Source organism: Colwellia sp. F1, from assembly GCF_056238625.1.
Genome location: NZ_JBWDLI010000007.1, coordinates 1 through 57,671, shown reverse-complemented (window position 1 = coordinate 57,671; position 57,671 = coordinate 1). Strand labels below are relative to the sequence as shown.

The following is a 57,671-nucleotide window of genomic DNA, read 5'->3' as shown; positions in this document are numbered from 1 at the left end:
TTTTACTTTTCCTTTAAGCGCCTCTTTAATACGAACAACAACCGTATCGTATTCTTTTTCAAGCTTCTCTTGCGCTTCTTTGGTTTCTGCATCGTCCATGTCGCCTAAATCTAAGCCACCGCGGGTAACAGATTGTAGTTGCTTACCGTCAAACTCCGTTAAGTGACTTACTAGCCATTCATCAATTCTGTCTGACATTAATAATACTTCAATGCCTTTTTTACGGAAGACTTCTAAATGAGGACTATTTTTAGCGGCTTCAAAGCTGTCAGCAACCACGTAGTAAATTTTGTCTTGCCCTTCTTTCATACGCTCAACATAAGACGCTAAAGACACATTTTGAATAGCACTGTCTTCCTGGGTTGAAGCAAAGCGTAATAAACCAGCAATTTGTTCTTTATTGGCAATATCTTCAGCAGGACCTTCTTTTAATACTTGACCAAATTCATTCCAAAAACCTTGATATTTTTCAGCGTCTTTTTTGCCTAATTTCTCAAGCATTTTTAATACACGTTTAGTGCAACCTTTACGGATGGCTTGAGTAATTCTATTGTCTTGCAGTATTTCACGAGACACGTTTAATGGTAAATCATTAGAATCCAATAAACCTTTCACAAAACGTAAATAGGTTGGCATAAATTGTTCAGCGTCATCCATAATAAATACACGCTGTACATATAATTTTAAACCGTGTTGCTTTTCACGGTTGTACATATCAAAAGGGGCTTTAGTTGGTACGTATAACAACGAGGTATATTCTGTTTTACCTTCTACTCGGTTGTGCTCCCATAAGAGTGGATCGCCAAAGTCGTGTGAGACATGTTTATAAAACTCTTTATACTCGTCATCAGAAATATCTGATTTTTCTCGCGTCCACAACGCCGTTGCTTTGTTAACCGCTTCCCATTTAGCAGGTTCGGCATCACGCGCTTCAACACCATGCGTTGTTATATTCCCTTCATCATCTTTTACTTCTTCTACTGCTTCAACTGCAGGCACTTCTGGTGTAAGCATTTCAACTGACACAGAAATATGATCAGAGTACTTAGTTACGATAGATTTTAAGCGCCAATCATCAGCAAACTCTTTCTCTTCTTCTTTTAAGTGCAGAATAATATCGGTACCGCGATTGGCTTTATTGATAGTTGCGGTAGTGAAGTCTCCCTCGCCTGTACTTACCCATTCAACACCTTCAGAAGCATCATCACCGGCACGACGTGTACGAACTGTTACTTTATCAGCAACAATAAAAGCAGAATAAAAACCAACACCAAATTGACCAATTAATTGTGAATCAGCTGCTTGGTCACCTGAAAGTTGCGAAAAGAACTCAGCCGTACCTGATTTAGCAATAGTACCTAAATGCTCTATCACTTCGTCAAGGTTCATACCAATACCGTTATCTGAAATTGTGACTGTGTTGTTTTCTTTATCACAGCTTACGCGTACTCTTAGCTCGCCATCACCTTCAAATAATGCCGCATTTGATAACGCTTTAAAGCGTAACTTATCTGAAGCATCTGCCGCATTCGAGACTAATTCACGCAAAAATATTTCTTTATTTGAATAAAGGCTGTGAATCATTAGCTGAAGTATTTTTGCATTGTCTGAGGCAAATTCATGTTTTTGTGTTGTGCTTTCTGTTGTCATTATCTTTTATCCTGCTCGGTTTTCAATTTGATAAATTATTTATTAAGTAACTTATTACCCATAGGGTAAAATACACAATTGACTTAACTAAAGCCGCAATCAATTATACAGCTTACGGTCTGCTACTAGATTTGAGGCTTATTTATTTTTTTTCAAGGGATGGAGAGATTTATTCATGCATAAAATAGATTGTTATCGGCCCAGATCACAAACCCCTTAGTTAGAGGCACTTATTACTCTTTTGACATCATTGGCTTAAAAGACTTTTACTTGAGTACAGAGTTATTACTTCTAATAAATAGTGAATACCCACTTACATACAAACACTTTACTTCCTAACATGCAGTAAGGACGGGCGTTAAAAATATATTGAAAAGTCGCGTACGCATTAAACAGTTAAAAGTAACTTTTTCTTCCTGAAAATGCATGAGACAAGGTATTTCCGTCAACATATTCAAGTTCGCCGCCTACGGGGACTCCATGGGCTATGCGGGAGATATTCACCTGATGTTTTTGTGCTAGCTCGGCAATAAAGTGTGCAGTGGCCTCTCCTTCAACCGTTGGGTTAGTGGCTAGGATAACTTCCTCAAACTGTCCTGTGGCAAATTGTTTTTCTAAAATATCTAAACCTAAATCATCAGGCCCAATACCGTCAATGGGAGATAAGTGTCCCATTAAAACAAAATACTTGCCTGAGTATTCTCCTGTTTGTTCGATAGCGATCACATCGCCAGGGCTTTCAACAACACATAAGCTGGTCGCTATTTTCCTTTTTGGACTTTGACAGATTTCACATAAGTTTTGCTCGGTAAAATTGCGACATGCTTGGCAATGGCCAATGTTTGTCATTGCTTGCGCTAATACCGTTGCCAGCTTAGTACCACCACGGCGATTACGCTCTAACAACTGAAACGCCATACGCTGGGCTGATTTTGCGCCAACGCCAGGCAAACATTTTAATGCATCAATAAGTTCTTGTACTAATGGGCTAAATTTCATAAATCCTGCCTTTTAAAAGTATGTAATCGTTGTAATGACAATAGTGTACTGGTTTGGAACTACCGCTTAGCAATAGAGTGAAAATACTATAAAGGGCTTGATACAGGGTAAAGTACTTGGTCTTTATAACCGGTGGTTATTGGCATAAAGCCCGACAATAACTGATCTAACGCGTGATCGCCAGTGTCACAAATTAACGGTTTATTATGTAATGCTGTTAGCTTTGCCTTAGTAGCAATAATGATAATGTTTTCTTTTTTACCGCTTTGTTCAATAATAAAGCGAATAATCCTGGGGCTTAACTGCTGATTACCTCGGCCAAAAATATGCCCTTGCCCGCCAATGAGCGTAATAACTAAGCTCACCCTTTGGTTGTTTTTTTTAGCTTCTACAAGATACTGCCACAGTTGGCTTTCAGTCACATCATTGGCAACTAAAGCTTGGTTTTGAACTAGGTCAACCCCCAGTAAAGTACTATTAATATTCAATTCATGCATTAAAAAATCTGTGGTTGAACCCGAGCCAATAATAAATAAACGTTCATCGTCGTCAGCCATTTGCTCGATAACATCTTCACTAATGTCATGTAGGACAAGTTCGTCTGACTCTACCCCACCAGATTTTACCGCTTGCACATACCTAAGCTCACTGGGTATTTGCATTTCGCCAAAACGTTTAGCTTTCACTACACCTTGGCGAAATAACAACTCATCTATATCCATGACGTCGCCGTCTGTTAAGGTAACGAGTTGCTTGGTAACCATCAGCTCAACTATGCGCCCTGCGGCTATAGGGGTTATAGCATACACCCCAGAGTGTATTTTACACCCAGCAGGGATACCAAGTACTGGCACTTGCGAGCCTGACTTTCGCGCTGAATTTACGCTGATAACTTTGGCAATATTACGTGCTGTACCATCCCCTCCAGCAAATAAAATAATATCGACCTGCTCAGCAATTAATGCAGCAACAGTTTGTTCGGTATCACCGGCTTGTGTACTAATATTATTACTTTGATAAACAACTTTAACGTTAAACCCTAAGGCGTTAGCGGCAAGCTCACCCATTTGGTTGTTGGCTGTATAGATGGTTATATCATCTTTATAAGGTAATAAAACCTTTAGCGCAGTTTGTGTGCGCTCATTCGCTTTCAGCTCTGCCCCTAATGCTAGCGCCTGATTTAGCATATTATCGCTGCCCTTTAAGGCAACACTACCACCTACGCCCGCAATGGGGTTGATTACTAAGCCTAGTTTAAACATATTTTATTTTCTTCAATTAGTTGCTTGTCAATAAAGTGTTCAAGGGTAAGCGGGAGTCTTGTCTGATAAAATTGTGCTAGCGCCTCAATAAACTGATTGGCTCTTTTAGGGAACCCCTGCGTTAGAAACACCAAGACCTGCTGAAACACTTTCTCCTTAAAGGCGCTATTATCCGCTTGAAAGCCGTTTAAATTGTCTGACGATACGTGAAATGTTCTTTGCGCTGCTGCATTAAAAGCCCACTCGATTGCTTGAGGGATAACTTCAACCTGCTCAAAGCTAGCTTGCTGCTGCTCATTCCGTCCGTCTGGCACATACCAGTAACCATAATCTTCTAATAAGCGTCTTTTAGCTCCCGCATGGCACCAATGAGCAATCTCATGGAAAGCGCTGGCATAGTAACCCCTGGCAAAAACTATTTGGTTATAACGACAGTTACTATTTTTGGGGATATAAATGGGCTCGTCTCCACCCTTAATTAATTTTGTATTGTATTCTTGGCTGAAGGTTTGATCAAAAAGCGCTATTAAATCTTGGTAATGGTATGACATAGTGTTAGTAAAAATTCAGTAAGTAAACTTTTATTAGATGGTATTCAATGAGTAATGTTTTATTAAATAAAGATTTAGTATTAAGCAAAAACGCAAGTATGGTAACGAAAAATGACGCCTGAAACAGCGCCATTTTCCCAGTTTACCTTAAGCTTCGGTTATAACAATTAACATCATAATATTGTTTATATATCTTCGCCAATATTCTCTTTGCCTTTAGTACGCTCTATACTGTTAAGCTTATGGTGTATAGCTGATTTGATCATCATATAAGCACTGATTGGTGCGGTAAGCAAAAGAAAAATAGAAATCAGTATTTCTTTTACACTTAACCCTGCTTGTGAAGTACTAAAGAAAACCATTGACGCGGTTAACAGTGCTGCCATACCTAATGTTGTTGCTTTGGTTGGCCCATGAAGGCGCATAAAAAAGTCAGGCATTTTCACTAAGCCAATAGAGCCTATTAGCACAAATGAGCCACCAATTAATAATAATATTGAAATAATCCATTCAACCATATTCTACTCTCCGTTACTCTATAATGTCGCCACGTAATAAGTATTTACATACTGCAACAGTGCTAACAAAACCAAGCATTGCAATTAATAAGGCAGCTTCATAATACAGCTCTGTCCCCATGCCCATGCCATATAAAATAATCAGTGCGATGCTGTTAACATACATGGTATCAAGGGCAAGTATTCTGTCAGAAACCGAAGGACCTCTTAACAGGCGCCATACATTTAATAACAGTGATACGCCTATCATAGCAAGCACAATTAAGATTACCATTTCTAGCATTGAAATATCTCCTTCAGGGGTGCCTCATAACGTTGTTTAATTGTCTCTATTAATGCCTGCTCATCGGTAAGGTTTAAAACATGTATTAATAAATAACGCTGTTTAGGAGCCTGCCCAGCCACAATACTTTCTCTCCAAGGATAAACTTCCGCACTGACAGTTCCAGGTGTTAAGGACACCGTACTGGCTAAAATAGTAATCGGCATACTTTGTGTTAAATCGATTGGTACCTTAACAAAACCGGGCGTTAATTTTTTATTTGGCCCTAGAATTAAGAGTGCTACCTGAAGGTTGGCCACTATAATGTCATATAAAACAAGTAATAAATGGCGCAATGCTAAAACAGGTTTTACCACCACAGGCTGCTTGGTTCTAAATGGGCTAGTAACCAAAGGAATAATGATAGCGAGCATGGTAGCCAAAACAATATGCCCCGCTGACACACTGTTATTTAATAGTAACCATACCAAAAATAATAAAAGACTAAGTATTGGGGTCGGTAACCATGTAAATCGATTGGTGCAGCGCATTACTGGCCTCCTGAAAGAATAACGTGAATATTGCTATTAAAGTCATGCAGTTGAGTAGCAGCATTAATAGCATACTCAGTGAGTGGCCCAGCGAAGATGCTCATTAAAGGCGCACCAGCAAGCAGAATAAGTAGTGCGGTTAGCTCTGCCGGATGAACACGTTCTTGGGCTGTTTTATCCGTGGCTTTGTGGTCAGTAGTTTTAGTTTTAGCGCTTTTGTTATTTGTCTGGTGTTGCCAAAACATTGTACTCCCTGCTTTAGAAACGGCAAACAATATCGCTAAACTTGCCAGTAAATAAAGCGGCCAAAATATAAAACTATATTCTGTATTTAAGGTCGCTTTTAGCAGCCATATTTTGCCAATAAACCCCGATAAAGGCGGCATGCCTATCACTGCTACCGCAGCAACGACAAAAGCAGCCCCTAATAACATAGGCTGAGCCACAGGTGAGCCCGGTGTTATTCGGTCACCAACTTTACCTCGTTGGCGGCCAATAAGGTCAGCTAAAATAAAAAGTGCTGCCGTGACTAAGGTTGAATGTACCAAGTAATAAATAGCGGCTGAGCTCGCTTCAACGGTTTGTACCGTAACTAAGGCCACTAAAGTCCCCACTGAAACAATCACCAAATTCGCAACTAACCTTCTTAAATCTTGGCTCGCTAAAACGCCCACTGCTCCCATTAAAATGGTAGCTAAGGCTAACCACCACAACCAATTGTGCGCCATGTGGGTTAATTCACCGGCATTTTCCCCAAAGATTAGTGTATAAACACGCATCATTGAATACACACCGACCTTGGTCATGATAGCAAACAGGGCAGCAACAATCGGCATTGCTGTCGCATAGGTATTAGGTAGCCATAAATGTAACGGCAATAAAGCACCTTTTAAGGCGAACACCACTAATAACAACAAGCCACCTATTTTAGCAAGGTAAACATCATCCCCTTGTAATAGCGATACTTTTTGCGCCATGTCAGCCATATTCAGTGTGCCTAAAACACCATATAGAACCCCCAAACCAATTAAAAAAACGGCTGAGCCTACAAGATTCATAATTACATACTGCAAGGCGGCACGGGTATTTTTTTTATCGCCACCATGCATTAATAAGGCATACGATGCAATAAGCAACACTTCAAAAAATACAAATAGATTAAACGCATCGCCTGTTAAAAATGCCCCATTAACGCCAAAAACTAAAAACAGCACCAGAGGATGAAAAAAACTACCTTTTTCATCATCGCCTGCACAAGCATATACAACGCATACCAACCCCAGTAATGCACTTAAACAAACCAGTAACGCTGACAGCGAATCTGCAACAAGTACAATACCAAAAGGCGCGCTCCAATTACCCACAGCGTATACTAGAACGCCATCGGCTTGTACCTTAAATAACAACGCCAATGAAGCTAACAAGGTAATAACACTTAAGGCAACAGAAGCAAACCGCCGAATGCTTTTCTTTTTACCACAGGGTGGCAATAATAAAAGAATACCTGCCAACATTGGCAATAAAACAGGCAGGGAGGTTAAATGCTCAGTCATACTTTTCTCTTTTTTATTTTATCTGGAACTTGCCCATTGACATGGTCATTACCTAAATCAGCACGCCCTCTTATTGATAAGATAACCACAAACGCTGTCATGGCAAAACCTATTACAATTGCCGTTAGCACAAACGCTTGTGGTAGCGGGTCGGCATATTCACTGCTTTGCCCAAGCACTACAGCGCTGTTAAGGCTAAGGCGTCCTGAGGCAAAAAGAAATAAGTTAACAGCATAGGAAAGCATGGTTAACCCTAAAACAACGGGAAACGTTCTAGAGCGTAAAATTAAAAACACACCACAAGAAACTAAAAGCCCAACACTGGCTGCGTAAAGTAATTCCATTAAAGATTAACCTCTGCTTTGGGGGCGTTAGCTGTCACTTTACCCAGATGCGCTAAAATCATTAACGTTGCCCCGACTACGGTAATATAAACGCCTAAATCAAAAACTAATGCACTGGCAAGTTCTATTTCACCAATAAGCGGGATAGAGAAATAATCAAACCAGGTTGTCATGAAAGGTTTATCAAAAAACCAACTGCCAATCCCAGTAAATAGTGCAATAGCCAGCCCTGTTGCAATGATTTTGCGATAATTAATGGTTAAACGTTCTGCAATCCAATTTGAACCATGCGCTATATATTGTAAAATAAAAGCAATAGCCGTAACTAATCCGGCAATAAAACCACCACCTGGAAGGTTATGACCGCGCAAAAAGATATAAAACGACACCAAGAGCGCTAGTGGTAATAACGACTGAGAAATACTGGCTAGTAATATAGGGTAACGCTCTTTCGCCCAGGGGCGCCCATCACTGTCACTGCCTGGCATAAACAGCGGTAGTTTAACGAGTAATTTAGAAATTCCTAGCGCAGCAATGCCTAACACGGCTATTTCTCCTAGCGTATCAAAACCACGAAAGTCAACCAGAATAACATTGACAACATTGGTTCCCCCGCCACCTGTCTTGGCATTGGCAATAAAGAAATCAGAGATAGATTCAAACGGGCGGGTTATTAGTGCGTAACAAATACTTCCAACTACAACACCTAAAGCAGATGATATGCCTAAGTCTCGTAACACACGCATCGAGCTTGATTCTTTTGGTGAGTGTTGTGGTAAGAAAAATAAAGCCAACATTAGTAGCACAATAGTGACTACTTCTACGGTTAATTGTGTTAATGCTAAGTCTGGCGCTGAAAAGCGCGTAAATATAACCGCAACCATTAACCCAACCACTGACAGCATCAATAGCGACGCCATCCGTGTGCGATACCAAATAACAGTACTTAACGCTCCTATCATTAATAACGCAGCGCCTAATGCATTATGCATACTAATGGGCGTTAAGTTTTTTGCACCCACTAGCGTAGTCATTTCAAACAACGGCCATCCAGCGGCCAGTAATACCACCACAAACATTAACATTAAATAGCGCTGCAACGAGCCATTCTCGATGGAAACTATTTTATTTTGGCTCCACTTAATCATCAAATAAACGAGGTTATCGAAACCTTTCTTCGCATTCATTGGCGGCAGTGAGCGTTGAAATTTAAACAAATGGTGACGCTGTGTGTAAATCAGTATTCCCCCTGTTACTGCAATAGCGCTCATTAATAGTGGCAGATTTAAGCCGTGCCATATTGCTACCTTAAATTCTGGCACATAACCACCAAGCACAGATAAAGAAGCGGAAGTTAGGATATCGTTTACAATAAAGTTAGGGAATATACCCACAAGTAAGCATAAGGCAACAAGTACCTCAATTGGCACTCGCATATAACGCGGCGGTTCATTGGGTTGTTTAGGTAAATTAATGGGTTCACCATTAAAGAAAACATCATGGATAAAGCGCGCTGAGTAAGCAACAGAAAAGGCCCCTGCCACAGTCGCCAGTACCGGTATTATCCACGACATAGAGCCCAATAACTGTTGCTGCAGTGTTTCAGTAAAAAACATTTCTTTAGATAAAAAACCGTTTAACAAGGGGACGCCTGCCATTGCCGCCGCTGCAACCATTGCTAGAGTCGCGGTATACGGCATGTACCGCCACATACCATTAATTTTCCTCATATCACGGGTACCGGTTTCATGGTCAATAATTCCCGTAGCCATAAATAAAGAGGCTTTAAACGTTGCATGATTAATAATATGAAAAATTGCCGCGACGGCGGCAAGCTCGGTATTCAAGCCGAATAATAATGTGATCAAGCCTAAGTGACTAATCGTTGAATAGGCTAATAGCCCTTTTAGATCGTGTTTAAACAAAGCAACATAAGCGCCGAATAACAAGGTAGTAAGCCCTGTGATACTCACAATAACAAACCAAATATCCGTCCCTGCTAGTGCAGGGTAAAAACGTGCCAATAAAAATATCCCTGCTTTTACCATAGTGGCTGAGTGCAGGTAGGCACTTACGGGGGTTGGCGCTGCCATGGCATGCGGTAACCAAAAATGAAAAGGAAATTGGGCTGATTTAGTAAAAGCGCCTAACAGTACTAATACCAAAGCGACTTCATACCAGTCATGTGACTGAATCAGGTCTTTACTCGCTAAAATAACATCTAAATTATAACTACCAGCAATGTTGCTTAATAATAGTAAACCTGCAAGCAATGCTAAACCACCACCACCAGTGATCGTTAAGGCCATTATCGCCCCTTTACGCGCTTCAGATTTCTGCCACCAATAACTAATTAATAAAAAGGAGCTAATACTGGTAAGTTCCCAAAAGAACCACAGTTGAATAACGTTGTTTGACATAACAATGCCCAGCATTGCCGTCATAAACAACATCAAATACGAATAGAGTTTAGGCATTGAATCTTCACTGCTGAGGTAATAACGCGCATAGAATATAACTAAAATTCCAATTGCCAATATCATAAAAACAAACAGAAGTGATAAGCCATCTAGGCGCAAAGCGATATCAATACCTAACAGCGGGATCCATGAGATTGTTTGTCGAATTTCTTCACCAGAAAAAACAGCGGGGGCCAAGTTAACCGTCATTGCTAATGCAATGATGGGCATTAACAGCGACAAAGTTGTCGATTGATTACGTGTTAGTTTCCCCGTCATTGAAGAAATTATACTGCCAAGTAAGGATAGCAAGGGTATCCAAAGCAAAGTCATAAAGTAAGCCTTTTTTATTAGTGTCGTTAGTACGACCGTAAACTATATTCGTGTGATGATTCATGTATTTAATAGCGTATTACAGTATACAACACTAAAACGATTTTACTGTATTACACTTTGAGTTGTCTATAGTCTGTTATGATAGTTTATCCGGCTCTTTGATGCTTTTCGCTGTCTTTTAGCGTAAAAAAGTTAATTTACTGCAGATAAAATGCTAAAAAGACATGATAATGATATGTTTTATATTAAAATTATCATAACGCAGTACGAACACTAGTAGTCGCGCTTATATTAGGTGTACTCTTTATCAGAATCACATAGCAGTTAAAGCCTTACTTAAAAGAAGTCATTTACAGGTGAACAATGAAAAAACTAGATAACATCGATTTACAAATATTAACAATTTTATACCAAGATGCTGATATAACTAATAAGGAATTAGCTGAAAAAACAAGCATTGCGCCGTCAACTTGCCTAGAGCGAGTAAAGCGTTTGAAGCTAAATGGCGTAATAAAAGGCGCTTTTATTGATGTTAACCCTAATACTATTGGCGGTAATATTGAAGCTATTGCAGCGATTCGTTTACAGCCTTATTCAGAAGATATTGTTAACAAATTTCGTGATGACTTGTTAAAGTATCCAGAAATACTAAACCTTTACCATATGGGGGGAAGTTTTGATTACTATATTCACATGTCGGTCAAAGATAGTGAGCATTTACGTCAATTTGTTTTTAAAAATATAACCTCTCGCGATGAAGTAACTACCGTAGAAACATCCCTTGTTTTTGAACATAGTCGTAGTGGTGTACTACCAAATTTTCAAAGCGATTAAGCTGCTAGCTTACAGGCGCTAACCCTATATTTTGCTATCTTGTTTATTGTATTTATTTGCTCTGTACTAGCGCTGCTTTACTGCAGGATGGTTTTTCTTTACTGTTGCTTGCGCCTTTCGCACCTGTGTACGTATACTTTTCTGACCTTTAGTCTCGACGCTGCTTTGCTGCAACTTACTCGGCTTCACTCTTTTGTGTTGCTTTACTTTGTCGTATTGTACTTTATTACTTCGCTGTTCAATTTTACCTTGTTTAACACGCGTGTTTCTCTTAGCGTGGGTAGATTGCAATGGCGAGGAGTGATCTAGGTTTTGTTTATTTCTAACATGCCTTGTCTCCCTTGCGCTACGTTTATTTACATGGCTTCCCCGCAACGAGTCTTGCTGCAACTTACCCCGAATAGTTTTTGAAGATTTTACCCAGTGATACTTATTTACCTTGTTGCCATAATATTTCTGACGCGTGTTTTTACTGCGGTACGCAACACCTTTTCTATGGATAGGTTGGTGCACCCAGCGCTTAGCGTAGCCGCCGTGAGAAATAGCACGACCTGGGCGATACTGATGTGACTTAGACGGATTAATAACAACAACGTGGCGCTTATGCCAATGAAATGAACTAAAAAAGTAATTAAATGATATATGAACACCCGAATGCCAATAAAAAGGGTTACGGTGATTAACATAAACACGGTGCGCAGGTCGCCAATATACTGGCGGATATGACGCCCAATGCCACGTTCCATAAACCATTCGAGTGTCGTAATACGGCACATAAACTATTGACTTTTTGGCTGGCTCAATAATAATATCATGCTCTTCATAGCTTACAGCTACATTGTCCATTTTGCTCAGGTTGCCCGCTACTCTGGCTTGTTGTCTCAGTGTTTGTATACTGGCAAGCACACGAGATTCCTCTTCAAGAAAAGCATTGCCTAATTGTTGCATCCAACTTAAATCATCACTTAAGCGGTTGAGTATTTGTTCAAACGGCACTAGCGCTTTAACGCTGGCATCCCAATCAAACTTTTCAATAGCTTGGGCTATTTGTGCTTCATTAAGTTGATTATTTTTAACTAACCACCGTTGCGCCTCTATCACTTCTATCGGGTAGGTTGAAGAGATCAATATATGCGTTAGCAAACTGTCAGGATATAACGCTATTGGCGCCAGCATCTGCGCTAACTCTGCCTCACTCAGTTGCAGTGGCTCTTGTTGCTTATAGTCATGCGCTACTTGGCTCTCTAACTGATAACTTTGTTGGGAAGTTGCAGAACAACTCGCCAAGCTGCCAATAAGTAAACTCAATAATAAAGTAGAGTATTTCATCTTAATAATCCTTATAACTGATCGTAAGTAACAAGCATAACTGCTCTAAACTGAACACAAGCTGAATAAGGTTGGTGTTTAATCGCCAAGCAAGTTTATTATCGACAGAGCCGCCGATATAGGGCAACAATTACAGCTCAAACACGAGGGTGAATGCGGCTCCACCGAGTTTTTTTGATTGACTAATTAATAACTGGCCTTGGTAGCTGTTCACTAAATCATTAACAACTGCCAAACCAATACCATGCCCCGCTTGGTAGGTGTCTGCTCTACCACCCCTTGATAAAATATAGGCTTGCTCAGATTGCTTTACCCCGTCGCCATCATCAGCAATTTTAATCGTTAGCTTTTTGTTTTTGCTGGTAGCGTCAATGGCTATACTTCCTTTGGCCGCTTTACAGGCGTTATCGAGTATATTACCTAAAATTTCCATTAAATCTGCTTCATCACCTTTGAACAGTACTGATTTTTCAATATTGACTGCAAAAGAGAGTTCATTATCTTGGTAAATTTTAGCTAATGTTTTCACTAATTTATCAACCACAGTTTTTACCTGAACACCTAAATACCAAGACGACTGTCCCGCACTTTGCGCACTTTTTAGCTGATGTTCAATAATTTGATTAATACGCTGTAGTTGTTCACTCCCACTTGCTGAAATTTCTTTTTGACTTTGTATAACAGCCAGTGGGTTTTTAAGGCTATGCGCTAAGTCTGCTAAAGCGTTACGGTAACGCTTACGTTGGTTTTCTTCTGTTACTAATAGGGTATTTAATTGTTGTGTTACCTGCTGCAGTTCAAGCGGATAAGTTGCCGTTAATGACTTTTTTTCGCCCTTTTCTATTTGTTCAAGCTCACTGGTTAATAAAGTTAATGGCTTCAGTGTCCATAATAACCAAAAAACTTGCACACTAACAAAGACAAACATAAGTGCCAGCAACCATCCCCAAAGTTTGTGTTTAAAAGCATTAAGCGCGCTTAATAATTGCTGCTGGTCTTTAATAATATGCAAAGTAACGGGAAAGTTATCTCCGTTGTCAGAAAAACTAACGCTAAAGCTAAAAAGTAAATGGCGACTATTCGCTACTGTTATGGTTGAAAACTTTGTCTCTCCGACCGCAGGCGAAGCTAACAACGGGGGTAAAGATACTGTTAATAAGGATTGTGACTGCCATAGTGGTGTACTTTTATCATTAACTAACGGCGTTATTAATGCGTATAAGCCCGACTGGTTTACATTAAATTGACTTTCTAATAAGTGCTCTGGCATAAGCAATTGCTGACTATCAACTTCTGCTACAGTAAAAATAGAGTAACTATAAGCTTTGAGCTCATTTTGACTTGCTAAGGTGAGTTGGCGTTCAAAAGCATTACTTAAAGTAAAACCAATAATAGGCAGCATGATCACTGTCATAATGAGCGTGCTAACCAGTAACCGCGCTTTTAAAGAGTTCATTCGTTACTCAATCGCTTTAATTTATAACCTTGTCCGCGCCTAGTTTCGATGAAACCATATTCACCGCTAGGATCAAGTTTTTTCCTTAAACGTCTAATAAAAACTTCGATAACATTAGAATCAAGGTCAAAGTCTTGGTCATATATATGTTCAGTTAATATGCTCTTAGAGCTCACTTCACCAAGGTGTAGCATCATATACTCAAGCAATTTGTACTCAGAGCTACTTAGCTTTATTACTTGATTATTAACGGCGACTTCTTGGCTTTTAGTGTTAAGTGTTAATGGCCCATTTATAATTAGTGGGCTTGCCTGCCCAACTGAGCGCCTAATTAGCGCATTTAAGCGGGCAAGTAACTCTTCTGCTTGAAATGGTTTTGTTAAGTAATCATCAGCGCCTGCATCTAAACCAGCAACCTTGTCTTGCCATCGATCTCTTGCAGTTAACACTAAAATGGGAAAGCCAATATTGTTTTCACGTAATGCTTTTATTACGCTAATGCCATCAATAATAGGCAAGCCTATATCGATTATTGCGGCATCGTAAGGGTATTCTTGTCCTTGAAATAAACCTGTCTCGCCATCATTGGCAACATCAACGACATAGTTAGCTTCAACGAGATGTTGATATAGGTTTTCTTGTAAGGCTAAGTCATCTTCTATCAATAATAAGCGCATACTATTTGCCACTCACTCGGCCAGTTTTCGCATCAACTACCACTGAAATGATATGACCATTGGCTTTTATTAATTTCACGCGATAATTCGCCTGTTGTTTTTGTACTTTAAGCACCTTCCCCCCCAAACGATTCTGGGCTATTTGAGCCGCTTGCTTGCTATTACTTACCCTTAACTGCTGTTTAGTTTTTTGGTGCGTGCTCAGGGTGGGGAACGCAGCATTAACACTGATCGGAGTGTAAACTATAGAAAAAAGGAAAAAGAGGATTAGAAAAAATTTCATTAGGGTTCCAAATGCGCCATGTTATAGCGTTATAAACTTATTACTGTCTTGTAAGCTTATTTAAAATAATACCGCTTGGCAACTGAATGTAAGCTGAACGAACATTCCTTAACTATAGCGCTTTTTATCTTAACTCCCTTACGCTTTCACAGGTTAAAGTCAATTTGAAAAACCATTCAGCTTACATTCATCTTGAGTACGTTTTAATAGCAGCATATTCACAGCTCGAAAGGATAGCTCATGCTTAACACAAATAACCTCACCAAAGCGCTTAAATTTACCTTCTTATCAACAAGCCTACTCTTGGCCATAACTCAACTAGTCGTTGCTAAACAGATTAGTGTTGATGAAGCAGCGAATGAGCCTGTGTTATATAAGACCATCTCGCAAGGCCTACCTAAGCGTGAGCTTAATGATGAACAAAGACAACGGATTATCCAAAAAAATAAATTTGAGATAAATAAAGCGCAGATAGACAACACTCTCCAAGTTCCTCCAAGACATAAGCGCGAAACGATATTAAAAACGCGAGAATCATTGCGCAATAGTGCGATAAAAGCAGATGATGCGCGAAAAAGCCGGCCTAATTATTATGCTGATTATGGTATTTATAGCGCTTCAAGTTTTTTACTTGATGATGTTGACGGTGATGGTTTTTACCAAACCTTTAGCGTGGTTTTTGATGCTGACTTGTATAGCTATACACAACATCGCCAAGCAGAAGTATATGCGTTACTGTACATTAGCAAAGGCGGTGGGCCTTGGCTGCACTATTTCACGACTGATAACTTCGTAATTGACGCTGAATCAAGCGATGACGAGTATGAAGTTATTACCACCTTTATCTCTGACTATAGCACTGACTATTACGATGTTTTAATTGATTTATATCAGGTAGGCTATACCGATATTGTTGCAACTTATAGCGCTGATAACAGTAACGCCTTGTATGCTTTACCTCTAGAAAGTGCTGACTATGACCAGCCTTACATTGAAGTGATTGAAGTTTACGGCGCTGGTAGCTTTTCTTTACTGGTTTTATTGTTGACTATAGTGCTCAGTATTTTTCGCTTAAACGTTCAAGGTAAAAAAGAGTAATCTCTGTAAGTTTTACCAAGTTGATTAAGAGAGCAACAAGAAAATAACTAATGAGGCTAATAATAAAAAACCACAAAAATAATTTTTGTGGTTTTTATCGTTAATAACTGCAGTTTATTGCGCTTAAACTCTCTTCGGTTAGCTTTTTAAATCATCAAAGAATTTTTTCACACCATCGAAGAAGCCTGTTTCTTTTGGGCTATGTTTTTTACTGCTTTTACCCATTTTTTCTTCTAATTGGCGAAGTAAGTCTGCCTGGTCACCTGATAAATTAATAGGTGTTTCAAGTACCACTTTACACATTAAATCACCCGTAATAGCACTACGCACTGATTTAACACCTTTGCCCCGCAAGCGGAACATTTTCCCTGTTTGTGTTTCTTTTGGCACTTTTAATTTAACTTTGCCGCCTAGGGTTGGCACTTCAATTTCACCACCTAATGCTGCAGTAACAAAACTAATAGGCACTTCACAATATAAGTGATTTTCGTCACGAACAAAGATGTCATGCTCACGCACATTTACTTGTACGTATAAATCACCTGCTGGTGCACCATGTTCGCCTGCTTCACCTTCACCAGACAAGCGAATTCTATCACCTGTATCAACACCTGCGGGTATTTTAACAGATAAAGTTTTAGTTTTTTCAACGCGTCCTTGTCCACGACATGAAGTACAGGGATCTGAGATTACTTTACCTTTACCACTACACGTAGGACAGGTTTGTTGAACAGCAAAAAGCCCTTGGCGCATTTGCACTTGCCCATGACCATGACAGGTTGTACAGGTTTTAGCAGAAGTACCTTTTTTAGCGCCTGAACCATCACAAGGCTCACAACTAACAAAGGTAGGTACTTTTATCTCTAAGCTTTTGCCCTTAACCGCATCTTCAAGGGTTAACTCAACGTTATAGCGTAAATCTGAGCCACGCTGTGCACGAGACTGACGACCACCTCGACCTCTACCACCACCAAATATATCACCAAATATATCACCAAAGGCATCACCGAAGTCACCGTGACCACCGCCGCCGTGACCGCCGTATCCACCTTGTTCAAAAGCAGCATGGCCGTATTGATCGTAAGCGGCACGCTTTTGATCATCTTTTAATACTTCATATGCTTGTTGAATTTCTTTAAAGGTTTCTTCTTTTACTTTATCACCCTTAGTTCTGTCAGGATGAAACTTCATCGCTAACTTCTTATAGGCTTTTTTAATATCGCGCTCACTCGCATCTTTCGACACTCCAAGCACTGCATAATAATCACGTTTAGACATAAATAACTTCTTTTATTTTGCACTTTAATTGACATACGCTTTAACGTAAGAAGCGCTGGGGGTAAGGCCAGCGCTTTAATTTTTGTAAGCGGGAAACCACTTACCTGAAACTAGGTAGTGAGATTTTCTCTAAAGAAAAAATCGGTGTTCGTGCAAAACAGTATAATCAAAGCTTTACACGATTCTAGCCTACAATGCGCAGTTAAAAACCCCGACTACTTGTCGTCTTTAACTTCTTCAAACTCTGCATCAACAACATCGTCACCACCAGCGTCTGAGCTATCAGCTTCAGCACTTGCACCTTCAGGTGCGCCTTCAGTTTGCTGTTTTGCTTGAGCGATTTCCATTAACTTAGCTGAAGCTTCCATTAGCGCTTGAGATTTAGCATCAATCGCTTCTTTATCTTCACCTTTAAGGCTTTCTTCAAGTTCAGTTATCGCCGTTTCAATTTTTTCTTTGTCTTCACTTGGTAAATCATCACCAGCTTCTTCTACTTGCTTACGAGTAGCGTGAACCATGCCGTCAGCTTGGTTACGCGTTTGTACTAATTCTTCAAACTTAGCATCAGTGTCAGCATTTGCTTCCGCATCACGTACCATTTGTTCTACTTCTTCATCAGACAAACCTGAAGAGGCTTTGATTGTAATTTTTTGTTCTTTACCTGTGTTCTTGTCTTTAGCGGTTACGTGTAAAATACCATCAGCATCGATATCGAACGTTACTTCAATTTGTGGTGTGCCACGTGGTGCTGGGTCAATACCTTCAAGGTTAAATTGGCCAAGTGATTTGTTCGCAGATGCTTGCTTACGCTCACCTTGACAAACATGAACCGTTACCGCTGCTTGGTTATCTTCAGCCGTTGAGAAGGTTTGTGATTGTTTCGTTGGGATAGTGGTGTTTTTATCGATAACTTTTGTCATCACACCGCCCATCGTTTCAATACCTAATGATAACGGTGTAACGTCTAATAATAGTACGTCTGTTACATCACCCGAAAGAACACCCGCTTGAATCGCTGCACCAGAAGCTACTGCTTCATCTGGGTTAACGTCTTTACGTGGTTCTCTATCAAAGAAGTCACTTACCGCTTTTTGTACCAGTGGCATACGCGATTGACCGCCCACTAGTATTACATCATTCACGTCACTTACCGAAAGGTCTGCATCTTTAAGTGCTTGTTTAAGCGGCTCTAAGGTTGCTTTTACCATATCTTCAACTAATGACTCTAACTTAGCACGTGTTACTTTGATGTTCATGTGCTTAGGACCTGAGCTATCCGCTGTGATGTAAGGTAAGTTAACATCAGTTTGTTGTGCAGAAGAAAGTTCACATTTAGCTTTTTCAGCCGCTTCTTTCAAACGTTGCATGGCTAATGGATCACTTGTTAAATCCATACCTTGGTCTTTTTTGAATTCAGCTACTAGGTAGTTAATCAAACGGTTATCAAAATCTTCACCACCTAAGTGAGTATCACCATTAGTTGCTAATACTTCAAAGGTATGTTCGCCGTCAACTTCGTCAATTTCAATGATTGAAATATCAAATGTACCACCACCTAAGTCATAAACAGCAACAACTTTGTCACCTTCTTTTTTGTCCATGCCGTAAGCAAGCGCAGCAGCCGTTGGTTCGTTGATAATACGCTTAACATCAAGGCCAGCAATACGTCCAGCATCTTTAGTGGCTTGACGTTGTGAATCATTAAAGTATGCAGGCACGGTAATTACCGCTTCTGTAACAGATTCACCTAAGTAGTCTTCTGCTGTTTTTTTCATTTTTTCTAACACTTCAGCAGATACTTGTGGTGGTGCAACGTTTTTATCACGGGTTGTTACCCAAGCATCACCGTTGTCTGCTTTAACAATACCAAATGGCATTATTTTAATGTCACGTTGTACTTCTTCATCATCAAAGCGACGACCAATTAGACGCTTGATAGCAAATAATGTATTTTTTGGATTGGTCACTGATTGACGTTTAGCAGGTTGGCCCACTAAGGTTTCGCCATCTTCAGTGTAAGCAATAATTGAAGGAGTAGTACGGTCACCTTCTGCATTTTCAATAACACGAACTTTGTCGCCGTCTAATACAGCAACACAAGAGTTAGTTGTACCTAAGTCAATACCAATGATTTTACCCATGAGGGGAAGCTCCTATCTAATTACCTTTACTCTCTTAAAGAGTAAAATATTAATTTATCTGTTGTTGAAATAGTAAATGGGGGTAGTAAAATGCTTTTCAATAGAAAAATTGTAAAAAATTGCATTTTATTGCAATTATGCCCAGCCCCTTAAGTTATTTGCCTCTCTGCTCTGCTTTCGTAGGCTAGTACCACTTGGTACAAGAACAAGAAAAGCAAGCGTTTAGTTGCTATCATCTAATAACCTAAAATATCGCTAGGCATTAAACACCGACTAAAATAAAAAAGACGCTAAAAAGCGTCTTTAATAAGTTGTTTGCAACACAAGTATTAATTACTGCGTTGTGGACGTTCAGCACGACGACGTGGTGCTTGTTGTCTTTCAACTTGCTCTTCTGACGCGGTAATAGACAAAGGTTGACGACGTACACGCACACCTTTTAGTTGTTTGAATAAATCAGCTGGGATACCTTTAGGCAATTGTACAAAGCTATGTTTATCATGCAGATTTATTGCGCCAATGTAGCTACTGTCTAATGATATTTCATTAGCAATCGCGCCAACAATATCACCAGGGCGAGCGCCGTGCTCTTTACCTACTTCTAAACGGTATGTTTGCCAATCAACATCATTGCGGTTTACTTTCGCTTTACGCGGTTTATCATCACGGTTACCACGCTGACCATTACGCTCCCCTCGGCTAGTTGCACGAGAGTCACGGCGAGCATCTCGACCACGACCATTACGGTCACGGCTGTCGTTTTCACGTGCGTCACGGCGTGGCTTAGGGTCTTCTTTAGGTTGTAATGGTTGTTTTAATTGTTTTTGAAATAATAAAGCTGCCGCTAAATCAACCATCGACATGTCTGAATCGTTTGCCATCGTTTCAACTATTTCACGCATGTTGGCTAAATCTTTCGATTCAACAATGTTTGCTATTTCATCACGGGCACGTTCAATACGTTTTTTACCTAATTCTTTTATATTAGGTAATTCGTATGAATTGACAGTACCTGAGGTTAGACGTTCATAGTGACGAAGTGAGTACATTTCACGTGGACGGACAAAAGCTATTGACATGCCTTCACGTCCTGCACGGCCGGTACGGCCAATACGATGAACATAGGCCTCATGGTCACCTGGTAAATCGTAGTTGATAACTAAAGAAATACGTGGAATATCTAAGCCACGAGCAACAACGTCGGTTGCAACTAAAATTGACGATTTGCCAGATTTCATTTGCTCAATACAACGCTCACGTTGCGCTTGGTTAAGGTCGCCATTGAGTGCTAATGCTGGGTAACCAGCACGTTCTAGTTTTTCAGAGATATCAACCGTGTCATTACGAGTTCGCACAAAAATAATCATCGCGTCGTAATCAACAATTTCAGCGATACGCTCTAATGCGGTCATTTTTGTAATGCCACTGACTTTCCACGCGTATTGTGTAATGTTAGCTTTGGCTTTTTTAACTGCTGCAATTTTAATATGCTCAGGATCTTTTAAGAAGCGATTCGCAATTTTTCGAATGGCTGGTGGCATAGTTGCTGAAAACAAACACATTTGTGTTGCTTCAGGTAGGTGATCTAAGATCCATTGAATATCTTCTAAAAAGCCCATGTTTAACATTTCATCGGCTTCGTCAAGTACACACACTTTTAAATCACCTAACTTAAGGCTTTTACGACGTAAATGGTCCATTAAACGTCCTGGTGTACCAACAACAACTTGCGCACCGCGCTCTAATTGTTGAAACTGAGGGCCATAAGATTGACCACCGTATAAAGTAGCTACACGTAACCCCGGCATGTTTTTACCAAACGACTCTAGCGCTGCTGCTACTTGCATTGCTAATTCACGGGTAGGGGCTAACACCATCAGTTGTGGCTTTCTAATACTCGTGTCTATTTTAGCTAAAGCAGGTAGACCAAAAGCTGCGGTTTTACCCGTACCGGTTTGAGCTTCACCTAAAACATCTTTACCCGCTAATAAAGGCGGGATCGTTTGTGCTTGAATGCCAGTTGCAGAAGTAAAGCCAATTGAAGTCAATGCACTGACTAAGTTTGCTGGTAAACCTAAAGAGTCAAAGCTCACTGTGGCTTTTTCAACGAGACTATTGTTGGCTGTGTTTTGTTCGGTATTATTTGTTGCTGTATTTTTTTGATCTGTCATTTTTTAATATCATCGTTTAAGGCAGGCATTGAAAAGTCTTGGGAAAAAAACAGTTATTAATCGCTTTAACCAAGAGAAGTAGCAAAAATAAAGAGCAAAATATAGCGAACCTTCAGACATAAAAATTTTATGGAAAGTGTACTGAATAAAATAAATTTTAAATTGCTAAGTCTTAACCTACGTACATCATACGAGGAAACCACCAGGAAGACTTAAAGCGCATAGCGTATTGTCACGCTATATTTCTGCTGAAAACGAAATGTTCAGCTGGGCAAGTCTATTGGGCGGAGAACCCCACTCATATCGATGAGCTTATTGTTATTTAGTAAGGTGTTACTTGACAAAAAATTGGCAAAGTAAGTTATAAAAAACAATGTTCAATAAGCTGAGCACTCTTACTTATTGGTAAGTGCTATCTATCATTTTGTTAACTTCACCAACCATATACGTTTTATTAAACGTAATAAGTAGAAGTAAACTTAACATCCCTTCATCGAGGCGCGCATTATACATTAACCATAACAGTTTACAAGTTTTTTCTAGTTTAATGCCTAATAAAAGCACAGACGCCTATAAGCTTATATGCTGAGTAAAAATAGGTAAGTGTTCGTCTTTACGGTGGCTAACTAAAATAAGCGTACTGTGTTTTTGTTGTGCTAGTACTGCTAAAAAGCTAAGTACCCTATGGCGATTTAGTTCATCTAACCCTTGTGTTGGCTCATCTAAAATTAATAAATAAGGTGACTTAACTAACGCTCGTGCTATTAGCGCTAACCGTTGTTCACCATAGCTTAAATCTTGAAACATACTGTGTTGTTCGTTTAATAAACCAACCATTTTTAGCCATTGACGGGCAAGTTCAATTTGATGATTTTCAGGTTTTTTATACAAGCCAACAGAGTCAAAAAAACCTGATAACACCACTGTTAGTAGTTCACCCTTAACCCGATATTGGCGGTGAAATTCTGAACTTACAATACCCATATGTGCCTTAAGCTGCCAAATACTTTCACCTGAGCCACGCTTAAAGCCTAACACCTCAATATCATTACTATAACACTGTGTACAGTCCCCAGTTATCAATTGCATTAAGGTTGATTTGCCGCTGCCGTTTTTCCCTGTAATTAATGTGTGCTGCAACGGTTTAATGGTTACGTTTAAGTTTTCAAATACATTAACACCACCATAATGCACTGTGCCATTAATTAATTTAACAAGATAAGTAGGTTTATAGTCAGCCAGTGAATGGGGTGTTTTTGGCCACTCAAGGTTGTTTGGCAAGGGTGCAAGTAAAGCATCGAGTTGGCGCTTTGTCTCTTTACTGGTTAAGTCACCAATAATGTCAAGCTGACCTCGTTCAATAAAGGCAATCTTTTCACACCACTGGGGAATATCTTGCCGGTTACTTAATATTAATAAAATATTGATCCCCTGCCCAGGTAATGAGGCCAGCGCCCTAGAAAGCGCTACACAAGAGCCTTCATCCAAACTGTCAAAGGGGTTATCACAAACCAACAATTCAATACCGGAAAATAATGCCTGTAAGATTAGCAATTTACGACCTTCTCCTGTACTAAGCTGGCGATACCCCGTGTTTAACCTGTGCGCTAAACCAAACGCTGTAATTAATGAATGGTTAAGTTTGTTTGCTGGTAAAAATGTTCTTGCTAATGTACCTACATCTTGGCTGTCATTGTAGTCAGTCGCATCTATTTTTAATTCATGTTCATAAATAGCTTGCTGCGCTTCAAAAGAGACTATGGCAACTTTATTAGGCTTGGGTAAGGTTACATTGTCAGCGCTATAAGAGGTTAATTCACCAGTTAATAATTGGTCTAGGTATTGCTTTCCTGAGCCATTTTTCCCGAGCACACACCAGGTATCGCCCTGAGCAACCTGCCATTGTTTAATCTGCAGTTTTTCATGGATAAGATTTTTTATGGTTATCATTGTGTGTTAATACCTATCGTAATTAATAATAATTAAGCGTGATTAGACTCGCTATAATGCAAGCAGTGATCAAAAATAATGATGTAAATTCTCATAACCTTGTTTAATGTGTTCGATCAGTAACTTAATTTTATGTGGTAAATGCTTGGTAAATGGGTAGACCGCATAAACACCTAATGATCGGGGTTGAAAGTCAGGTAATAATGCAATTAAATTCCCCTTGTTGAGATCTTCATAAACACTGCATCGAGGGATATAAACGATACCATAACCACCTAATGCTGCCTTACGTAAAGCTTGAGCATTATTAGTAGCAAAACTGCCTGATATTTTAACTTGTTGTTGGTTTGTTCCTTGATTAAAACGCCATTCATACCCGCCTTGATTTTGATAAGTATACGCTAAACAATTGTGTTGCGTTAATTCACTTGGCGTTACTGGCTTTCCTTGCTCTTTAATATACTTTGGCGAACAGCATACTACCCAGTGCGAGGTGATTAAGGGTTTAGCTATCAGGGTTGAATCATCTAAAACTCCGGTTCTTATCGCAAGATCAACGCCTTCTTTTACTAAATCTACAAACGAATTTTCTAAACGCACTTCAATAGAAATATCTGGGTAACGCTGACCAAATTCTGCGATAGTGTCAGCTAAAAAAAGTTCTCCCGATATTGTGGGAATTGTCATACGAATATGGCCACTGAGGTTGGTACTGTAACCACTGACTTCACCCAAGGCTTCATTTACTTGTTTATTAAGATCTTTCGCATGTAAATAAAGTTTTTCGCCTGCTTCCGTTAATGTTATGCGCCTGGTAGTGCGATAAAGTAATTGCACACCTATATCTGTTTCTAATTTGGTGATGCGTTTACTTAAGGCAGATGTCGACATGTCAGCGATTGCTGCTGCTTTATTAAAAGAGTTTGCTTCGACCACCATGGCAAATAGCGATAATTCATTTGCTAACAACATAATTACAACACATTAGGAAATAATAAATTTATTAGTGAACTATATACCACAGCCTGATTATTTACACGATCAATAGGCGAGACTTTTAGCATTTTTACAAGCAGCTTTAGTGATTTCATCATGTTTAGTCACTAGGCTCCCTTAAGGGAAGCCGAGTATTAATACTACAATATGTGGATTGTTAAATAACAAACGCTGATTATTCAATAGAAATTAAGGCGTCTTTTGTTAAGTCTTTCAGTGTATTAGCGCCACACAAGGTCATAGCAACACGCATTTCTTGTTCATACAGCGCTATCAAGTTTTCAACGCCTGCTTGTCCTTGGGCTGCTAAAGCATAAATAAATGAACGACCTAACATAGTACAATCTGCTCCAAGGGCTAACATTCTAACCACGTCTAAGCCTGAACGAATACCTGAGTCCACAACGATTTTTAAATCACCTTTTACCGCATCAGCAATGCTTGGTAATGCTTTAGCTGATGACAAAACACCATCTAGCTGACGACCACCGTGATTTGAAACAATAATGCCGTCTGCGCCAAACTTAACTGCATCTTTCGCGTCGTTTGGATCTAAAATACCTTTGATCAGCATTGGGCCGTCCCAAAATTCTCTGATCCATTCTAAATCTTTCCAAGAAATTGATGGGTCAAAATTATTACTTAACCAACCAATGTAGTCTTCTAATTTGGTCACTTCTCCTCGGTAAGCAGAAATATTCCCTAAATCATGAGGCTTACCACACACGCCAACATCAAACGCCCATTGAGGATGACGCATTGCTTGAAAAATACGACGCACAGCTGCATTTTTACCACTCATGCCTGAGTGCATGTCTCGATAACGAGCACCAGGGACTGGCATATCGACAGTAAATATTAATGTTTTAACACCGGCGGCTTTAGCACGCTCTAATGCATTTTTCATAAAACCGCGATCTTTAAGCACATAAAGTTGAAACCACATAGGGCGTTCAATGGCTGGAGCTACCTCTTCAATAGGACATATAGAAACCGTCGATAGAGTAAAAGGGACCCCCTTGTTAGCTGCTGCTTTTGCTGCTTGAACTTCACCGCGACGCGCATACATACCTGTTAAACCAACTGGGGCAAGAATTATAGGCAAATCTAGTTTTTCCTCAAACAACTCAGTACTTAAGTCAAGCGTTGACATATCGTTCAGTACTCTTTGTTTTAGCGCAACATTCGCCAGGTCTTCTGTATTTTTACGCAATGTGTGTTCGTTGTAAGCACCGCCATCAATATAATGAAATAAAAAGGGGGGGAGCTTAGCTTTTGCCGCTTTACGATAGTCTGATGGAGATGAAATGATCACAATATAGTCCTTCTACATTATTGGTATTAATCTTAATTTAACGAGCCCTAACTATCACGGCATTAAAAAATCCAATTATAATGATGATATATACCCACTCCACTAGAAGGTGGGGGCTTTAGTAACTACTGCTCAAAGTATACTTTTTTCTGTTTAGTGAATAAATATCAACAATGAAAAACACTGTTTCCTAAAACAATGCAATATAACCACTAAGATAGGCGAGATTTTATCAGGAAGACGGCCAGTGCTTCACAAGCACCCAGATGAATTTTAGCACCTGGGTTGTTGCTAGCCTCGCTTTATTTTGGATAGGAATTGGGTCAGCGGAGCACTAGTCGAATTGAGCCAGCGCTGTCAACCAAGCTTATAGCTTGGTAAATATATACTCAACTTAACGACTATGCTTTGAGCTTTTGCTTGGCGATACAGGTTTGGCTTTGCGCCGCCTTTGTTGAGCATTATTGTTCGCTGAGCGTTGACCATCTTTGTGCTCTACTTTTACTGTTTTACTTTTTGGTTTTTTCGGTTTTTTAGCTTTCAACGGTCTAATTGCTCGAGATGCCCCTAATTCATTCACTGGGGCAAATTGTGTGATGGTTTTACGCTCGATATGCTGTTGAATGACATGTTCAATATCCCACAGTAAATTCAATTCATCTGCACAAACGAGTGACACCGCTTGTCCCGTATTACCTGCACGCGCAGTTCGGCCAATACGGTGAACATAATCTTCTGGCACGTTGGGTAAATCAAAGTTGACTACATTAGGAAGTAGGTCAATATCAATTCCGCGGGCAGCGATGTCGGTAGCAACCAATATTTGTACTGTGCCGTCTTTAAATGAGGCGAGGGCTTTTGTACGTGCGCCTTGGCTTTTGTTACCATGAATTGCTGCTGCGCTTAACCCTTCAGCTTCTAAGTATTTTGTCAGCTTATTAGCGCCATGTTTGGTTTTAGTAAATACCAGCACCTGTCGCCACGCATTGTCTTTAATTAAATGTGTTAAAAGCGCTGATTTACGTTTTTTGTCTACGGGTGTTAGCCATTGTGCTACTTTTTCAGCGGTTGAGTTTTCTGGGTTAACTGAAATTTCTAATGGGTTATTCACCAAGCCTTTCGCTAGCGCTCTGATGTCAGGTGAAAAAGTTGCTGAAAAAAGTAAATTTTGACGTTGCTTTGGTAATATTGAGATTATTTTTTTTATATCACGAATAAACCCCATATCTAACATGCGATCAGCTTCATCTAATATAAGCACTTCTAGTTGAGAAAACTTGACAGCGTTTTGATTATATAAATCCATTAAACGCCCAGGTGTGGCTACAAGTACATCAACCCCCTTGCGCAGTCGCATCATTTGTGGATTAATTTTTACTCCCCCAAACACCACAGTTGAATGCAAGTTTAAATATTTACCATAAGTAGTAATACTGTCACTTACTTGTGCTGCTAACTCTCTGGTTGGTGTTAACACTAACGCCCTAACATTATTTGATTGAACGCGACTTTGGACGGTACCTCCCTTAGAGAGTTTTTCTAATAAGGGTAAGGTAAAGCCTGCTGTTTTTCCTGTCCCTGTTTGGGCGGCAGCCATAACATCTCGATCGGCAATAACCGCAGGAATAGCTTGTGCTTGTATGGGTGATGGTGTGTCATAGCCTTGATCACGCACGGCTTTTAGTAGCGGCTCTGACAAACCCAGCTCAGTAAATTTGGTAGTAGTGGTGCTCATAACGAGTCTCTTGGGTGAAGTTATGGAATATGAGCAGCGATATCAGCGATATATACCAATTGGTATATGACTACCTGCTAATTATACCAATAAATATTAAAGGCGTGCAGCATACAGCATGCATGCGTGGAGTGCAAAGAGTGAGCGCATTATTATGGCTTATGTAGAGTAGAAAAAAACCGAACAACAAAGTGTTCGGCTAATTATTTATTATACGGCTGTTAATGACGGTGCCAAAACCACACCAACACTATGCTAAGGCATCATGCCTTCTTGGTCTTCACCTTCTTTCTCAATAACTTCAAGTATTAAGTCTTCTCTTGAAACACCTAGTGCTAAAGCAACTAATGAAGCAACAAAAATTGAAGAGTAAGTACCAACAAATACACCAAAGAGTAAAGCGGTAGCAAAACCATGTATCAATGCTCCACCTTTCCAAAACAATGCAGCTAATACTAATAATGTCGTTATTGACGTAATGAGAGTACGGCTTAGCGTTTGTGATATTGAAATATTGATAACTTCTTGCGGCTCTGTATCTCGTATTTTTCTAAAGTTTTCGCGAATACGATCCGACACAACAATAGTATCATTGAGGGAGTAACCAATTACCGCTAATATTGCGGCCAGTATAGTTAAGTCGAACTCTAATTGTAAAAACGAGAATAAACCTAGTGTTAATAGCACATCATGAAATAATGCCACAACTGAACCAACAGCAAAGCGCCACTCAAAACGAAAAGCAACATAAACGAGAATACAAATAAGAGCGGTTAGCATGGCTAATCCGCCCTGCTCTGTCAATTCATCGCCAACGCTGGCACCAACAAACTCTATGCGACGCATATCAACTTTTTGGTTGGTACCTTCTTCAAGAATGGTCAGTATTTCATTACCTAGCGTTTCTGCTTTTATGTCATCGCGTAAACCAAGGCGAATAACAACGTCACGGCTGCTACCATAAAACTGCACTTTTGCATCTTCATGCCCATGGCTTTCCATGAGTTGGCGCAATTTGTTTAAGTCAGCCGGTTGTTCAAAGCCAGCCTCTATCAATGTTCCGCCGGTAAAGTCTAAACCGAAGTTTAATTTATTAACCGAAAGCGAAACAATTGCCGCTAACATTAGTAACGCACTAAAAATCATTGAAAATTTGCGGTAACGCATAAATTCGACGGTTTTATTTAATTGAAAAATTTGCATCATAAGTAATATTTCCGTCTAACTATATTGATATTTTTTTAAGGCTTTTTCCGCCCCAAAAAATATTAACTATGGTTCTAGAGGCAACCACAGAAGTAAACATTGAGGTAAGAACACCAATGGATAATGTTACCGCAAACCCTTTCACTGGCCCTGTGCCGACTGCGAATAAGATAAGCGCTGCAATTAAGGTGGTGATATTAGCATCAATAATGGTTGAGAATGCTGCTTCATAACCTTGATGAATTGCTTGTTGAATGCTTTTGCCCTCACGAATTTCTTCACGTATGCGCTCAAATATAAGCACGTTAGCATCAACAGCCATACCCACGGTTAATACAATACCAGCCATACCAGGCAAGGTTAATGTTGCCCCTGGAATTAAAGACATTATACCAACAATTAAAACCAAGTTCGCCAGTAATGCTGCGTTTGCCACCACACCAAAAGCACGGTAGTAAAAAATCATAAAGAGGAAAACTAAAGCAAAGCCTAATAAAATGGCTTGAAAACCAAGCTGTACATTTTCAGCACCTAAGGTTGGCCCAACAGTGCGCTCTTCAACAATAGCGATTGGTGCTATTAATGCCCCTGCTCGTAATAGCAAAGCTAGGTTATGTGCTTCCGCTTGTGAGCCTGAACCCGTGATGCGAAAACTTTTGCCTAAACGTGACTGAATAGTCGCAACTGAAATAATCTCTTGTACTTTTTCAAAAACGATATTGCCGTCTGGGTCACGCGCTTCTGTTGGTTTATATTCAATAAATACTGTTGCCATAGGCTTACCAATGTTACTTTTAGTACCATTAGACATTTTGTTGCCGCCTGCGCTATCTAGAGAGATATTAACTTGTGGGCGTGAATATTCATCGAAGCCTGATTTAGCATCAGTGATATGATCACCTGTTAGCATAACCCGCTTTTTTAACAACGTAGGTTGACCATTTTTGTCATGAAGTAATATTGAACTTGGTGGTATGCGACCATTGATTGCCGCTGACAAGTCACCCTCTGTGTCCACTAAACGAAATTCGATAGTGGCAGTTGCATTAAGGATTTCTTTCGCTTTTGCTGTGTCTTGCACACCCGGTAACTCGATAACAATATGTTTTTTACCTTGACGTTGCACTAATGGCTCTGCCACACCCAGTTCATTAACACGGTTACGAATAATGGTGATATTTTGCTGTAAAGCGTATTCACGAATCTCTTTTAGCTTGTCATCTGTCATTTGTGCGCTAAGGGTTAATTCGTCGCTGTTAGTAGTAAATATGAGATCACGGTAACGTTTTTTCAGTAATGATTCGCCACTTTCAAGATCTTCTTCTTTACGAAAAACCACTGAAATAACGTCAGCGTCTTCTTTTACGCTCCGGTAACGGATTTTTTCGTTAAGTAAATCACCACGAAAATCACCTACTATGCCCTCTTTGGCTTTGTTAATGGCTTCTTTCATGTTGACTTCCATTAAGAAGCTAACACCACCACTTAAGTCTAACCCCAACTTCATTGGAGTACCACCAATAGACGATAACCAGCTAGGTGTTGCTGGCGTTAAATTTAGTGCAACAGAGTATTGTTTACCTAAGTTATCATCAAGCACATCACGTGCCTTTAATTGGTCTTCAGTATTTTTAAAGCGGGTTAGCACTTGGCCATTTTCTAAAACAATTTTAGCGTATTCTATCTTGTTATCAGCTAAGTACCTTTTAACTTCATCAAGGGTGGTAACATTTGCTTCAACGCCGCGTAAACCTGATACTTGTACTGCTGGGTCTTCACCATACAAGTTTGGTGTGGCATAAAGCGCAGCTAAAGCAACGATGAACGCTACCATAAGTGTTTTCCATAAAGGGTATTTATTTAACACAAGCTGTCCTTTTATTTTTTATTTGTTTTTTATTTTACAGGCGAGCAGGCTTGTTACTAAACAAACTGCTCACTTAAGTTGTTTAACTTAGCGTGAATACAGGTTGGTATAACCCAACCTAAGTACCTACTTTAATGTAGCCACTTCTGCCTAAAAGTTAACTCGTTATAAGTTCTTCATTGTGCCTTTAGGTAGCACTGCGCTAATTGCACTTTTTTGTACAGTTACTTCATTACCTTCGTTAATACTAACAACAAGGAAGTCTTTTTCATCTGATACTTTAACAATTTTACCTACAATACCGCCTTGCGTTAACACTTCATCGCCTTTAGATAACGCAGACATTAAGCTTTTATGTTCTTTTACACGTTTAGCTTGCGGGCGGTAGATCATAAAATAAAATACTAAACCGAATACGGCTAGCATGATCATCATTTCAAAACCACCACCGGCGGGTGCTGGTGCGGCTGCTGCGTGTGCTTGACTGATAAATAAACTCATAATTTTTCCTTACTTCTTTTATAATTAATGATAAGCACGAGTAACGTTGTTCAAGTTACGCTGCTTTCAAGTGTTAAAACTCTTTTTAAGCTCGCTTGCTTTGTGGGCTAAACTTGCTGGCTACCTGTGGCTAATGGCGGCACAGATAAACCTCTTGATGTGTAAAACTCTTCAACAAAGGCGTCTAATTTACCTTGCTCTATTGCATCGCGCAAACCTTGCATTACTTTTTGATAAAAATGTAAGTTATGTAAGGTGTTTAATTGCGAGCCTAATATTTCTTTACATTTATCTAAATGATGTAAATAGGCACGTGAATAATTTTTACAGGTGTAGCAATCACAGGTTGGATCTAAAGGGCCTGTATCTGTTTTGTGACTAGCATTGCGAATTTTGATTACGCCTGTGTTAACAAATAAGTGACCATTACGCGCATTACGTGTTGGCATTACACAGTCAAACATATCAATACCGCGACGAACCCCTTCTACTAAGTCTTCAGGTTTTCCAACACCCATCAAGTATCGGGGTTTATTTTGAGGAATCAAGGGGGCGGTGTGATCTAATATTCTGATCATATCTTCTTTTGGCTCACCCACTGATAAACCGCCAATGGCGTAGCCGTCAAATTCAATCGCTTTTAGGCCATTGATTGACACTTCACGCAAGTCTTCATACATGCCACCTTGCACAATACCAAAAAGGGCATTGGGGCTATCGCCATGGGCATTTTTCGAACGTTGTGCCCAACGAAGAGACAACTCCATTGAGTCTTTAGACTCTTGATGTGTGGCAGGGTAAGGCGTGCATTCGTCAAATATCATCACCACATCTGAATTTAAGCTACGCTGAACTTCCATTGAACGCTCTGGTGTTAGCATTATTTTCTCACCATTAACGGGAGAGCTAAAACGTACGCCTTCTTCAGTGATTTTACGCATTTTACCTAAGCTAAATACTTGAAAGCCGCCAGAGTCAGTTAAAATGGGTTTGTCCCAATTCATAAAACCATGCAAGCCACCATGTTGTTCAATAATGTCCGTGCCTGGACGTAACATTAAGTGAAACGTGTTACCTAGGATAATATGTGCACCGGTAGCTTCAACTTCGTCTGTTTTCATGCCTTTTACTGTACCGTAAGTCCCTACTGGCATAAAAGCTGGTGTTTCAACCGCGCCGCGCTTAAAGGTTAAACGGCCACGACGTGCTTTGCCGTCAGTGTTGAGTAATTCGAATTTCATTTTTTGTGTTATTTCTTTAGTCATAATAATATTTTACCTACCAGCAAGACAGGCTGATGGTTATTTTTGCAATATTGTGAAGCGTAAAGCGCTAAACGTAAAGAGTTAAGTGAAAAACCGAGAGAATAAACAATTCATCCCTGCAAAACAGCGACGATGCAGGGCAAGTAATAGATGGTAAATGTGTGTATGCCCGCCCGTAAATCAGTTCATCTTGCGCGGCTTGAAGCCGCGTAATATTTTACATTAAGCTGAGAAATGTCTAGGTAATCTTGCCATTGTGCTTTGGTCGTTTTTTATTCACTACCTTATTAGTTGTTTAGGTCTAATACTTGTTTAGTGAGAAACATAGCATCACCATAGCTAAAGAAGCGATATTTTTCTCTGATAGCATGTTGGTATGCATGCATAATATGCTCGTAACCAGCAAATGCGCTGACAAGCATAAGCAGGGTTGACTCTGATAAATGAAAGTTTGTCAATAACGCATCCACAAGTTGAAATTTAAAACCTGGCGTTATAAAAATATCGGTATCACCGTAGAAGGCGGTTAGTGCTGTGCCTTTGTTTTGTGCTGATTTAGCCGCACTTTCTAGCGAGCGCACTGACGTTGTTCCTACCGCGATAATACGCCCACCTGCTGCCTTAGTTTTATTTATTTGCCTAATCACACTTTCTGGCACTTCGACATATTCTGCGTGCATAACATGATCAGCAATTTCATCAACTTTTACCGGCTGAAAAGTACCTGCCCCTACATGCAAAGTAACAAAAGCAAGTTCAACGCCTTTGGCTTTAATTTGTGCTAATAAAGCATTGTCAAAATGTAACCCTGCCGTGGGAGCTGCTACTGCGCCAGCTTTTTCGTTATAAACGGTTTGGTAACGTTCACGATCACTGTTTTCGTCTGGCCTGTCTATATAAGGCGGCAACGGCATGTGTCCAATGTCATCTAAAATAGATAACACAGATTGCTCGCCATGAAATTTTAGCTCAAATAAAGCACCATGACGTGCGACCATAGTGGCTTTAGCCTTACCTTCTAGTAATAGTTCTGCACCAACTTTAGGTGATTTACTGGCACGAATATGCGCTAACACTGAGTTTTTATCGATTAGCCTTTCGACTAATACTTCTATTTTACCGCCGCTTGCTTTTTGCCCAAACATACGCGCTGGAATAACCCGGGTGTTATTGAACACTAGTAAATCACCAGGATGTAATTGTGCCAATATGTCTTTAAAGCCCAGATCGGCTATTGCGCCAGTATTGCCATTAAGTGTCATTAAGCGGCTACCAGTTCGCTCTGCCATAGGAAAGCGAGCTATTTGCTCTGGGGGTAAGTCAAATGAGAAATCAGATACGCGCATAATTATATTGTAGAAGGCCTTGGTCACGGTAATAACTAAAATAAGACGGATAATTTTAAAGTTCGACGCCTTTGATAGCAAGTTAAATAATAATTTCTCGTCGCTATAACCCTTCATTATATTGAGTATTCAACCGTATTTTATCTAGTTTGACTAAAAGAGCCTGCTTACTACAAGTTTTTCAAGTATGCTTTTATTACCTTTACTTAATATTTGTGTCTGATTATGAATAACCTTGCTACTTCCATTGCCAATACTATTATTAACGGGTTTGATCGCCATATACACCTTTTCATTCAAATTACTAAATCAGCACAACAACGTTTTCAACAGTGCCAATGGGCAGAGGTACAACAGGCCGCAAAGGCTAGAACCACTTTTTATGAAGAACGCGTTAAAGAATCTTTTGATACAATAAAAAAAGACTTCCTCACTGAGTCCCTTGATAAGGAGTTATGGTTACAGGTAAAAAAAGAGTACATCAAACTACTGGCAGAGCATAAACAGCCCGAGCTTGCGGAAACATATTACAATTCCGTTTTTTGTCGACTCTTTGAACGCAAGTATTATCACAATGATTACATATTTGTCGAAAGCACTGCCCAGCGTCTAGACGATAGACCAACGCCTAATATTTATACTAGCTACAAACCGGCTAAAAAAGGCTTAAAGAAAACTATTTGCGATATCATGAATGCACATAAAAGTACGGTGCCGTTTGCCGACCTTGAAGCCGATGTTGATATATTAATTCGAGCTTTTCGCCGTAAAGCTCACAAAACACGCTTTAAAGTGGAAGACTTACAGTTTGATATTCTAGATTTTACTTTTTATCGAAATAAAGGCGCTTACTTAATTGGCAGGGTGTTATCACCTGCGGGTGAAACACCTTTTATTGTGGCGGTACTCAACAATGAAAAAGGTGGTTTATATATTGATGCCTTATTAACGAGAAGTGAAGATATGGCTGTGGTATTTGGCTTTGCCCGTGCTTACTTCTTTGTTGATTGTATACACCCTTATGCGTTAGTTAAATTCTTAAAAAGTTTAATTCCCCATAAAACAAGCGCTGACTTATATTCAGCAATTGGCTTTCATAAGCAAGGTAAAACTCAATTTTATCGTGACTTCTTAAATCATCTAGATAAAAGCGATGACAAGCTCATGCTGGCTCCAGGTATAAAAGGCATGGTAATGTCAGTCTTTACGTTGCCATCTTACCCTTATGTTTTTAAAATAATTAAAGACAAGTTTGCCCCTAGTAAGAACATGACACGCGCTGATGTTAAAGGGAAGTATCGTTTGGTTAAATTACATGACCGTGTGGGCAGAATGGCCGATACCATGGAGTACTCTGAAGTTGCCTTCCCTAAAGACCGCTTTAACGATGAGCTATTAGAAGAGCTACAAAAAGTAGCCCCTTCTCTGCTGCGTTTTGAGGAGGATTTATTGATAATTGAGCATTTGTATATAGAGCGTCGCATGGTACCTTTAAATTTATACTTAGCTGATGCAAGTGATGAAGAAATAGAAACAGCCTTAGACGGTTATGGTAAAGCCATAAAACAGCTTATTTCAGCCAATATTTTTCCTGGTGATATGCTTTTGAAAAACTTTGGCGTGACCCGCCACAACCGGGTAATATTTTATGATTATGATGAAATAACCTATATGAATGAAGTTAATTTTCGTGTGAAACCAGTCCCGGTCACTGAAGAGCAAATTTATGCTGCTGAGCCTTGGTATTCAGTTGCCCCTGGAGATATGTTCCCAGAAGAGCTAGCGACCTTTGCATTAGCCAACCCAAAATACTTAAAAGCATTTAAAATTAATCATGAAGACCTACTCAGCGCTAGCTACTGGCAAAAGTGCCAGAAAAATGTTGCCGATGGGGTTTATGAAGATGTTTACCCCTACCCTGAAAAATTTAGATTTTGTGAAATACGTAAGGCGCTCAATGGGATTAAAGGGTAATTCGGCGCAGAGTAAGGCACGCAAACTACTGAATCAGGTGCAATGAGAGTTGGGATAAAAGAGCATTCCCCTAAATATTGGTTTTAAGCACTCACAGCAAGTGCTTAAAGCAGTAACTTAAAGACTTGCGGTTTTGTTGATTAAGTTAGGCTTATTACGAGGCAGGTTCAGTGTTGATAAACGTAAAAAACGATAATACATGCACAAAGGCTATATCACCTTAAGCGCTAGTAGTTAAAAAACTAGCCTCATTACTTGTTGCGCTCATTTAGCTTATAAAATAGCCGAACAATCAATCAATTGAATTTTTTAACAATTTTTTCTTTACCTTTGGCGCTGCATCAGTATAATTCGTCCTTGTTGCAGGGGTGTAGTTCCAATTGGTAGAACAGCGGTCTCCAAAACCGACGGTTGGGAGTTCGAATCTCTCCACCCCTGCCATTTTATCATCTTCGTAGTCTCTTCAACTACAGCTCTTATCTGCTGACTTATCTTACTACTGCAACCTTTGCCTTAGGTAAGGTTTTATCCTAACAATGGTAATAGAGATTATGGGTAATTTATCCTCCCTAATTATTACATAATAGTCACATGACAGTTTTTATTAATTCTGGCATTATATCTCTAGTGATATACTTATTAAGCTATTAAAGCTATTTATTAAGACGAACTCAGGTTATTTAGGTCAGATTTTTTTATGCGTACTTTTTATGGCTATTAATCAAAGGCAATTTGAACAACTCACAGAAATGGGCATAAGCCTGTGGCAGCATAGGTCTGTTACTGGCAAACATACCGCATCAAGTACCGGCCACAATAAGCAACAAGAGACTTATCTAGCGCAAACAGAGCAAACGTTATCAGACTTAAGTAAACAGCAAGTTTTTATCGATATATTACAAGCTGTTGGGCTTTCTATTGGTGAAGTGAGCCTTGGGGAGAAAAATCAAAAAAACCACCTCAACTTAGGCTTGTTTAACTGGTACTTTAGCCACTCTGCCACGGCTAACAAAACCATTAATTTTAACAACAATAATTTATACAGCCCCAGTATAGAGGCAATTAGCAAGTCTCCAGCGTTAAAAAAGCAACTATGGAAAACAATAAAACAAAAACTGCTGTAATATAACACTTAACACTTAACACTTAACACTTAACAAACATTATGACTCATTCTTTAAAACATACACCTATAAGCCATAGTGATTTACCCCAATTAATGCCAATAGAAAATGTTTGCCACTCTCACCCTTGGAGTGAGAAAACCTTCGCCAGTTGTATTGGTAGACGTTATTTTGGTGAAAAACTTACAGTGTCCTCTGAAACAAAAAGTGATCAATCACGGCAAATTATCGGCTTTTATGTCGCTGACTTTGTCGTTGATGAAACAAGCTTATTAGATATATGCGTCGCCCCGAATAAACAAGGCCAAGGCTTTGGCAAGTTATTATTAGCCCAATTTATTCACCAAGCCAAAGCCAAAGGGGCGGTAAAAGCATGGCTAGAAGTACGTGCAAAAAATATTAACGCACAAATGCTATATATGAATGCGGGATTCATTGAAACAAGCAGGCGAACAGGCTATTACCCCAGCGACACAGGCTTTGGTTATGAAGATGCTATTGTTATGTCGTTGATACTGTAGTTTGTGGCAACGGTTACCAACAAACTTAGCTTATATTGGCAGCGACCTTCTTCTAGTATTGGCAGCGACCTTCTTCTAGCCCCCGAATAATTACCTAGCACCTGTTGTCAGGCTCACACTTTGGCAAACAAAGGGGACAAAAATGGACAAATAAATAAAAAGTCACTTAATGCGGCTTTTTTATTTGTGCTACAATACGCCAATTTTTTTTAAACATGACTATCCATAGAATACTAATTGTTATCATAATTTTTGTGACAGCTCTTTTTAGCGCTAGTATTTAGGATTTTTACTTTGTATATTTTTGTGCATCAAGGCAATATTAATGACAACCGACACCCAGCAGGCAGCAGTAAACATACGTAGAACTTTTGCCATCATCTCTCACCCCGACGCGGGTAAAACTACCATCACTGAAAAAGTGCTTTTATTTGGTCAAGCATTACAAAAAGCGGGTACGGTAAAAGGTAAAAAGTCTGGCCAACATGCCAAGTCAGACTGGATGGAAATGGAAAAAGATCGCGGCATATCAATTACCACTTCAGTTATGCAATTTCCTTACAAAGACTGCCTAGTTAATTTACTTGATACCCCTGGCCACGAAGACTTCTCAGAAGATACTTATCGTACGCTAACTGCTGTTGACTCTTGTTTAATGGTTATTGATGTTGCTAAAGGTGTTGAAGCCCGTACTATTAAATTAATGGAAGTCACTCGACTACGTGATACCCCCATTATTACCTTTATGAACAAAATGGATCGCGATGTACGCGACCCCATGGAAGTGATGGATGAAGTAGAAGAGGTACTAAAAATTAAATGTGCCCCCATTACTTGGCCAATAGGTATGGGTAAATCCTTTCAAGGAGTTTATAATTTACTGACAGACGAGATTTTTTTATATCAATCAGGTTTAGGGCATACCATTCAAGAAACTCGCATTATAAAAGGGCTAGACAACCCTGAACTTGACACGACTATTGGTGCATATGCGGCTGAGTTGCGTGAAGAGTTAGAGTTAGTACAAGGTGCGTCACACACCTTTGATCTAACAGAGTTTTTAGCGGGTAAGCTAACACCTGTCTTTTTCGGTACCGCGTTAGGTAACTTTGGCGTTGACCACATGTTAGATGGTTTAACAAAGTGGGCGCCTAAACCATTACCGCGTAAAACTGATTTACGTGAGGTATTTCCAGAAGAAGATAAAATGTCAGGGTTTGTTTTTAAAATTCAAGCAAATATGGACCCTAAACACCGCGACCGTATCGCCTTCATGCGTATTTGCTCAGGTAAATATGAAAAAGGCATGAAAATGAGACAAGTTCGTTTAGGTAAAGATGTGAAAATTGCTGATGCGGTAACTTTTATGGCAGGTGACCGTGCCAACGTTGAAGAAGCTTATGCTGGTGATATTATTGGCTTACATAACCATGGCAGCATCCAAATTGGTGACACCTTTACTGCAGGTGAAATGATGAAGTTTAGTGGGATTCCTAATTTTGCTCCGGAGATGTTTCGTCGTATTCGTTTGCGTGACCCACTAAAAGCAAAACAATTACAAAAGGGCTTAATTCAACTATCCGAAGAAGGTGCTGTACAAGTGTTTAGGCCCTTTATTAATAATGATATGATCGTTGGCGCGGTTGGTATATTACAGTTTGAAGTTGTAGTACAGCGCTTAAAAACAGAATATAAGGTTGACGCCATTTACGAACCCATAAGTGTGGCAACAGCACGCTGGTGTACTTGTGATGATGAACGCACCTTAGAACAGTTTAAGAAAAAAGCAGGTGACAACTTAGCTTATGATGGTGGTGATAACTTAACCTATATTGCACCAACCATGGTCAATTTATCGTTAGCACAAGAACGTCATCCAGAAATAGAGTTTCATTCTACCCGTGAACACTAATCTTCGCTTTCTAAATAGAATTTTTACGGTATTATTTTTGCCTTTTCATTTTGTCGCTGAACAAATCAAGCACATTATGAAAAAGCTCGACCGATTTATTAAAGTCCAATCTAGTTTGCAACCCACATACTGATTAGAAAAAACAAACTTAAAAAGATTAAACATTATGAATATTAAACAAATTTTGGCAGAAAAAGTCAGTGCAGCAATGATTAACGCTGGCTTACCCGAAGATACAAACCCCGCATTAAGTTTATCTAATCGCCCACAGTTTGGTGATTACCAAGCCAATGGTGTCATGGGCGCAGCTAAAAAGCTAAAAACAAACCCACGAGAATTAGCCGCCAAAGTAGTTGAACTATTAGATTTATCAGGCATTGCTAGCAAAGTTGAGCTCGCAGGACCAGGCTTCATTAATATTCATTTAGATAAAGCCTGGTTAGCAACCCAACTAAACCAAATGGCTGATGATGAGTTTTTAGGCGTGGCACAACGTGGCACTAACGCCGATGATGAGGCACAAACTGTGGTTGTAGACTATTCTGCCCCTAACCTTGCCAAAGAAATGCACGTTGGCCATTTACGTTCCACCATTATTGGTGACGCTGTTGTTCGTGCTTTGGAGTTTCGTGGTGACAAGGTGATTCGCCAAAACCACATGGGTGATTGGGGAACACAGTTTGGCATGCTGATCGCTCACTTAAGCGATAAACTTGCGGGTAATGAAGTGGCTGAAACAGCGCTTGCTGATTTAGAGAACTTTTATCGTGAAGCTAAAGTACGCTTTGACAACGAAACAGACTTTGCTGACCGAGCGCGTTCAGCAGTAGTTAAATTACAAAGCGGCGATGAGGACTGTGCAAAACTTTGGCAACAGTTTATTGATATTTCAATCACCCACAGTGAAGAAATCTATCAAAAACTCAATGTGTCATTAAAGCGTGCAGACATTATGGGTGAAAGCGCTTATAACGATGACTTACCAAAAGTAATTGATGAGCTAATGGCAAAAAACATTGCAGTTGAAGACCAAGGTGCTAAAGTTATTTTTATTGATGAAATGGCCAATAAGGATGGTGAGCCTTCTGTCTTTATTGTACAAAAGTCAGGTGGCGGCTTTTTATACGCAACCACTGATTTATCAGCCTGTCGCTACCGTAGTGACAAGCTAGCAGCTGATCGCATTATTATTTTTACAGACGCTCGCCAAGCACTCCACTTTAAACAAGTTGAAATTGTTGCCCGTAAAGCTGGTTTCTTACCTGAAAGTGTTGGTTATCAACACTGCCCATTTGGTATGATGATGGGGAATGATGGTAAACCTTTTAAAACCCGTACTGGCGGCACAATTAAACTAGCCGAATTACTTGATGAAGCGGTTGTTCGCGCCAGCACCTTAATTAAAGAAAAAAACCCAGAGATTAGTGATGATGACTTAGCGGTAATATCTAACAAGGTGGGGATTGGCGCCGTTAAATTTGCTGATTTGTCAAAAAACCGCACCAGTGATTATATATTCAACTGGCAAACGATGCTGAGCTTTGAAGGCGCCACAGCTCCTTATTTACAATATGCTTATTCACGTATTCAAAGTATTTTTAACAAGGCGGAAAGCCAAACTAGCACGCTTGATAATAACGCTGTTATCCATATTATCGAACCTCAAGAAAAAGCGCTGGCATTAAAGCTATTACAACTTGAAGATACTATAGATGCAGTGATCAGCGAGTGTACTCCTAATTTATTATGTAATTATCTTTATGAATTAGCCAGCCTTTATATGAGCTTCTATGAGGCTTGCCCTATTCTTAAAGACGGCATCAACAATGACATTAAAGCTTCTCGTTTAGCCTTGTGCCAAGTCATTGCCAAAACCTTAAAACAAGGTTTAGATATTCTAGGGATAGAAGTAATGGAGCGGATGTAACACTGCCAATAAGCGTTAAAAGTAATATGTGCCAACCCATTGCTGAGTTTTGTTCACAGGCTCAGCACGAATGTAAGCGATAGAGCGGCGCTAGCACCTTTACTCAGCTTTAATATCTAGTCTCTAGGCGCAAACATTAAAACTTCACCTAGAACTAAACAAAGTCAAGTAGTAGGTCGGTGCAGCCTTTTTTGCAGCGGACGCCCGGTGGGGTAACTTTTTGTGCCGGAGTAAATAAGAAAAGTGGTTGCTGGCACACCGGACAAAGCGTTGTGTGCCCCGCCATCACTTTTTTCATCATTTGTTTTTGTTTAGCAAAAGAGTCTTTACTCGCTTTTTGTAAAGCGGCAAATTTTTTAATGTCAATCATCTACTACCTCTGACCGTTTTTCTTGTGATAAACTGTAATAGCATTACAGACAGTAAAAACCGTCAAATTTCCCCTGCAATGGCTTACAACTACTTACTAATAATTCTTTATACGCACTCATATTTTCATAGGTTAGCGGCATTTCTGGATAGGCTGTTATTTCCCATGGATATTCTTCATTATTCTCAAAGGGAGTAAAAGACAACTTTTGATTGTTCTCAAGCAGCAACTGACCAAATTGCAGGGCTAAGGTTTGTGAAGGAAACAAAACTGAAAATTCAATTTCTCGTGGTTGCTGAAGATCCCCCCCAGCTTGTTGTAGTTCCCACAAAAAGTCACCTATCTTGTCGTTTGGAAAAAGGCTTAAATCACGGTTCATATTACACTACTTTATAAATTTTTATCAGGGATTATATGTTACCTGATAACCCTTGATACGTAAAAGTGTTAAACTAAATGATATTACCTGATATTTACATTGTTAGTTTTTATGCCGCTTATTTTTGAACACCACCTAACATACACACCTCACAATGAAGGTGAAAATAATACTGCATTATTTTTGCTTTGCGCCAGCTTAAAGGCTACTGAGCATAACTTAAGTGTTGCCCAAGTTAAACAAGCCATCGCCCAAGGGGCATTGTGGCTGACTCGCGCTAGACATACTCAACGGCTAAGGCGGTTGAAAAAAAACTTATTACCCGGTGATAAACTACACTTTTATTTTAATGAAGCGGTACTCGCCAGCCAAGTTGCCGAGGCAAGGTTAATTAGTGATGAAGGTGATTACAGCCTTTGGTATAAACCTTTTGGTATGTTATCGCAAGGTTCTAAATGGAGTGATCATTGTACTATTGCCCGTTTTGTTCAGCTCAAATTAACACCTGAGCGACCCGTGTTCATTGTGCACCGATTAGACCGAGCTGCTACAGGCATCATGCTGATAGCGCACAGTAAAAAAACAGCCAGAGCTTTCTCATCAATGTTTGAAAAGCGTACTTTACACAATAACTTACTAGCAAAGTATTACCAAATTATTGTACATGGTGATCATAGCGTTAATGAGCAGCCACAAGTAATCACCAGTGAGGTGAATGGTAAAAGTGCTTACAGTACTTTCACCTGTTTAGCTTATGACCCAGTAAAAGATCAATCGCTTATTCAAGTAAAAATTGATAGCGGCAGAAAGCATCAAATACGTATTCATGCAGCGAGTATAGGCTTACCGGTTGTTGGTGACAGACTTCATGGGATTGCGAATAATGATACAAGAGAAAACTTACAATTATGTGCGGTGAGCTTAGCCTTTATTTGTCCCTTGTCGGTTAATCAAGGCAAGAGTGTAAAGAAATATTTTGAAATAGCAGACGACCTTAAGCCGCAGGTAAATTAAGTAAAGACTGTTTTAGCTTGAGTCACTTATTAAAAGCGGGTTTATGTCAGTTTAGCTGAGAATCAAAGCGATATAAGTAATGTGTGATGCGCAAAAATAGGGCTGCATAAGACCCAATAAAAATCAAGCATAAGGGTAAACTTTTACAATCTACCCTGCTCTCTTCTGGCTAATAAAACATTAAATACAATATTTAAAGTCCTCATCTTCAAGCAACAATAGTGATTCACCAATGAGATCACTTGAGTTTAGTGCGCCAAGCAGTTCAAAGCCTTGTTGACGCTGTTGTTTAGTTAATGCCTTATACGGTAAACGAAAGTTGCTTGCTACTGCACCTGTCATCATTAATGCGGTATTAATAGGGATTGGGTTTGGTTCGCAAAAAATCCACTGTATTAGCGCATGTAAACGGCTGTTCAGCTCGCTATTTTCTTTGTCCATCAATTGACGCATTAACCCAGGTATTATATTAGAGGTTACTGATATAACACCATGCGAACCGTGCAGGTGACGAGCATCATGACTTTCATCATCATTACCAGACCAACAAGCTATACCTTGCTTTTCGTAATGAGCAATTCGTTCGTTACCGCCACATTCTTTGACCCCAATAAAGTTTTTATGCTTTGCCAAGGTTTCAATAACTTCAGGCGTTAAATCCTGACCTGTGCGCGCCTCTACATTGTAAATAAACGCCGGCCCAATATCTAACGTGAGCGTAAGGTGCTCAATAACACCGGCAATTGATGTACGACCATAATAAGGATTAATTTGTAACGTAGCATCCATACCTGCAGCAAAACCATTTTTCGTTGCTTTAATCGCTTCACTTGTATTATTACTACCGGTATTACCAATAATCAGTAGCTTATCACCAAATTTGTGCACGCTGTGAGCGATCAATATTAAGTGTTCTTCCCAACTAAGCAAGTGTCCCTCACCTGTGGTTCCGCCAACAACAATACCATCTACGCCAGCATCTATTTGTTGTTTTACTAACTTGTCATAAGTGAGTAAATCAATGTCGCCTTTAGCGGTATAAGGTGTTTTTATTGCGGTAATTAAACTGGCTGCTTTAAACTTATTCATTATTTTCCTATTGTGTATAAATTTGAGGATTAATGCGCTGCATCCCCCTTAACAATGACCAATATTGTTAGTAATTTTGCGCATGGTAAATATTTCGTCGGTATCAAGATGTTGATATTCGAAAGTATGATGATTCAAGGTCAACACCTTGTAAGCTTGGTAATTATTACTATCATTAAGATCGACCGCATAAAGCTTATCATCAATTGCTTCATTTTTTGTAATAGTAAAGTGGATATCTGCCACTAACCCCCAATCACCTAGTTCAATTACTTGCTCAATAATTTGATCTGCTGAGCCAACCTCTACTTGTAAAGTGATAAAGGAAAATTCAAAACTGCCGTCAGGACTTAGCTGAGCATACTCAATAATTTTTTTATTTTCCCCATCCATTTCTTCACGAAACCAACGGCCAAATAACAACTCTCTCTTATACTTCACTTTGTACTACTCATTAAAAAAGATAATCACTTTGCTCACCATTATCCCTTTGTTGACCACTAACACTTAACTATCAATGGTAGATAAGCGCGATGCAGTCTATTTTAAGCCTTATCTAGTGTAAATCCAATTTTAAATACCATAATTGATGTAACTATTTTATAAAAAGGGTAAATTAAAGAAAAACTTTATAGAATGAGACTGACTTATGACCAAACCCAAGGTGCAATTATTATTAACGGGTAATGAATTAATGACCGGTGACATTGTTGACAGCAATTCTGCAATGATTGCACAACAGTTAAATGAATTAGGCTTAGAAGTATACCGAAAGGTTACTCTTGCCGATGAACTATCGTCACTAGTCAACGAAATAAATTTACTTGCAAAACAGTCTGATATTTTAATTATTAATGGGGGTTTAGGCCCTACCATAGACGATTTAACAGCACTGGCCCTAGCCAAAGCCACTGAGGTTGAACTGGTTGAGCACCCACAGGCACTAGAGCACTTAGTAGCATGGTGTGAAAGAAGAGGGGCAAGCTTGAATCCCCCTAATTTAAAGCAAGTCATACTACCTGAGAATTGTCGTATTATCCCCAATAAATATGGCAGCGCGGTCGGCTTTACAGTCAACCACCTAGAGTGCGATATTTACTGTACACCCGGTGTACCTAGTGAATTAGACATAATGTTAACTGAGCAAATAGCGCCCAATATAGCCAAAAAACTGCCCAATGAGCTAATTTCAGATGTTGCTCGTTTACAAGTGTTTGGTTTAGGTGAGTCTACGCTCCAAAAAATAATTAACGAACAACTCCCTGACTGGCCCAACAGTATTGACCTAGGTTTTCGCGCCGGCATGCCCCTGTTAGAGATTAAGTTATCCACCACCAACCAAGAAGCCCACAGCCAAAAACAAAAGTGGCAAGCAAAACTACAGGCAGTTTTAGGTGACCACATTATAGGGCAAATTAAAACAGAACCATTGACGCTATCAGAGCATGTGTTAAGTAAATTAGCTGAAAAGAATTTGAAAATAACAACAGCTGAATCATGCACAGGAGGCTTAATTGCAAGTATGATAACCCAAGTACCTGGCTCGTCAGCATTGTTTGAGGCCGGTTATGTTACCTATAGCAATAAAATGAAAACAAAAATGTTGGGTGTCCCAGAGCAATTATTAAATACTGAAGGCGCGGTCAGTGAAGCGGTTGTTATTGCGATGGCACAAGGAGCACTAAAGCATTCTTCAGCAGATTTAGCCATTGCAGTGTCTGGTGTCGCTGGCCCTGGTGGCGGGAGTGACGAAAAGCCTGTAGGCACTGTATGGCTGGCATGGGGAAGCAAACAGAATTTAAAATCAATATGTTTGTTGATTCCATCACCTCGACATTACTTTCAACAGTACGTTGCTGCTATTGGTTTAGACCTAATTCGCCGAGAGTTAATTAACAGCCAAGAAATACCGCATTATATTGCCGAGCGTCAAAAAAGGTAGTGTTAATTGCTATTATTTAAACAACTCATTGCTAAGTAAATCAAAAATTTATATATTTAGATAGCGATGTAATTATTCAAATATACTAACTGGTATAATACCTAATAGACTAAATATAACTTTTTTAAAGAATCACTTACTACGCTATCATTATTTTTATACAGGAGTCAGTTTTGGCCGAGAAAAACTTTATTACCAGTGGCAGAAATACCATTATCCACAAAATAAAAAAATTTGACCTATTAATTATCAATGGAGATCATCCTGTGGTAATTGTTAGTCACCGTGGAATAGGAATTTACAAAGGAGCTCTTCCTGAAAAACGCTCTCTAGCCAAGAAGTCTTATCTAGAAATTGTTCATATCGAGTCAAGTGAGATATTTAGCGAAATTAAAACCTTATTATTTATACAGTCACTTGATGGAAGAGAATATAAAGTGGATTACAGTAAAGTGGGCGAAAAAAGCTTTATAAAAATACACCAAGATAATTATATCTAGTCGCTATTAGAGTGCTATTATTAATGTAGACTTATTGAAATGATGACCATTATTTAGCTGTTTTGCTACCCCATCAATGTTGTTCATGTTATAAATTCATGATGATGCCGGAGTTCACCCTATGACAAAGCTCAGTTTACTTGTTAACGCCAAAGACAATATTGATTTGCATTTAACGCCAATCAAAGGTGGGGATGTTGTTATCGAAACAACAATTCTTGAGCTTATAGCTGAGTCAGAGCACAATACGTTAAAAATAAACACTAGCAATATTAAAAGTGCTATTGCTGAACTAAATGATGTATTGACGCCCTTACAAAATAGCCAAATTGGTAGAGAAATCACCTACCAAGTCCTTGAACGTGTTGATGCAACAATTTTGATTACTATTGATGATGATGAAATGGCCGCGACAGCAGAAATCACCACGGCACAAGGAGGGAAACATTTATCAGCAAAAGCAATATTAGCAGCAGCACAAGCGGCTGGGGTGAAAAAAGGCTTTAGTAAAGAGTCTTTAGTCAAACTTGCACAACTCGCAGCTCACGAAAAACCTGCCAGTTTAGTTTCCTTACAAATTGCCACAGGAAAACTCGCAGTAAAAGGTAAAGACGCTATAGTAAAACCGCTAGTAGAGAGTGCTCAAACCCGTATTTTACGCCCTAAAAAAAGGGAAGATGGCAGTGTAGACATGCGTGATTTAGGTGATATTATTTGTGTTAGAGTGGGTGATCCTATTGCTGAAAAAATCCCATACACAGAAGGCGAAAAAGGCTACACAGTAACGGCAACCCCTTTGATACCTGAGCCAGGAGATGATGTCCCTTTAATTTCAGGTGAAGGTACGGCCATTAGTTCAAAAAATGAAAATATATTAATATCTCAAAAAGTCGGCCTGCCTAAAATTATTCCTAACGGTATGGAAGTTGATGAAGTTTATAAAGTTAAAAATGTTACTGTCGCCACAGGGAATATTAACTTTACTGGCAGTGTGATTATTGATGGTGATGTAAATGAAGGCATGAAGGTCATTGCCAGTGGTGATATTACCGTAGGAGGCTTTGTTGAGTCTGCCCTTATTGAAGCAGGTGGGGATGTAACAATTTCAGGTGGCATTATTGGGCGCAAACATGATGTTGACACTGCACATGTCACCGATGTAACCATGAGTGTTACCGTTAACACCAAAGGTAATTTATATGCAAAATATTGCCAATACGCACAAATAAGTTGCAGTGGAAACATACGTATTGAAAAACAATTACTTCATAGTTTAATCAATGTTTATGGTAGCTTAAAAGTCGGTACAGATGAACTCTCAAACGGCACGCTTATTGGTGGATATACCAAGGTTGGTAAATACGTTACTGCTGGCATTATCGGTGCAACTGCAGGTAGCAATACCATTATTGATTTTGAACATAATATCGCCAAGCTAAAAGAAAAAACAGAAGATATCGAGTCGCGGTTAGAGATTGACAATATAAAAACTACAGAGCTTCAAGCGGCGAGAGAGAAACTTAAACAGCTACCTAAAACGCAAGTAAATACTGACATGCTTGCAAAAGTGGTTTCAACTTACCAATTTCATGCTAAAAGAATGGGTGACACTTTGCTCGAAAAAGAAAAGCATGAAGCGGCCTTTCAAAAATATATGGAAAGTATTTATATTGAAGCAACTGAAAAGTTACATCACGGCGTGCAGATGATTGCTTGTGATTTTCATGACAGGTCTCGCAAAGAGCACGGGCCAAGTAAAATGACCTATAAAGACCGAAAAATTCATATAGATCCCCTTGTTAATACATAAACAAACGATGAGAAATTTTATATTTTTAGTCTTTATTGCTTTCATTAGTTTTAACTCACTTGCTAAACAATGTACTGTAAACTTCAATTATGGTGTGATCATAGCCCCAAATCATATTCGTATTCTTGAGAACAGCAGAACCTTTGTACAAATAAATGGTGATCATCAACTTTTTGTTAAAGGCCGTGAAATTCCACTTTCGGGCGAGCAACAACACCTTATTTCTCAATTTTCTTTAGGCATACGTGATCAAGTTCCTGAGATTGTCTCTATTGCCATTGAAGGCGTTGATATTGGTTTAAAAGCTGTCAATAAAGCAATTGGTAGTCTTACTGGTGAAAATAGTGCCGCACAACAAAAAATTCAAACAAGGTTTGATGAGCTAAAATGGCGTATTCGTTCACGATTCAACCAAAGTGCCAACAACTATTTTATTGCTCCCCAAGACTTTGCGGATTTTGATGATATTTTTACTGGGGAGTTTGAACAAGAAATAGAAGAAATTATTTCAGACTCTATTGGCACTATATTGTTAGCTTTTGGTGAGGTTATGGTAAGCGATAGTGTTGATGGTCATGGTAGTGAGCAACGTTTGTCTGCATTAGACAGTAGAATAGAGAATATAGGACAGGGTTTAGATCTCGGTATAGGGACAAATGCCAATACCTTAAAACAAAAAGCAGATAAGTTTTGTGTTCAATTATCTGCGCTTGACAAAATTGAACAAAAGATGAAGCGCTCAATCAAAGCGCTTAGTCAATTCAATTTAATTGAAACAAACTAATAGAGCAACCTAAAGCGCTAAGGGTAGTAGCTTCTTCAAGTGCATCATTCTACCCACTTTTTATCATCTGTGTTAACGTTGCCGAAGAACTAAGCAACCGTAAAAAATAGCCTTGCAATGGCTAGGCACTCAAAGATGAACAAAAGACATTCAAAAAGTGAATATCACATACTTTATTTGTGAGCTTAAATGTTAGGCTAATGGGTCACAAAAACACGACAATTATCTGTATTCTCACAACCCACCCCTTAATCCCTTTGCCCTACATATTAGGATAATTTGGCCCACCCGTGCCTTCAGGAGTAATCCAAGTAATGTTTTGACTTGGATCCTTAATATCACAGGTTTTACAATGAATACAGTTTTGCGCATTAATAACAAACTTATCGCCCTCAACTGTTTTCTCAACCTCATACACTCCAGCAGGACAGTAACGCTGTGCTGGCTCATTATACTTCACTAAATTAACGCTAATTGGAATACTACTATCACCAAGCTTTAGGTGACAAGGTTGCTCTTCTTCATGGTTAGTATTTGACAAGAAAACTGACGACAGTTTATCAAAGCTTAATTTATTATCCGGTTTAGGGTAATTAATAACAGCAACTTCTGACGCTAGTTTAAGTTGAGCATGATCAACACTGTCATCTTTAAAGTTGAACGGCAATTTACCGCCAAATATATTTTGATCGACCGTATTATAAACACCCCCTAACATGGTACCAAACTTGTGCATTGCAGGACCAAAATTACGTGTATTATATAACTCATCATATAACCAAGAGTCTTTGAACTTTTCTGTATACAGGGTAATATCTTGCTTGCCTATTTCACTCAACCCATCTTCGCTGATCAAAGTTTCTATAATAGCTTCGGCAGCCAACATGCCAGACTTCATTGCCGTATGATTACCTTTGATTTTAGCAAAGTTAATTGTACCGGCATCACACCCCACTAATAATGCTCCTGGCATTGTCATTTTAGGCAAAGAATTAAAACCACCTTTGGTCATCGCGCGTGCACCATAAGAAACACGTTTTCCCCCCTCAAGATACTGGCTAATTTTAGGGTGATGTTTATAGCGCTGAAATTCATCAAATGGACTTAAATGCGGGTTGCTATAATTTAGATCAACAATTAACCCAACAAAAACTTGGTTATTTTCTGCGTGATATAGATAACCGCCGCCTGTCGTGTCTTTTGCTAAAGGCCAGCCTGCAGTATGCACCACCAAACCTTCTTGATGTTTACTAGGATCAATATCCCAGATTTCTTTAAAACCTAAACCATAATGTTGAGGAGAAGCATCAGCATCTAACGAATATTTAGTAATAAGCTCTTTACCTAAATGACCACGACAGCCTTCGGCAAAAACAGTATACTTAGCCCTAAGCTCCATACCAGGCATAAAAGAATCTTTTTTATTTCCTTGTGCATCTAACCCCATGTCGCCGGTAATAATACCACCAACACTACCATCGTCATTATAAATAACACTGTGCGCAGGAAAACCTGGAAATATTTCAACACCTAACTGCTCTGCTTGTTCAGCAAGCCAGCGACACACATTCCCCATACTAACAATATAATTATCTTTGTTATGCATCGTTTTGGGCACTGAAAATCCAGGTAATTTTATGCCGTTACTTTCGCTATTTAATAAATAGATATCGTCATCCGTTACTTGTGTTGTTAAAGGTGCACCTTTGTCTTTCCAGTCAGGAAATAGCTCATTTAATGCTTTAGGTTCAAAAACAGCACCAGAAAGGATATGTGCGCCGACTTCAGAGCCCTTCTCCACAACACAAACCATCAGCTCTTGTTCTTTTTCCTGTGCTAGTTGCATTAAACGACATGCTGTTGACAAACCAGCTGGGCCTGCACCAACAATTACTACGTCAAATTCCATCGATTCACGTTCCATGGTATCTCCCAATATTTATTTTATTAATAAAAATTCAAACAGTCGTTTGATATTCAAACAGGTGTTTGATAGTATCTTATTAGTGGTTGCCAAGCAAGGTCGTATTTTCTTCAAAGAAGCTAAGAAACTACCCGCCTTACATGTAGTTAAATTAACAGTTTCTACTATGTTATGTTGGTCGCCTGTTTAAAACAAAACGACAATTATTTCAGAAACTAAAGTCATTGTATCGTACTTTGAAAGTTTTCACCAAGATTACATTGACGCTTACGTAAAGGAGTAGTAGTCTTTTTTCAGAGTATTGTCGATACAATTTAGCAGTTATGTAAGTGCACTTTTATGTGACTGAGTTTTTATTATATAGTTTTATACTAGATTAATTTTTATACTGAAACACAGAGGCAGCGATGAAAGTATTAGTTCCGATCAAGCGTGTTATTGACTATAACGTCAAGGTGCGCGTAAAACCCGATAATTCAAATGTAGATCTTGCCAATGTAAAAATGGCAATTAACCCTTTTTGTGAAATAGCAGTAGAAGAAGCAGTGCGTCTTAAAGAAGCTGGTATTGCAACGGAAATTATTGCTGTCTCTATTGGCGATAAATCATGTCAAGAACAGCTACGCACAGCTCTTGCTCTAGGTGCAGACCGTGCAATACAAATTGAAACAACTGAAGTGTTAGACTCACTAAATATAGCAAAGCTTTTACAAAAAATAGTTGAAGAAGAACAACCTCAACTCGTAATCTTAGGTAAACAAGCCATTGATAGTGACAATAACCAAACAGGACAGATGCTAGGTGCGCTAACAGGAATGCCACAAGGTACATTTGCTTCAGCAGTAAAGGTTGAAGGCGACAAGGTCAATGTAACCCGTGAAGTTGACGGTGGCTTGCAAACTGTAGCCCTTAATTTGCCAGCCATAGTAACAACAGATTTGCGTTTGAATGAGCCTCGCTATGCTTCTTTGCCTAATATTATGAAAGCTAAGCGTAAACCATTAGATGTTAAAGCGGTCGCTGATTTTGGTATAGATTTAACCCCCCGCACAAAACTGTTGAAAGTTACCCCACCAGCAGAGCGTAAAGCAGGAGTTATTGTTGAAACTATTGATGAATTAGTCGAAAAATTAAAAAATGAAGCCAAGGTGATCTCATGAGTATTTTAGTATTTGCAGAACACGACAACAAAACATTAAAAGCTGAAACCCTTAAAACAATTGCAGCTGCACAGGCTATTGGTGGCGATATTACACTTTTAGTTGCTGGTCATAACTGCCAAAGTGTTGTTGATGCTGCGGCTCAAGTTAACGGTGTTAGTAAAGTTTTAGCGGCTGATAATGCTATATACGAACATCAATTAGCAGAAAACATCAGTTTACTTGTTGCTGAATTAGCGACTGATTATGAACACATTATTGCCACTGCACTAACCACAGGCAAAAACTTTATGCCACGTGTAGCTGCCTTGTTAGATGTTACTCAAATTTCAGACATTATCGCAGTAGAAAGTAGTGATACCTTCGTACGTCCAATTTATGCGGGTAACGCTATTGCTACCGTACAAAGCCTAGACACAAAGAAAGTTATCACCGTTCGCCCTACCGGCTTTGATCCTGTCGCACAAAACGGTAACGCAGAGATAATATCGCTAGAAATAGCCACTGACGCAGGAAGCTCTACCCATGTCAGTGATGAATTAACCGTATCCGAACGCCCTGATTTAGGCGCTGCGCCTATTGTTATATCGGGCGGTCGTGGTATGCAAAATGGCGATAACTTCAAATTGCTAGATGGCATTGCAGACAAACTTGGCGCTGCAATTGGAGCTTCTCGCGCTGCTGTAGACGCTGGTTTTGTATCTAATGACATGCAAGTTGGCCAGACCGGTAAAATTGTCGCGCCTGATTTATACATTGCCGTGGGGATCAGTGGTGCAATACAACATTTAGCAGGTATGAAAGATTCAAAAATCATTGTAGCAATTAATAAAGACCCTGAAGCGCCTATTTTTCAAGTAGCCGACTACGGGGTTGTTGCTGACTTATTCGATGCCCTACCCGAGCTTGAAAGCAAACTTTAAATCACAACCATTATAAAAGTAGATCGGTATTTACGCCGTAACTTGGTACACTAAAGCCACTCTAAGTAGTGGCTTTATTATTTTAAACTAAAAAGCTTGAGCTTTAGCTCAATGTTTGCTTCACTAAGCTAAAATTCTTCTATACTGTCACTTCATAAAATGACATCAAATTAGAATAACTAGGTAGTTGTACTATGAAAGAAAAACTTTCCAGCCTTGCAGAGCTTGCCGGCGCCTTTGGCAAAGAACCCGTAAAAGAAGACGCTGCTCAAACAATAACGGATCAATCACTGGTCTACTCCACAAATACCGGTCGTATAAAGCAGACAAAACAAGCAGCAACACATGAAAAAACTGACGGTTTTGTTCACGTGCGAAGAGAAACTAAAGGGCGTAAAGGCAAAGGCGTTATTGTAATTAGTAATTTAGGTCTAGACAACAACGCACTTAAGGTACTGGCGAGTAAATTGAAAAAAAGCTGCGGAACTGGTGGCAGCGTTGTAAACCAAACAATAGAAGTACAAGGCGACAAAAGAGAGTTAATAAAAGCACTTTTAGAAAAGAATGGCATGAAAGTAAAGTTTATTGGTGGATAATTTTTGTAAAACAATGGATAATTATCATAAATTAATGAATAAAAATTCTTATTATTAAAGCCCTGTCGTGTTTATAAACTTTACTCATTTGGTATCTGTTGAGTACTAAAACTATAATTTACAACAGAATCAATAGGATGCATAAAAAATATAACTAAATTACATAATATAATTACATTAAGTAAGTTTATTCTCCAAAATATATTTACTTTAACCATGTTTTTTTTGATAATAAGTGCAACAAAACTAAATCTTACACAGTAAAGTCGGTATTTTTATTTAGCCATACCTCTAATATTCCTACCCTATAATCTCAAAAATGATTGAGTATTTCTTTACTTATAAAAACAATTTTAAAGGATAAACAAATATATGTCATATATTCATGATACTATTTCTGATTTAAAAAATACTAGCCCTGCTCAATCAGAGTTCTACCAAGCAGTTGAAGAGGTGTTAGAGTCATTAGCCCCTATCCTAGAAAGTAACGTTTTATATCAACAACAAGCCATAATCCAGCGCCTAGTTGAGCCAGAAAGACAAATTATGTTTCGCGTGCCATGGGTTGACGACAATGGCGATATCCAAATCAACAAAGGTTACCGCGTTGAATTTAACTCAGCTTTAGGTCCGTATAAAGGCGGATTAAGATTTCACCCAAGTGTTAATGCAAGTATCATCAAATTTTTAGGTTTTGAACAGATTTTTAAAAATGCATTAACAGGTTTACCTATTGGTGGTGGTAAAGGGGGCTCTAATTTTAACCCTAAAGGTAAATCAGATGGCGAGATCATGCGCTTTTGTCAGTCATTTATGGCCGAGTTATATCGTCATATCGGTCCAAACACTGATGTTCCAGCAGGTGATATTGGTGTAGGGGCAAGAGAAATAGGCTACATGTTTGGTCAATATAAAAGATTAACAGGCCGCTATGAAGGGGTATTAACAGGAAAAAGTTTATTATGGGGCGGCTCTTTGGTTCGTAAAGAAGCTACAGGCTATGGTGTGGTGTACTTTGCACAAAATATGCTTTCACAAATACAGGATGACTTAAAAGGTAAAAGCTGTTTAGTGTCTGGCTCAGGTAATGTTGCTATTTATGCAATGGAAAAACTATATGAATTTGGCGCAAAACCACTTACTTGTAGTGACTCAACAGGAACAATTTATCACGAAGCTGGTATTGATTTAGCTTTAATTAAAGACTTGAAAGAAAAATCGAAGCAGGGCCTTGCTGTTTATTTAGAAACACATAAGGATGCTCAATTTATTCCAACAGCTGACTATCCTAGTGATGGCCATGCCGTATGGCGCTTTAAAGCTGACACTGCTTTCCCTTGTGCTACCCAAAACGAACTGACCGTAGCAGACGCTAAGTCTTTAGTTGAGAATGGCTGCAAACTTGTCAGCGAAGGGGCCAACATGCCCTCAACTCAAGATGCAATAAATACCTTCATTGACGCTAAAATCTGTTACGGTCCTGGTAAAGCAGCTAATGCCGGTGGTGTGGCAACAAGTCAGTTAGAGATGGCACAAAACGCAAGCATGCAAACATGGTCATTCGAAGAGGTTGATCAAAAGTTACAAGTTATCATGAAAAACATTTTTGATACTGCACATGAAACAGCAATAGAATTCGGCCAACCAGGCAACCTTGTATTAGGTGCTAATATCGCCGGTTTTAAACGTGTTGCTGATGCTATGCTAGAACAAGGTGTCGTCTAACCCAATTCACGCTTCTTACTAAGCACGCATTGTTAAAAGACTTAAATACTCTGCAATGTTGTGCTCGATAAAACACTAACAACGTCAACTATAATCACTATTAATATAGTTGACGTTTATGTTTCTATCGTAAACTTTAAAAATAACGCTGTTATCATAACGTAATTTTTGCATGAGAATGTTCTAAAATATCAGCAAGGTATTTAATACTAGATACTAGGCTCAAAAGAACAACAAGAGAGAAGGCAAAACAGGGACAACCATCCGTGATTAAAACAGTCCCTGTTTGTTCCCTCAGTGGTATGCTACCACATCACTTTGTCCTTAAAGCTTCCCTGACCATGCGTCCTGCAAGGTGTTGTTACCAACAAACTAAAGATTAGTCCATATAATTAATAATGCAAAGTTATTTTTAATCTTTTATCACATAAGAACATATCAACGAGATTTTCTATTGAAAAATACTACACTAAGCATAATGCCAAACGCTGCCGATCCTAGCTTCTCAGGCGCGCTTGCAAACGACAACGTAATCCCCCCGAAAAATAATAGAAGTCAAAAGTAGAATTTTCTCGTATGCTTTAACGCAGGAGAATTTTATGAAAAAATCAAATTTTACTGACAGCCAAATATTAGCCATTTCAAAGTAAGCCGAAAATGGTATACCTATTCCCGAATTATGCCGTGAACATGGTATGAGTAACTCCTCATTCTATAAATGGCGCACTAAAGATGGTGCTAACAAAGCGCAAGTAGCAAGAAATCTTCGCATTAGCCGCCGTAGTGTTACCGATTGGGTTAAAAGATTTTATGAAGGTGGTCTTGATGTACTCAAAGAGAAACCCCGTACAGGTCGACCTTGCGCCTTAACTCAATTACAGCTTAATCAGTTAAGCCAATACGTTCGCAACAATAGCATTAAAGAAAATGGTGGCAGACTTAACGCTGAAGCTCTCGCTACCTCTATTACTCAAGCGTTCAAAGTAAATTATTCTATTATCAATGTGTATCGACTACTCCACCAGCTTGGCTTCTCCTGGATAACCAGTCGCTCAAGACATCCTAAGCAGTCCGATGAAGTACAAGAAACTTTTAAAAAAATTCGAAATTACAATGATCCGCACGATCCCCTGGAATATAAGCCTTAAAAATGTAGACGTATGGTTCCAAGACGAAGCACGTTTTGGACAGCAGAATACAACGACAAGGCTCTGGCCGGAGAAAGGAACACGACCAAGAGCGGTTAAGCAGCAACAATTTGAATATGCTTATTTGTTTGGTGCTGTTTGTCCATCAACAGGGGCAACGGAAGCGCTGATTTCTCCCGTCATGAACATGGACATAATGGAGCAACATTTAGCGTTAATCTCGCAAAAAACTAAAGCGGGACGACATGCAGTAATCGTTGTTGATGGTGCCGTGTGGCATCAACCTTATCTCGCAGATAAATTTAGTAATTTAACGATCATTAAGCTACCGCCTTATTCACCAGAGCTAAATCCAATAGAACAAGTGTGGAGTTGGTTACGCCAACATCATTTAGCGAATAGGTGTTTTAAGGGGTATGATGATAGCGTTGATGCTTGTTCACAAGTATGGAACTCATTTGTTAGTGATGCGAAACGAGTAACAGAAATGTACAGTAGAGATTGGATTGAATTGGGAACAATTTAAGATGGAATGGTATTACTTTTCCTAAATCTCACAAAGCAAAAAGCCCGTCACTTTCGTAACGGGCTCTTCGGGTTTACCTTGCGGTACGAATAGAAGTTTAGCAATGTCCTACTGACGTGCATGGATGCACTAATGCCGTGAGTGCAGGATGCACAGGAACGGTCTCACATAAAGAGAAGAACACCCACACGCTATCATCATCCGGCGCTACTGCGTTTCACTTCTGTGCGCCGCGGCTGTATTAGCGAATGGGTTCAGGTGGGGTAAGCGTCCGAGTAACCACACCTAGCAGATCATTTTGATTCGTTTAATTATACCCTCTGATTTTTCAGGAGGTATTATGAAGCTAAGAAGAACACTAGAAGATTGGCAACGTTTAATTGAGCAGCA

48 protein-coding genes, 1 tRNA gene and 1 pseudogene (1 of these 50 running past the window's edge) are annotated in these 57,671 nt (G+C 39.4%); 19 read left to right on the top strand and 31 right to left on the bottom strand.

From position 1 onward, the window contains the following. From htpG to AC0UA9_RS08145, 10 genes are all read right to left on the bottom strand, one after another. Positions 1-1,650 carry the 5' portion of a molecular chaperone HtpG gene (gene htpG, locus AC0UA9_RS08190; protein WP_475659202.1) on the bottom strand. 312 nt of this gene lie to the left of the window's left edge, so the window shows 1,650 of its 1,962 coding nt (coding positions 1-1,650); it begins with the start codon at positions 1,648-1,650; its stop codon lies beyond the left edge, outside the window. 396 nt (positions 1,651-2,046) lie between these two features. Next, positions 2,047-2,649, bottom strand: a complete 603-nt coding sequence (recR, locus tag AC0UA9_RS08185) for a recombination mediator RecR (protein ID WP_475659201.1) — start codon at positions 2,647-2,649, stop codon at positions 2,047-2,049. A gap of 86 nt (positions 2,650-2,735) precedes the next feature. After that, a complete protein-coding gene (locus AC0UA9_RS08180) occupies positions 2,736-3,911 on the bottom strand; it encodes an ATP-NAD kinase family protein (RefSeq protein ID WP_475659200.1) in 1,176 nt (391 codons plus the stop codon). After that, positions 3,899-4,462: an elongation factor P hydroxylase gene (locus AC0UA9_RS08175; protein WP_475659199.1), complete on the bottom strand. Its 564-nt coding sequence runs from the start codon at positions 4,460-4,462 to the stop codon at positions 3,899-3,901. The genes AC0UA9_RS08180 and AC0UA9_RS08175 overlap by 13 nt, the downstream gene beginning before the upstream one ends. 185 nt (positions 4,463-4,647) lie before the next feature. Continuing rightward, positions 4,648-4,980, bottom strand: a complete 333-nt coding sequence (locus tag AC0UA9_RS08170; protein ID WP_475659198.1) for a Na+/H+ antiporter subunit G — start codon at positions 4,978-4,980, stop codon at positions 4,648-4,650. Positions 4,981-4,993: 13 nt separating this feature from the next. Then, positions 4,994-5,263 (bottom strand): K+/H+ antiporter subunit F, encoded by a 270-nt coding sequence (locus AC0UA9_RS08165; RefSeq protein WP_475659197.1) that lies wholly within the window; start codon positions 5,261-5,263, stop codon positions 4,994-4,996. After that, complete coding sequence (locus AC0UA9_RS08160; protein WP_475659196.1) at positions 5,257-5,793, bottom strand: Na+/H+ antiporter subunit E; 537 nt, start codon at positions 5,791-5,793, stop codon at positions 5,257-5,259. Before AC0UA9_RS08160 ends, AC0UA9_RS08165 begins: the two co-directional genes overlap by 7 nt. Continuing rightward, positions 5,793-7,346: a monovalent cation/H+ antiporter subunit D gene (locus AC0UA9_RS08155; protein WP_475659195.1), complete on the bottom strand. Its 1,554-nt coding sequence runs from the start codon at positions 7,344-7,346 to the stop codon at positions 5,793-5,795. The genes AC0UA9_RS08160 and AC0UA9_RS08155 overlap by 1 nt, the downstream gene beginning before the upstream one ends. Continuing rightward, positions 7,343-7,690, bottom strand: coding sequence for a Na+/H+ antiporter subunit C (locus tag AC0UA9_RS08150; protein ID WP_475659194.1), 348 nt, complete (start codon positions 7,688-7,690; stop codon positions 7,343-7,345). Before AC0UA9_RS08150 ends, AC0UA9_RS08155 begins: the two co-directional genes overlap by 4 nt. Further along, positions 7,690-10,482 carry a monovalent cation/H+ antiporter subunit A gene (locus tag AC0UA9_RS08145; RefSeq protein ID WP_475659193.1) on the bottom strand — a complete coding sequence of 931 codons (2,793 nt, stop codon included), beginning with the start codon at positions 10,480-10,482 and terminating at the stop codon, positions 7,690-7,692. The genes AC0UA9_RS08150 and AC0UA9_RS08145 overlap by 1 nt, the downstream gene beginning before the upstream one ends. A gap of 366 nt (positions 10,483-10,848) precedes the next feature. Between AC0UA9_RS08145 and AC0UA9_RS08140 the strand changes: the two genes are divergently transcribed. After that, positions 10,849-11,319, top strand: a complete 471-nt coding sequence (locus AC0UA9_RS08140; RefSeq protein WP_475659192.1) for an Lrp/AsnC family transcriptional regulator — start codon at positions 10,849-10,851, stop codon at positions 11,317-11,319. Between the two features lie 66 nt (positions 11,320-11,385). On the opposite strand, the gene AC0UA9_RS08135 is transcribed toward AC0UA9_RS08140, so the two are convergent. The 4 genes from AC0UA9_RS08135 to AC0UA9_RS08120 form a co-directional block, all read right to left on the bottom strand. Further along, positions 11,386-12,648 carry a DUF3300 domain-containing protein gene (locus AC0UA9_RS08135; protein ID WP_475659191.1) on the bottom strand — a complete coding sequence of 421 codons (1,263 nt, stop codon included), beginning with the start codon at positions 12,646-12,648 and terminating at the stop codon, positions 11,386-11,388. A gap of 130 nt (positions 12,649-12,778) precedes the next feature. Next, positions 12,779-14,104 carry an ATP-binding protein gene (locus AC0UA9_RS08130; protein WP_475659190.1) on the bottom strand — a complete coding sequence of 442 codons (1,326 nt, stop codon included), beginning with the start codon at positions 14,102-14,104 and terminating at the stop codon, positions 12,779-12,781. Further along, positions 14,101-14,781 (bottom strand): response regulator transcription factor, encoded by a 681-nt coding sequence (locus AC0UA9_RS08125; RefSeq protein WP_475659189.1) that lies wholly within the window; start codon positions 14,779-14,781, stop codon positions 14,101-14,103. Before AC0UA9_RS08125 ends, AC0UA9_RS08130 begins: the two co-directional genes overlap by 4 nt. A gap of 1 nt (position 14,782) precedes the next feature. Beyond that, positions 14,783-15,064 carry a PepSY domain-containing protein gene (locus AC0UA9_RS08120; protein WP_475659188.1) on the bottom strand — a complete coding sequence of 94 codons (282 nt, stop codon included), beginning with the start codon at positions 15,062-15,064 and terminating at the stop codon, positions 14,783-14,785. 240 nt (positions 15,065-15,304) lie between these two features. On the opposite strand from AC0UA9_RS08120, the gene AC0UA9_RS08115 reads away from it, so the two are divergent. Continuing rightward, positions 15,305-16,162, top strand: a complete 858-nt coding sequence (locus AC0UA9_RS08115; RefSeq protein WP_475659187.1) for a choice-of-anchor H family protein — start codon at positions 15,305-15,307, stop codon at positions 16,160-16,162. Between the two features lie 138 nt (positions 16,163-16,300). Here the strand turns inward: AC0UA9_RS08115 and dnaJ are convergent, their stop codons facing one another. From dnaJ to queA, 12 genes are all read right to left on the bottom strand, one after another. Then, positions 16,301-17,440: a molecular chaperone DnaJ gene (gene dnaJ, locus AC0UA9_RS08110; RefSeq protein WP_475659186.1), complete on the bottom strand. Its 1,140-nt coding sequence runs from the start codon at positions 17,438-17,440 to the stop codon at positions 16,301-16,303. A gap of 215 nt (positions 17,441-17,655) precedes the next feature. Next, on the bottom strand, positions 17,656-19,581 hold the full coding sequence (dnaK, locus tag AC0UA9_RS08105; protein ID WP_475659185.1) for a molecular chaperone DnaK: 1,926 nt from the start codon (positions 19,579-19,581) through the stop codon (positions 17,656-17,658). A 329-nt stretch (positions 19,582-19,910) separates the two neighbouring features. After that, complete coding sequence (locus AC0UA9_RS08100; protein WP_475659184.1) at positions 19,911-21,752, bottom strand: DEAD/DEAH box helicase; 1,842 nt, start codon at positions 21,750-21,752, stop codon at positions 19,911-19,913. 570 nt (positions 21,753-22,322) lie between these two features. Then, the gene (locus AC0UA9_RS08095) at positions 22,323-23,702 is read right to left on the bottom strand and encodes an ATP-binding cassette domain-containing protein (protein WP_475659183.1); all 1,380 of its coding nucleotides are present in this window, start codon (positions 23,700-23,702) and stop codon (positions 22,323-22,325) included. 69 nt (positions 23,703-23,771) lie between these two features. Then, on the bottom strand, positions 23,772-24,674 hold the full coding sequence (locus AC0UA9_RS08090; protein ID WP_475659182.1) for a LysR family transcriptional regulator: 903 nt from the start codon (positions 24,672-24,674) through the stop codon (positions 23,772-23,774). Positions 24,675-24,873: 199 nt separating this feature from the next. Then, positions 24,874-26,013, bottom strand: coding sequence for an FMN-dependent L-lactate dehydrogenase LldD (lldD, locus tag AC0UA9_RS08085; protein WP_475659181.1), 1,140 nt, complete (start codon positions 26,011-26,013; stop codon positions 24,874-24,876). 394 nt (positions 26,014-26,407) lie between these two features. After that, the gene (locus AC0UA9_RS08080) at positions 26,408-27,748 is read right to left on the bottom strand and encodes a DEAD/DEAH box helicase (RefSeq protein WP_475659180.1); all 1,341 of its coding nucleotides are present in this window, start codon (positions 27,746-27,748) and stop codon (positions 26,408-26,410) included. A 255-nt stretch (positions 27,749-28,003) separates the two neighbouring features. Continuing rightward, positions 28,004-28,951 carry a protein translocase subunit SecF gene (gene secF / locus AC0UA9_RS08075; RefSeq protein ID WP_475659350.1) on the bottom strand — a complete coding sequence of 316 codons (948 nt, stop codon included), beginning with the start codon at positions 28,949-28,951 and terminating at the stop codon, positions 28,004-28,006. Positions 28,952-28,973: 22 nt separating this feature from the next. Next, complete coding sequence (gene secD, locus AC0UA9_RS08070; RefSeq protein ID WP_475659179.1) at positions 28,974-30,821, bottom strand: protein translocase subunit SecD; 1,848 nt, start codon at positions 30,819-30,821, stop codon at positions 28,974-28,976. 165 nt (positions 30,822-30,986) lie between these two features. Next, positions 30,987-31,322, bottom strand: coding sequence for a preprotein translocase subunit YajC (gene yajC, locus AC0UA9_RS08065; protein ID WP_475659178.1), 336 nt, complete (start codon positions 31,320-31,322; stop codon positions 30,987-30,989). Between the two features lie 107 nt (positions 31,323-31,429). Continuing rightward, positions 31,430-32,563: a tRNA guanosine(34) transglycosylase Tgt gene (gene tgt / locus AC0UA9_RS08060; protein WP_475659348.1), complete on the bottom strand. Its 1,134-nt coding sequence runs from the start codon at positions 32,561-32,563 to the stop codon at positions 31,430-31,432. A 311-nt stretch (positions 32,564-32,874) separates the two neighbouring features. Next, the gene (gene queA, locus AC0UA9_RS08055) at positions 32,875-33,933 is read right to left on the bottom strand and encodes a tRNA preQ1(34) S-adenosylmethionine ribosyltransferase-isomerase QueA (protein ID WP_475659177.1); all 1,059 of its coding nucleotides are present in this window, start codon (positions 33,931-33,933) and stop codon (positions 32,875-32,877) included. Between the two features lie 225 nt (positions 33,934-34,158). On the opposite strand from queA, the gene aceK reads away from it, so the two are divergent. From aceK to argS, 6 genes are all read left to right on the top strand, one after another. Next, positions 34,159-35,907, top strand: coding sequence for a bifunctional isocitrate dehydrogenase kinase/phosphatase (aceK, locus tag AC0UA9_RS08050; protein WP_475659176.1), 1,749 nt, complete (start codon positions 34,159-34,161; stop codon positions 35,905-35,907). 364 nt (positions 35,908-36,271) lie between these two features. Continuing rightward, positions 36,272-36,348, top strand: a tRNA-Trp gene (locus tag AC0UA9_RS08045). A 269-nt stretch (positions 36,349-36,617) separates the two neighbouring features. Then, positions 36,618-37,031, top strand: coding sequence for a DNA polymerase III subunit psi (locus AC0UA9_RS08040; protein ID WP_475659175.1), 414 nt, complete (start codon positions 36,618-36,620; stop codon positions 37,029-37,031). 41 nt (positions 37,032-37,072) lie between these two features. Then, on the top strand, positions 37,073-37,552 hold the full coding sequence (gene rimI / locus AC0UA9_RS08035; RefSeq protein WP_475659174.1) for a ribosomal protein S18-alanine N-acetyltransferase: 480 nt from the start codon (positions 37,073-37,075) through the stop codon (positions 37,550-37,552). A 325-nt stretch (positions 37,553-37,877) separates the two neighbouring features. Next, positions 37,878-39,464 carry a peptide chain release factor 3 gene (gene prfC / locus AC0UA9_RS08030; protein WP_475659173.1) on the top strand — a complete coding sequence of 529 codons (1,587 nt, stop codon included), beginning with the start codon at positions 37,878-37,880 and terminating at the stop codon, positions 39,462-39,464. A 166-nt stretch (positions 39,465-39,630) separates the two neighbouring features. Beyond that, on the top strand, positions 39,631-41,391 hold the full coding sequence (gene argS / locus AC0UA9_RS08025) for an arginine--tRNA ligase (RefSeq protein ID WP_475659172.1): 1,761 nt from the start codon (positions 39,631-39,633) through the stop codon (positions 41,389-41,391). Between the two features lie 154 nt (positions 41,392-41,545). On the opposite strand, the gene AC0UA9_RS08020 is transcribed toward argS, so the two are convergent. Both AC0UA9_RS08020 and AC0UA9_RS08015 read right to left on the bottom strand, forming a co-directional pair. Next, positions 41,546-41,761 (bottom strand): hypothetical protein, encoded by a 216-nt coding sequence (locus AC0UA9_RS08020; protein WP_475659171.1) that lies wholly within the window; start codon positions 41,759-41,761, stop codon positions 41,546-41,548. A gap of 43 nt (positions 41,762-41,804) precedes the next feature. Next, the gene (locus AC0UA9_RS08015; protein ID WP_475659170.1) at positions 41,805-42,140 is read right to left on the bottom strand and encodes a ribonuclease E inhibitor RraB; all 336 of its coding nucleotides are present in this window, start codon (positions 42,138-42,140) and stop codon (positions 41,805-41,807) included. 111 nt (positions 42,141-42,251) lie between these two features. On the opposite strand from AC0UA9_RS08015, the gene AC0UA9_RS08010 reads away from it, so the two are divergent. Further along, positions 42,252-43,154, top strand: coding sequence for a pseudouridine synthase family protein (locus AC0UA9_RS08010; RefSeq protein ID WP_475659169.1), 903 nt, complete (start codon positions 42,252-42,254; stop codon positions 43,152-43,154). Positions 43,155-43,334: 180 nt separating this feature from the next. On the opposite strand, the gene dapA is transcribed toward AC0UA9_RS08010, so the two are convergent. Both dapA and AC0UA9_RS08000 read right to left on the bottom strand, forming a co-directional pair. Further along, positions 43,335-44,243, bottom strand: a complete 909-nt coding sequence (gene dapA / locus AC0UA9_RS08005) for a 4-hydroxy-tetrahydrodipicolinate synthase (RefSeq protein ID WP_475659168.1) — start codon at positions 44,241-44,243, stop codon at positions 43,335-43,337. A gap of 48 nt (positions 44,244-44,291) precedes the next feature. Then, entirely contained in the window at positions 44,292-44,684 is a 393-nt protein-coding gene (locus tag AC0UA9_RS08000; protein WP_475659167.1) for a hypothetical protein, read from the bottom strand. Positions 44,685-44,892: 208 nt separating this feature from the next. On the opposite strand from AC0UA9_RS08000, the gene AC0UA9_RS07995 reads away from it, so the two are divergent. The 4 genes from AC0UA9_RS07995 to AC0UA9_RS07980 all read left to right on the top strand — a co-directional run bounded on the left by AC0UA9_RS07995 (position 44,893) and on the right by AC0UA9_RS07980 (position 49,279). Next, positions 44,893-46,185, top strand: coding sequence for a CinA family nicotinamide mononucleotide deamidase-related protein (locus tag AC0UA9_RS07995; protein ID WP_475659166.1), 1,293 nt, complete (start codon positions 44,893-44,895; stop codon positions 46,183-46,185). A 173-nt stretch (positions 46,186-46,358) separates the two neighbouring features. Then, entirely contained in the window at positions 46,359-46,685 is a 327-nt protein-coding gene (locus AC0UA9_RS07990) for a hypothetical protein (RefSeq protein ID WP_475659165.1), read from the top strand. Positions 46,686-46,806: 121 nt separating this feature from the next. Next, entirely contained in the window at positions 46,807-48,495 is a 1,689-nt protein-coding gene (locus AC0UA9_RS07985; protein ID WP_475659164.1) for a DUF342 domain-containing protein, read from the top strand. Between the two features lie 7 nt (positions 48,496-48,502). Then, positions 48,503-49,279, top strand: coding sequence for a DUF2884 family protein (locus AC0UA9_RS07980; RefSeq protein ID WP_475659163.1), 777 nt, complete (start codon positions 48,503-48,505; stop codon positions 49,277-49,279). Between the two features lie 262 nt (positions 49,280-49,541). On the opposite strand, the gene AC0UA9_RS07975 is transcribed toward AC0UA9_RS07980, so the two are convergent. Next, positions 49,542-51,203, bottom strand: a complete 1,662-nt coding sequence (locus AC0UA9_RS07975; RefSeq protein ID WP_475659162.1) for an electron transfer flavoprotein-ubiquinone oxidoreductase — start codon at positions 51,201-51,203, stop codon at positions 49,542-49,544. A gap of 407 nt (positions 51,204-51,610) precedes the next feature. Here AC0UA9_RS07975 and AC0UA9_RS07970 point away from each other — a divergent pair, with 407 nt between their 5' ends. The 6 genes and pseudogenes from AC0UA9_RS07970 to AC0UA9_RS07945 all read left to right on the top strand — a co-directional run bounded on the left by AC0UA9_RS07970 (position 51,611) and on the right by AC0UA9_RS07945 (position 57,281). Continuing rightward, positions 51,611-52,363, top strand: coding sequence for an electron transfer flavoprotein subunit beta/FixA family protein (locus AC0UA9_RS07970; RefSeq protein ID WP_475659161.1), 753 nt, complete (start codon positions 51,611-51,613; stop codon positions 52,361-52,363). Further along, positions 52,360-53,286, top strand: a complete 927-nt coding sequence (locus tag AC0UA9_RS07965; protein ID WP_475659160.1) for an electron transfer flavoprotein subunit alpha/FixB family protein — start codon at positions 52,360-52,362, stop codon at positions 53,284-53,286. The genes AC0UA9_RS07970 and AC0UA9_RS07965 overlap by 4 nt, the downstream gene beginning before the upstream one ends. A gap of 275 nt (positions 53,287-53,561) precedes the next feature. After that, positions 53,562-53,882, top strand: a complete 321-nt coding sequence (locus AC0UA9_RS07960) for an SUI1 family translation initiation factor (protein WP_475659347.1) — start codon at positions 53,562-53,564, stop codon at positions 53,880-53,882. Positions 53,883-54,254: 372 nt separating this feature from the next. Further along, complete coding sequence (gene gdhA, locus AC0UA9_RS07955; protein ID WP_475659159.1) at positions 54,255-55,607, top strand: NADP-specific glutamate dehydrogenase; 1,353 nt, start codon at positions 54,255-54,257, stop codon at positions 55,605-55,607. 599 nt (positions 55,608-56,206) lie between these two features. Next, a pseudogene (locus tag AC0UA9_RS07950) lies at positions 56,207-56,755 on the top strand (helix-turn-helix domain-containing protein). Further along, a complete protein-coding gene (locus AC0UA9_RS07945) occupies positions 56,721-57,281 on the top strand; it encodes an IS630 family transposase (RefSeq protein WP_475659158.1) in 561 nt (186 codons plus the stop codon). The pseudogene AC0UA9_RS07950 and the gene AC0UA9_RS07945 overlap by 35 nt, the downstream one beginning before the upstream one ends. Positions 57,282-57,671: the final 390 nt, after the last annotated feature.

Bases quoted from the DNA above. Each gene is read 5' to 3' on its own strand.
- recR (WP_475659201.1), bottom strand. From the start codon at position 2,649: ATGAAATTTAGCCCATTAGTACAAGAACTTATTGATGCATTAAAATGT.
- AC0UA9_RS08180 (WP_475659200.1), bottom strand. From the start codon at position 3,911: ATGTTTAAACTAGGCTTAGTAATCAACCCCATTGCGGGCGTAGGTGGT.
- AC0UA9_RS08175 (WP_475659199.1), bottom strand. From the start codon at position 4,462: ATGTCATACCATTACCAAGATTTAATAGCGCTTTTTGATCAAACCTTC.
- AC0UA9_RS08170 (WP_475659198.1), bottom strand. From the start codon at position 4,980: ATGGTTGAATGGATTATTTCAATATTATTATTAATTGGTGGCTCATTT.
- AC0UA9_RS08165 (WP_475659197.1), bottom strand. From the start codon at position 5,263: ATGCTAGAAATGGTAATCTTAATTGTGCTTGCTATGATAGGCGTATCA.
- AC0UA9_RS08160 (WP_475659196.1), bottom strand. From the start codon at position 5,793: ATGCGCTGCACCAATCGATTTACATGGTTACCGACCCCAATACTTAGT.
- AC0UA9_RS08155 (WP_475659195.1), bottom strand. From the start codon at position 7,346: ATGACTGAGCATTTAACCTCCCTGCCTGTTTTATTGCCAATGTTGGCA.
- AC0UA9_RS08150 (WP_475659194.1), bottom strand. From the start codon at position 7,690: ATGGAATTACTTTACGCAGCCAGTGTTGGGCTTTTAGTTTCTTGTGGT.
- AC0UA9_RS08145 (WP_475659193.1), bottom strand. From the start codon at position 10,482: ATGACTTTGCTTTGGATACCCTTGCTATCCTTACTTGGCAGTATAATT.
- AC0UA9_RS08140 (WP_475659192.1), top strand. From the start codon at position 10,849: ATGAAAAAACTAGATAACATCGATTTACAAATATTAACAATTTTATAC.
- AC0UA9_RS08135 (WP_475659191.1), bottom strand. From the start codon at position 12,648: ATGAAATACTCTACTTTATTATTGAGTTTACTTATTGGCAGCTTGGCG.
- AC0UA9_RS08130 (WP_475659190.1), bottom strand. From the start codon at position 14,104: ATGAACTCTTTAAAAGCGCGGTTACTGGTTAGCACGCTCATTATGACA.
- AC0UA9_RS08125 (WP_475659189.1), bottom strand. From the start codon at position 14,781: ATGCGCTTATTATTGATAGAAGATGACTTAGCCTTACAAGAAAACCTA.
- AC0UA9_RS08120 (WP_475659188.1), bottom strand. From the start codon at position 15,064: ATGAAATTTTTTCTAATCCTCTTTTTCCTTTTTTCTATAGTTTACACT.
- AC0UA9_RS08115 (WP_475659187.1), top strand. From the start codon at position 15,305: ATGCTTAACACAAATAACCTCACCAAAGCGCTTAAATTTACCTTCTTA.
- dnaJ (WP_475659186.1), bottom strand. From the start codon at position 17,440: ATGTCTAAACGTGATTATTATGCAGTGCTTGGAGTGTCGAAAGATGCG.
- dnaK (WP_475659185.1), bottom strand. From the start codon at position 19,581: ATGGGTAAAATCATTGGTATTGACTTAGGTACAACTAACTCTTGTGTT.
- AC0UA9_RS08100 (WP_475659184.1), bottom strand. From the start codon at position 21,752: ATGACAGATCAAAAAAATACAGCAACAAATAATACCGAACAAAACACA.
- AC0UA9_RS08095 (WP_475659183.1), bottom strand. From the start codon at position 23,702: ATGATAACCATAAAAAATCTTATCCATGAAAAACTGCAGATTAAACAA.
- AC0UA9_RS08090 (WP_475659182.1), bottom strand. From the start codon at position 24,674: ATGTTGTTAGCAAATGAATTATCGCTATTTGCCATGGTGGTCGAAGCA.
- AC0UA9_RS08080 (WP_475659180.1), bottom strand. From the start codon at position 27,748: ATGAGCACCACTACTACCAAATTTACTGAGCTGGGTTTGTCAGAGCCG.
- secF (WP_475659350.1), bottom strand. From the start codon at position 28,951: ATGCAAATTTTTCAATTAAATAAAACCGTCGAATTTATGCGTTACCGC.
- yajC (WP_475659178.1), bottom strand. From the start codon at position 31,322: ATGAGTTTATTTATCAGTCAAGCACACGCAGCAGCCGCACCAGCACCC.
- tgt (WP_475659348.1), bottom strand. From the start codon at position 32,563: ATGAAATTCGAATTACTCAACACTGACGGCAAAGCACGTCGTGGCCGT.
- queA (WP_475659177.1), bottom strand. From the start codon at position 33,933: ATGCGCGTATCTGATTTCTCATTTGACTTACCCCCAGAGCAAATAGCT.
- aceK (WP_475659176.1), top strand. From the start codon at position 34,159: ATGAATAACCTTGCTACTTCCATTGCCAATACTATTATTAACGGGTTT.
- AC0UA9_RS08040 (WP_475659175.1), top strand. From the start codon at position 36,618: ATGGCTATTAATCAAAGGCAATTTGAACAACTCACAGAAATGGGCATA.
- rimI (WP_475659174.1), top strand. From the start codon at position 37,073: ATGACTCATTCTTTAAAACATACACCTATAAGCCATAGTGATTTACCC.
- prfC (WP_475659173.1), top strand. From the start codon at position 37,878: ATGACAACCGACACCCAGCAGGCAGCAGTAAACATACGTAGAACTTTT.
- argS (WP_475659172.1), top strand. From the start codon at position 39,631: ATGAATATTAAACAAATTTTGGCAGAAAAAGTCAGTGCAGCAATGATT.
- AC0UA9_RS08020 (WP_475659171.1), bottom strand. From the start codon at position 41,761: ATGATTGACATTAAAAAATTTGCCGCTTTACAAAAAGCGAGTAAAGAC.
- AC0UA9_RS08015 (WP_475659170.1), bottom strand. From the start codon at position 42,140: ATGAACCGTGATTTAAGCCTTTTTCCAAACGACAAGATAGGTGACTTT.
- AC0UA9_RS08010 (WP_475659169.1), top strand. From the start codon at position 42,252: ATGCCGCTTATTTTTGAACACCACCTAACATACACACCTCACAATGAA.
- dapA (WP_475659168.1), bottom strand. From the start codon at position 44,243: ATGAATAAGTTTAAAGCAGCCAGTTTAATTACCGCAATAAAAACACCT.
- AC0UA9_RS07995 (WP_475659166.1), top strand. From the start codon at position 44,893: ATGACCAAACCCAAGGTGCAATTATTATTAACGGGTAATGAATTAATG.
- AC0UA9_RS07985 (WP_475659164.1), top strand. From the start codon at position 46,807: ATGACAAAGCTCAGTTTACTTGTTAACGCCAAAGACAATATTGATTTG.
- AC0UA9_RS07980 (WP_475659163.1), top strand. From the start codon at position 48,503: ATGAGAAATTTTATATTTTTAGTCTTTATTGCTTTCATTAGTTTTAAC.
- AC0UA9_RS07975 (WP_475659162.1), bottom strand. From the start codon at position 51,203: ATGGAACGTGAATCGATGGAATTTGACGTAGTAATTGTTGGTGCAGGC.
- AC0UA9_RS07970 (WP_475659161.1), top strand. From the start codon at position 51,611: ATGAAAGTATTAGTTCCGATCAAGCGTGTTATTGACTATAACGTCAAG.
- AC0UA9_RS07965 (WP_475659160.1), top strand. From the start codon at position 52,360: ATGAGTATTTTAGTATTTGCAGAACACGACAACAAAACATTAAAAGCT.
- gdhA (WP_475659159.1), top strand. From the start codon at position 54,255: ATGTCATATATTCATGATACTATTTCTGATTTAAAAAATACTAGCCCT.
- AC0UA9_RS07945 (WP_475659158.1), top strand. From the start codon at position 56,721: ATGATCCGCACGATCCCCTGGAATATAAGCCTTAAAAATGTAGACGTA.